Annotated in this window: 46 protein-coding genes (2 of these 46 cut by a window edge); 16 read left to right on the top strand and 30 right to left on the bottom strand. The window is 50.1% G+C overall.

The annotated features are described in order from the left end of the window. Nucleotides 1–2,066: the 3' portion of a S8 family serine peptidase gene (locus tag EDM21_RS17580; RefSeq protein ID WP_157337593.1), read on the top strand. It extends 1,231 nt beyond the left edge of the window; 2,066 of the gene's 3,297 nt are visible here — the last part of the coding sequence; its start codon lies off the left edge, out of view; its stop codon occupies nt 2,064–2,066. Between the two features lie 153 nt (nt 2,067–2,219). Here EDM21_RS17580 and EDM21_RS17575 read toward each other — a convergent pair whose 3' ends face one another. Together EDM21_RS17575 and EDM21_RS17570 are read right to left on the bottom strand one after the other, a co-directional pair. Next, nucleotides 2,220–4,451 carry a YhgE/Pip domain-containing protein gene (locus EDM21_RS17575; protein WP_157337591.1) on the bottom strand — a complete coding sequence of 744 codons (2,232 nt, stop codon included), beginning with the start codon at nt 4,449–4,451 and terminating at the stop codon, nt 2,220–2,222. Between the two features lie 76 nt (nt 4,452–4,527). Further along, the gene (locus EDM21_RS17570; RefSeq protein WP_068777135.1) at nt 4,528–5,100 is read right to left on the bottom strand and encodes a TetR/AcrR family transcriptional regulator; all 573 of its coding nucleotides are present in this window, start codon (nt 5,098–5,100) and stop codon (nt 4,528–4,530) included. A 429-nt stretch (nt 5,101–5,529) separates the two neighbouring features. On the opposite strand from EDM21_RS17570, the gene EDM21_RS17565 reads away from it, so the two are divergent. Then, the gene (locus EDM21_RS17565) at nt 5,530–5,859 is read left to right on the top strand and encodes a hypothetical protein (RefSeq protein ID WP_157337589.1); all 330 of its coding nucleotides are present in this window, start codon (nt 5,530–5,532) and stop codon (nt 5,857–5,859) included. A 572-nt stretch (nt 5,860–6,431) separates the two neighbouring features. Here the strand turns inward: EDM21_RS17565 and EDM21_RS17560 are convergent. The 3 genes from EDM21_RS17560 to bglX form a co-directional block, all read right to left on the bottom strand. Then, nucleotides 6,432–7,406: a substrate-binding domain-containing protein gene (locus EDM21_RS17560; protein ID WP_166542076.1), complete on the bottom strand. Its 975-nt coding sequence runs from the start codon at nt 7,404–7,406 to the stop codon at nt 6,432–6,434. Nucleotides 7,407–7,530: 124 nt separating this feature from the next. After that, entirely contained in the window at nt 7,531–10,953 is a 3,423-nt protein-coding gene (locus EDM21_RS17555; RefSeq protein ID WP_157337587.1) for a GH36-type glycosyl hydrolase domain-containing protein, read from the bottom strand. A gap of 20 nt (nt 10,954–10,973) precedes the next feature. Next, nucleotides 10,974–13,142, bottom strand: coding sequence for a beta-glucosidase BglX (gene bglX, locus EDM21_RS17550; RefSeq protein ID WP_157337585.1), 2,169 nt, complete (start codon nt 13,140–13,142; stop codon nt 10,974–10,976). A gap of 317 nt (nt 13,143–13,459) precedes the next feature. Between bglX and EDM21_RS17545 the strand changes: the two genes are divergently transcribed. From EDM21_RS17545 to EDM21_RS17535, 3 genes are all read left to right on the top strand, one after another. Next, the gene (locus EDM21_RS17545) at nt 13,460–14,716 is read left to right on the top strand and encodes a sugar ABC transporter substrate-binding protein (protein ID WP_157337584.1); all 1,257 of its coding nucleotides are present in this window, start codon (nt 13,460–13,462) and stop codon (nt 14,714–14,716) included. Between the two features lie 106 nt (nt 14,717–14,822). After that, nucleotides 14,823–15,710, top strand: a complete 888-nt coding sequence (locus EDM21_RS17540; RefSeq protein WP_157337582.1) for a carbohydrate ABC transporter permease — start codon at nt 14,823–14,825, stop codon at nt 15,708–15,710. Between the two features lie 41 nt (nt 15,711–15,751). Next, a complete protein-coding gene (locus tag EDM21_RS17535) occupies nt 15,752–16,594 on the top strand; it encodes a carbohydrate ABC transporter permease (RefSeq protein WP_420850673.1) in 843 nt (280 codons plus the stop codon). Between the two features lie 78 nt (nt 16,595–16,672). Here EDM21_RS17535 and EDM21_RS17530 read toward each other — a convergent pair whose 3' ends face one another. The 4 genes from EDM21_RS17530 to EDM21_RS17515 all read right to left on the bottom strand — a co-directional run bounded on the left by EDM21_RS17530 (nt 16,673) and on the right by EDM21_RS17515 (nt 21,022). After that, a complete protein-coding gene (locus EDM21_RS17530; protein ID WP_157337580.1) occupies nt 16,673–17,413 on the bottom strand; it encodes a YfjL-like protein in 741 nt (246 codons plus the stop codon). After that, nucleotides 17,410–17,988 (bottom strand): hypothetical protein, encoded by a 579-nt coding sequence (locus tag EDM21_RS17525; protein ID WP_157337578.1) that lies wholly within the window; start codon nt 17,986–17,988, stop codon nt 17,410–17,412. The genes EDM21_RS17530 and EDM21_RS17525 overlap by 4 nt, the downstream gene beginning before the upstream one ends. Continuing rightward, nucleotides 17,978–18,475: an RNA polymerase sigma factor gene (locus tag EDM21_RS17520; protein WP_157337576.1), complete on the bottom strand. Its 498-nt coding sequence runs from the start codon at nt 18,473–18,475 to the stop codon at nt 17,978–17,980. Before EDM21_RS17520 ends, EDM21_RS17525 begins: the two co-directional genes overlap by 11 nt. 243 nt (nt 18,476–18,718) lie before the next feature. Beyond that, entirely contained in the window at nt 18,719–21,022 is a 2,304-nt protein-coding gene (locus EDM21_RS17515) for a sensor domain-containing protein (RefSeq protein ID WP_166542074.1), read from the bottom strand. A 288-nt stretch (nt 21,023–21,310) separates the two neighbouring features. On the opposite strand from EDM21_RS17515, the gene EDM21_RS17510 reads away from it, so the two are divergent. From EDM21_RS17510 to EDM21_RS17500, 3 genes are read left to right on the top strand one after another with little or no spacing between them, the layout of a single operon-like run. Then, nucleotides 21,311–21,943, top strand: coding sequence for a helix-turn-helix domain-containing protein (locus tag EDM21_RS17510; RefSeq protein ID WP_157337572.1), 633 nt, complete (start codon nt 21,311–21,313; stop codon nt 21,941–21,943). Then, nucleotides 21,940–22,665 carry an ABC transporter ATP-binding protein gene (locus EDM21_RS17505; RefSeq protein ID WP_157337570.1) on the top strand — a complete coding sequence of 242 codons (726 nt, stop codon included), beginning with the start codon at nt 21,940–21,942 and terminating at the stop codon, nt 22,663–22,665. Before EDM21_RS17510 ends, EDM21_RS17505 begins: the two co-directional genes overlap by 4 nt. Beyond that, nucleotides 22,658–24,364: a putative ABC transporter permease subunit gene (locus EDM21_RS17500; RefSeq protein WP_157337568.1), complete on the top strand. Its 1,707-nt coding sequence runs from the start codon at nt 22,658–22,660 to the stop codon at nt 24,362–24,364. The genes EDM21_RS17505 and EDM21_RS17500 overlap by 8 nt, the downstream gene beginning before the upstream one ends. Before the next feature lie 123 nt (nt 24,365–24,487). Here EDM21_RS17500 and EDM21_RS17495 read toward each other — a convergent pair whose 3' ends face one another. Beyond that, entirely contained in the window at nt 24,488–25,132 is a 645-nt protein-coding gene (locus EDM21_RS17495) for an HAD hydrolase-like protein (RefSeq protein ID WP_157337566.1), read from the bottom strand. Between the two features lie 151 nt (nt 25,133–25,283). Here EDM21_RS17495 and EDM21_RS17490 point away from each other — a divergent pair, with 151 nt between their 5' ends. Continuing rightward, nucleotides 25,284–26,183, top strand: coding sequence for a polysaccharide deacetylase family protein (locus EDM21_RS17490; RefSeq protein ID WP_157337564.1), 900 nt, complete (start codon nt 25,284–25,286; stop codon nt 26,181–26,183). A gap of 102 nt (nt 26,184–26,285) precedes the next feature. On the opposite strand, the gene EDM21_RS17485 is transcribed toward EDM21_RS17490, so the two are convergent. From EDM21_RS17485 to melA, 3 genes are all read right to left on the bottom strand, one after another. Then, on the bottom strand, nt 26,286–27,398 hold the full coding sequence (locus tag EDM21_RS17485; protein ID WP_338044008.1) for an amidase domain-containing protein: 1,113 nt from the start codon (nt 27,396–27,398) through the stop codon (nt 26,286–26,288). Nucleotides 27,399–27,578: 180 nt separating this feature from the next. Further along, a complete protein-coding gene (locus EDM21_RS17480; RefSeq protein WP_157337562.1) occupies nt 27,579–27,911 on the bottom strand; it encodes a winged helix-turn-helix domain-containing protein in 333 nt (110 codons plus the stop codon). Between the two features lie 318 nt (nt 27,912–28,229). Then, entirely contained in the window at nt 28,230–29,528 is a 1,299-nt protein-coding gene (melA, locus tag EDM21_RS17475; protein ID WP_157337560.1) for an alpha-glucosidase/alpha-galactosidase, read from the bottom strand. 293 nt (nt 29,529–29,821) lie between these two features. Here melA and EDM21_RS17470 point away from each other — a divergent pair, with 293 nt between their 5' ends. Beyond that, a complete protein-coding gene (locus EDM21_RS17470) occupies nt 29,822–30,670 on the top strand; it encodes an AraC family transcriptional regulator (RefSeq protein WP_157337557.1) in 849 nt (282 codons plus the stop codon). Nucleotides 30,671–30,774: 104 nt separating this feature from the next. Here EDM21_RS17470 and EDM21_RS17465 read toward each other — a convergent pair whose 3' ends face one another. The 3 genes from EDM21_RS17465 to EDM21_RS17455 form a co-directional block, all read right to left on the bottom strand. Next, on the bottom strand, nt 30,775–32,061 hold the full coding sequence (locus EDM21_RS17465) for a DUF1963 domain-containing protein (protein WP_157337554.1): 1,287 nt from the start codon (nt 32,059–32,061) through the stop codon (nt 30,775–30,777). Nucleotides 32,062–32,186: 125 nt separating this feature from the next. Continuing rightward, nucleotides 32,187–32,414 carry a MerR family transcriptional regulator gene (locus EDM21_RS17460; protein WP_157337552.1) on the bottom strand — a complete coding sequence of 76 codons (228 nt, stop codon included), beginning with the start codon at nt 32,412–32,414 and terminating at the stop codon, nt 32,187–32,189. A gap of 286 nt (nt 32,415–32,700) precedes the next feature. Further along, nucleotides 32,701–33,075: a GNAT family N-acetyltransferase gene (locus tag EDM21_RS17455; protein ID WP_157337551.1), complete on the bottom strand. Its 375-nt coding sequence runs from the start codon at nt 33,073–33,075 to the stop codon at nt 32,701–32,703. 572 nt (nt 33,076–33,647) lie between these two features. Between EDM21_RS17455 and EDM21_RS17450 the strand changes: the two genes are divergently transcribed. Further along, on the top strand, nt 33,648–34,643 hold the full coding sequence (locus EDM21_RS17450) for a hypothetical protein (protein WP_235918252.1): 996 nt from the start codon (nt 33,648–33,650) through the stop codon (nt 34,641–34,643). A 181-nt stretch (nt 34,644–34,824) separates the two neighbouring features. Here EDM21_RS17450 and EDM21_RS17445 read toward each other — a convergent pair whose 3' ends face one another. After that, nucleotides 34,825–35,475 carry a hypothetical protein gene (locus EDM21_RS17445; RefSeq protein ID WP_157337549.1) on the bottom strand — a complete coding sequence of 217 codons (651 nt, stop codon included), beginning with the start codon at nt 35,473–35,475 and terminating at the stop codon, nt 34,825–34,827. A 169-nt stretch (nt 35,476–35,644) separates the two neighbouring features. On the opposite strand from EDM21_RS17445, the gene EDM21_RS17440 reads away from it, so the two are divergent. After that, nucleotides 35,645–36,259, top strand: coding sequence for a PH domain-containing protein (locus tag EDM21_RS17440; protein WP_157337547.1), 615 nt, complete (start codon nt 35,645–35,647; stop codon nt 36,257–36,259). Nucleotides 36,260–36,563: 304 nt separating this feature from the next. Here EDM21_RS17440 and msrA read toward each other — a convergent pair whose 3' ends face one another. From msrA to EDM21_RS17415, 5 genes are all read right to left on the bottom strand, one after another. Next, the gene (msrA, locus tag EDM21_RS17435; protein WP_157337545.1) at nt 36,564–37,241 is read right to left on the bottom strand and encodes a peptide-methionine (S)-S-oxide reductase MsrA; all 678 of its coding nucleotides are present in this window, start codon (nt 37,239–37,241) and stop codon (nt 36,564–36,566) included. Between the two features lie 92 nt (nt 37,242–37,333). Further along, complete coding sequence (locus EDM21_RS17430) at nt 37,334–38,080, bottom strand: amino acid ABC transporter ATP-binding protein (protein WP_338044007.1); 747 nt, start codon at nt 38,078–38,080, stop codon at nt 37,334–37,336. A gap of 13 nt (nt 38,081–38,093) precedes the next feature. Then, nucleotides 38,094–38,753 carry an amino acid ABC transporter permease gene (locus tag EDM21_RS17425; RefSeq protein WP_068777158.1) on the bottom strand — a complete coding sequence of 220 codons (660 nt, stop codon included), beginning with the start codon at nt 38,751–38,753 and terminating at the stop codon, nt 38,094–38,096. A gap of 73 nt (nt 38,754–38,826) precedes the next feature. Continuing rightward, nucleotides 38,827–39,603 carry an amino acid ABC transporter substrate-binding protein gene (locus EDM21_RS17420; RefSeq protein WP_157337541.1) on the bottom strand — a complete coding sequence of 259 codons (777 nt, stop codon included), beginning with the start codon at nt 39,601–39,603 and terminating at the stop codon, nt 38,827–38,829. A gap of 151 nt (nt 39,604–39,754) precedes the next feature. Beyond that, nucleotides 39,755–40,804, bottom strand: a complete 1,050-nt coding sequence (locus EDM21_RS17415) for a hypothetical protein (RefSeq protein WP_157337539.1) — start codon at nt 40,802–40,804, stop codon at nt 39,755–39,757. A gap of 584 nt (nt 40,805–41,388) precedes the next feature. Between EDM21_RS17415 and EDM21_RS17410 the strand changes: the two genes are divergently transcribed. Continuing rightward, nucleotides 41,389–42,297, top strand: coding sequence for a hypothetical protein (locus EDM21_RS17410; protein WP_157337537.1), 909 nt, complete (start codon nt 41,389–41,391; stop codon nt 42,295–42,297). Nucleotides 42,298–42,581: 284 nt separating this feature from the next. Here the strand turns inward: EDM21_RS17410 and EDM21_RS17405 are convergent, their stop codons facing one another. From EDM21_RS17405 to EDM21_RS17390, 4 genes are all read right to left on the bottom strand, one after another. Then, nucleotides 42,582–43,055: an SRPBCC family protein gene (locus tag EDM21_RS17405; RefSeq protein WP_157337535.1), complete on the bottom strand. Its 474-nt coding sequence runs from the start codon at nt 43,053–43,055 to the stop codon at nt 42,582–42,584. 309 nt (nt 43,056–43,364) lie between these two features. Then, a complete protein-coding gene (locus tag EDM21_RS17400) occupies nt 43,365–45,398 on the bottom strand; it encodes a carbohydrate-binding domain-containing protein (protein WP_157337533.1) in 2,034 nt (677 codons plus the stop codon). Nucleotides 45,399–45,421: 23 nt separating this feature from the next. Continuing rightward, nucleotides 45,422–46,105 carry a DUF4956 domain-containing protein gene (locus EDM21_RS17395; RefSeq protein ID WP_157337532.1) on the bottom strand — a complete coding sequence of 228 codons (684 nt, stop codon included), beginning with the start codon at nt 46,103–46,105 and terminating at the stop codon, nt 45,422–45,424. After that, entirely contained in the window at nt 46,098–46,841 is a 744-nt protein-coding gene (locus EDM21_RS17390; RefSeq protein WP_157337530.1) for a polyphosphate polymerase domain-containing protein, read from the bottom strand. Before EDM21_RS17390 ends, EDM21_RS17395 begins: the two co-directional genes overlap by 8 nt. A gap of 246 nt (nt 46,842–47,087) precedes the next feature. On the opposite strand from EDM21_RS17390, the gene EDM21_RS17385 reads away from it, so the two are divergent. After that, nucleotides 47,088–47,765, top strand: coding sequence for a response regulator transcription factor (locus EDM21_RS17385; protein WP_157337528.1), 678 nt, complete (start codon nt 47,088–47,090; stop codon nt 47,763–47,765). Beyond that, entirely contained in the window at nt 47,765–49,030 is a 1,266-nt protein-coding gene (locus EDM21_RS17380; RefSeq protein WP_157337526.1) for a sensor histidine kinase, read from the top strand. Before EDM21_RS17385 ends, EDM21_RS17380 begins: the two co-directional genes overlap by 1 nt. Nucleotides 49,031–49,200: 170 nt before the next feature. Here EDM21_RS17380 and speE read toward each other — a convergent pair whose 3' ends face one another. Continuing rightward, nucleotides 49,201–50,085 (bottom strand): polyamine aminopropyltransferase, encoded by an 885-nt coding sequence (gene speE / locus EDM21_RS17375; RefSeq protein ID WP_157337524.1) that lies wholly within the window; start codon nt 50,083–50,085, stop codon nt 49,201–49,203. Nucleotides 50,086–50,103: 18 nt separating this feature from the next. Next, complete coding sequence (locus EDM21_RS17370; RefSeq protein ID WP_338044013.1) at nt 50,104–51,369, bottom strand: saccharopine dehydrogenase NADP-binding domain-containing protein; 1,266 nt, start codon at nt 51,367–51,369, stop codon at nt 50,104–50,106. 236 nt (nt 51,370–51,605) lie between these two features. Between EDM21_RS17370 and EDM21_RS17365 the strand changes: the two genes are divergently transcribed. Continuing rightward, on the top strand, nt 51,606–52,403 hold the full coding sequence (locus EDM21_RS17365; protein WP_157337522.1) for a sensor domain-containing protein: 798 nt from the start codon (nt 51,606–51,608) through the stop codon (nt 52,401–52,403). 252 nt (nt 52,404–52,655) lie between these two features. Here the strand turns inward: EDM21_RS17365 and EDM21_RS17360 are convergent, their stop codons facing one another. Beyond that, nucleotides 52,656–56,441, bottom strand: a complete 3,786-nt coding sequence (locus tag EDM21_RS17360) for an S-layer homology domain-containing protein (RefSeq protein ID WP_166542073.1) — start codon at nt 56,439–56,441, stop codon at nt 52,656–52,658. A gap of 417 nt (nt 56,442–56,858) precedes the next feature. After that, nucleotides 56,859–57,671, bottom strand: the end of a protein-coding gene (locus EDM21_RS17355; RefSeq protein WP_166542072.1) for an S-layer homology domain-containing protein. The gene runs 2,919 nt beyond the window's last position; only the last 813 of its 3,732 coding nucleotides appear in the window; its start codon lies off the right edge, out of view; it ends in the stop codon at nt 56,859–56,861.

The raw sequence follows: 57,671 nt of genomic DNA, 5'->3' as shown, positions 1-57,671 counted from the left end.
CCTCCGCATCGGCTTCCATCTCCGCTGCACAGAATCAGGCGGCGACCGTTACCGCAGCAGCTTACGCGCCTTACGATCTCAACGTAATGGCTTGGGAGACCGGCAAGGAGAACTTCGCTGCCCTGCTGGGCACGGGTGCCCAAGATGTCGTCTACGTGGATCTTGGACAGAATGAAGACTATGACGGCAAGGATGTCGCCGGAAAAGTCGTGCTGATCTCACGCGGAGGCATTGCCTTCATCGATAAGATCACCACTGCGAAGAGTAAAGGCGCCAAAGCCGCCATTATCTTCAACGGCAACACGGAGCGCAGCAACCCGAATGCTGCCGATCTGTCCCCTTCCGTAATCGGACGTGACGGGCATATCGGGTCCGCCGCCTTCCTCGGTGACGGGTTCGAGTATATCCCGACCTTCGATATGAAAGGAACCGAGGGGCGCGCACTGGCACGCAAGGCACTCGCCGCTCCGGGCAGTGCACTGAAGCTTGCCTTCGGACCGGAGTACCCGTATACGGAAACTCCCGGTGACACGATGGCCACCTTCAGCTCCCGCGGACCGAACGTGGATGCCGATCTGGGCATCAAGCCGGATATCACCGCTCCGGGCGTGAGCGTGCTGTCCACCTGGCCGGCCTACGGCAAGTTCAAGCCGGGCGCTTCCTATGACCGCGCCTACAGCCGCAACAGCGGTACCAGCATGGCGGCTCCTCATGTGGCCGGACTTGCCCTGCTGCTGAAGCAGCAGCACCCGGCCTGGACACCTGCCGATATCCGCGCCGGACTTGCCAACACATCCGACAAGATCCGCGATCTGAACGGAACGCTGTACGATGTGTACTCGCAGGGCGCAGGGCGCGCTAATCTGGCGAACGCGATCCAGACAACTGCCCTTCTGGAAACGGTAGAGCCGATCACCATCCTGGATAAATACTGGAATCCGCAGCCGGTAACCAACTACGGTTCCTCCGCCTCCTTTGGTGTCGTAGCGCCGGGAAGCAACGCCCAGAAAGAATTGCAGTTCAAGAATACATCCAAGCAATCCCAGACCTATTCCGCTAAAGTCGTCCTTCATTCGAGCGTGACTTCCGATCCGAATGCACCGACGCCTACACCGGATGTCAACAATCTGACTACCGAGCTCCTCGGGCTGAGCAGCGGCGGTAAAATTACGGCAGCCGCAGGCGCGGAGAAATCATTCTTCCTCTCCGTAACGCCTAAAGCTAATGCCGTGAAGGGTGTGTACGAAGGTGAAGTCGTACTGGAGAAGACCGGTCAGCCTACGCTGCATCTGCCATTCGCCGTTCACGTCGGAGCAGAGAAGCCGGAGAACGGCTTCGGACTGCAAGAGCTGGAACTGACCGAAACGGTCATTTATCCGGAGAATGACGAGGACGGCCCGACAACTTCGGACCTCTCCTTCCGTCTGACGGCCAAGAACATCAATTCTCTATCACTGTGGCTCTTCGGACTGGATGACAAACTCATCGGCCGCATCGATCAGATCGCGCAGCGCAACAGCGCGGGCGAGTACAAGCCGATCGAACCTGGCGTGTACTCTTTTGAAGGTATTGACGGTTCTTATGTCGACGGAGAAGCAGATGAGAATGGCGAACTGATTGTGAAAACACTCGGTTCCGGCACTTATAAATTGGCGGTTCTTGCAGAAAAACTCGACAAGTACGGCAATAACCCGGAACAAATCGCATACACGGCCTATACCTCGCTGCGTATTGCCAATCTGGAAAGCGACAAGGTCGCGCAAGCCAAAGATAAGTTCAAAACGGAAATCGTGAACACCAAGAAGCTCAACCAGCCTGTACTCAAACTTCCTAAAACCGATGGCATTCTCTATAAAGTGACGAACAGCAACAACAAAGCTTATATTGATAACAAGGGCATCTTGAAACTGGTTCCGGCAAAAGGAATCGTGAATGTCGAACTGACTGTCACGATCTCTTCCGTCAAAAATCCGGAAATTAAAACAACCGTCAAAGTGCCAGTCGTTCTGAGCAAGTCCAAGGTTCCAGATCGTAAAACCACGGATGAACTGGTTCCTGTAGAGTAAAGGTTCCAGTGAAAAGGTTCCAGTGAAAGTAAAGGTTCCAGTGTAAAAGAAGAGCCGTCTCCTGAACAGCTTTGGCTGCTTAGGGGACGGCTCATTTCAATTCTCTCTTTTATTCGCTCACGCTTATTTTATTACGATGCCCGCAATGGACCGTCAGGCGGGATTCGCCTCAAGGTTCTGCGCTTTTGTTTTACGGTGAAGCACAATAAAGTAGGTCAGGGTAATGCCGGCGAACAAGACAGTGAAAATACCCAGAATGCCTAAGTTACTCCACATGGAATCGTAATTGCCGCTTGAAATAACATCCTTAAGACCTGCAACCGAATAGGTCATCGGCAGCCAAGGCGTTACTTTCTGCAGCCAGTTCGGAATCAGTTCCAGAGGGAAAGTCCCTGCCGAGCTGGTCAGTTGGAAAATCAGGATCACGATAGCCAGGAAACGGCCCGGATTCTGCATCGTTGTCACCAGGAACTGAATCAGCATCATGAAACAGATACTTGTAAGAATCGAGAACAGCATAAACAGCGGAATGCTCTTCACTTCCATATCAAGCAGCCACAGAAGCGCGGCATCGGCCACGATGGCTTGGATAGTCCCTGCCGTGATCAGTGTCAGTGCTTTACTCCAGAACCAGCTCCAGCCGCTTCTTGGAGCAATCGCAGGCTCACGTACCGAGTACACAATGGTCAGTACAAGAGCACCTACGTACAGACCCAGCGACAGGAAGTATGGCGCGAAACCTGTTCCGTAGTTCGGAACTTCGTTGATCTTCTCCGTATCGGCCTTCACCGGTCCAGCGAACATATCGTACATCGAATCGGACACCTTAAGACCGGATGTTTTGTCAGATGCATCGCTCAGCTTAGAGGACAGTTCGTTCGAGCCGTCATTCAGCTCCGTAAGACCCGAAGCAATCTGATCCGCCCCGTCTTTGAGCTGCTGCGAACCGTCGATGAACGGGTTCAAATTAGTGGTGAGCTGGGTTAAGCCCTGGTGCAGCTCGGAAGCGCCGCCGGTCAGCTGCGCTGCTCCGGTTGCGAGTTCCTGGCTTCCGGCTTGGGCTTCGCCGAGCTTGGCCCCGAATCGATCCATGCCGCCAGTCAGCTTCTTGGCGCCCTCAGCTACCTGCTGGCCGCCTGCAGACAGCTTCTGTCCGCCAGCTGTGGCTTCTTTCAGCTTGCCGTCAAAAGCAGTCAGGCCGGAATTCAGCTGGCCCAAACCTTGATTAAGCTGAGCCGCGCCCTGGCCCAATTGCTCCTGCGCTTCCTTGGAGCTGGTCATGCCCGCGGCGAGCTGCTTGCTTCCTGCGAGCAGCTTCTGGAAGCCGACATCCTGCGCAAGCTCCTCATTCTGCTGCGCAAGGCCTTCGAGCCCCTTCGCGAGATCAGCTGCGCTCTGCTCAAGCTTCGCCGCGCCCGCTCCGGACTCGGCAAGACCGTCCGCGAGCTGCTTGGAAGCCTGCGAAGCCTGCCCGGAGCTGGCGGTCAGCTTGCCGCTGCCGTCTGCCAGCTGGGTGAGGCCGCTGCTTAAGTTCTGCGCGCCGGTTCCCAGCGATGCGGCACCGGTTCCCAGATCCGCTGCGCCCGAACCGAGCTGCTTCTGGGCTTCCTGCAGCTGCGCCAAGCCGCCCGCCAGACTGCTTGCTCCGCTGTTAAGCTTCGCGGCGCCCTGGTCCAGCTTCGCACCGCCGGCTTCCAGCTTCACGGCGCCTTCTTTTAAAGTTAACGTGCCGTTAACGAGATTGCCGAGGTTTTCTTCGATTTTAATAGCGCCGTCCTTAGCTGCAGATGTTCCTTCAGCCAGCTTGCCGGCCCCGTCGCTCGCCTTGCCGATCCCATCGGTCAGTTCCTCGACTTGATCGAAGACGGTACGGGCATAGGTTTCCGTGATGTTCTTATTCAGAGATTCCTTCATTTTCTCTACAGCGGTACCCCCGATTTGAGAAGCCAGGAAGTTGAAGCTCTCATTCGGCAGATAGGTGAACCGTGCCGCAGTCGGATTGTCAGAGGTTAACGTTGTCGTCTTCTCCGAGAAATCCTCAGGAATTTCGATCGTCATGTAATATTTCTTGTCTGCCATTCCGGCAGCCGCTTCATCCTTCGATACGAATTCCCAGCGGAACTGCGGGTCTTCCTTGAGCTTTTGGACAAATTCATCGCCGATATGCAGCGTCTTCCCATTAAACTCCGTGCCTTTATCCGCATTGACAATCGCTACCGGTAACTCAGCCATCTTGGCGTAAGGGTCCCAGAAAGCCACCAGAAACATGGCCGTGTACAATACGGGAACCATCAATACCGCAATAACGGGGATCAGCACCTTGCGGTTGCGCACAATCGAAGCTAATTCACTCCCGAATTGTCTTTGTCTAGTACCCTTCTTCATCTTTCCCACTCCTATAATTTACTATATGACTATTTTCGTCAAACGGTCATTTTCTTGCGTAAAAAAAGGCCAGCGCTTATGGAGCCAACCCTTCTTGTAAATAAAACCGGAGCAATTCAGCCACTTGCTTCTTATCCAGCCGTTCATGCGTATTTCTCCAGTCCGAGGTCAATGCTATAAACAGTTTCAGCATCACATACGCCGTAATTTCGGGATTGCAGGGCTTGATTTCGCCTTTATCAACCGCATACTGAACCTGCTGCTGAATGTAACCGACAATCGCCTTCTCTATCTGCTGAATCCCTTCATGCGCCATTTGCGTACTGATCTCTTTGACCTCTTGTGAAAGCTTGATCGCCAGTTCGTGCTCTTCCTGAAAATCCAATATTCGATCCAGCACTCTGCCCAAATTCTCGAAAAAGCGCAGCTTCGGATCCAAAGCCTCTTCGGCCACATGCTTCAGTTCCTGAATGAGCCGGTTCATGATTTCCTGGAACAATTCTTCCTTATTAATAAAATAAGTATAAATAGTTCCTTTGCCTACATTTGCGATTTTGGCAATCTGATCCATTGTAGTCGCTTTGTACCCGAATAGAGCAAAAGATTTTGACGCCGCTTCTATAATAAGTTCACGACGGTCAACTGCCATTTCATCACCTCGATACGATATGACTAAAATGTTCATTTGGTCATTTTCTAAGCTGAAGTTATTCTATCATGCTCATTTCTTTTTTGCAAGAACGAATGCAAGGACATTTGATACAGGAAGTATATTATTACGTTGAGCATTACTAGCCTCTGTTCAACCCTGATATTCATCAATCGATACAAACGGTGATACCTTCTGTACCACGCTCGTACCCTGCTAAAAATCATCCTTATACCTCTGTCCGATGTAAGTGTTTCCTTAATAAATTTCTGTAAGGCTATGCTCTTTCAAATGCTGTCTAGTTATTGCTTTATATAAAACAATACATAATATGTAATTTATGTTGATATTTGTAAAGTTTTCTGTTACTATTAAAACGTAAAGACAACCAGATAAACATAAAAAATAATTCATATAGGAGCTGAGAAAATGAAAAAAGCAATCCTAACTTTAACTGCATTTGCAACAATCTTATCAAGTGGTTTAATTGCAAACCAAGCATCCGCCGCAACAGTACAAGGTAATCAACCTACTAAAATTGAAACACAATCTACTATTTACTCCTCTATCACTATGAGAGTTGGAGAAGGCAGAAAAATTGCAGGCGATCATGTTTCGATTTCAGCCGCAAATCCAACTAACTGTCTTGGACTAGATGGATTCGGAAACTTAACTGCTTTCGCAGCGGGGACTGGTACTGTAGTTGCGGAATGGAATAGTGGTACAAGAGTTGTTTATTATGTTACTGTGCAGCCTTAAGAAAATTATTAACACTGAAGAATCCTGTGGAAGACCCTTCAAAGGTTATCACGTTTAGGAAGGACCTTTAATTCAAATAAGATTTTGCAGTATTAAGGAGCAGTTTTTTCTCAATCGAGAATAGACTGCTCTTTCTCTTGCGACTCCACTACCTTCAACCCATAAGCTTGAAAATATTTTATTCTTATTCTGATTGCAATTTTTTCGGGCGGCTTACCTCTTTAAATTATTTAACCCATCTATCATTTCCATAATCAGTAAATATAAATTATGAATTGGAAATTCGCACATCCCAAACTTCACTCTAGAAGAATAACATTCGCCGTTCTTAAAAAATGATAAACTGGATATATATGAGTATTCACTTGATTAATAGGAAGAAAATCTTATCGTTACGTAATCCTCTGCTATTTAAAGATGGAAGCAGCTTGAGGTTGTTTATGAGTCTGGGAGAGAGAAATGATTAGGCTTATCCCCTTTGCGGAACAGAATCCTGTCTAACCAAAAAAGCCGACTAATCACTTGGGATTAGCGGCTCCTTCTCTTCCTTTGCTCGCCTCGCACAGTCATCCTCACGGCCTTTCGTTAAGCTGAATAGACTCTCCAGGGACCAGCGTGACATAGATCCGTTCATTCTCGACCGCTTCGCCGGAGATAATCTTCAGCAGCTGTTCGGCTGCCAGCGCCCCCCATTTGTGCTTGGAGTAATCAATCGTGGCCAGGCGCGGGGTCATGTAAGCGGACAATTCAATATTATCAAAGCCGATGATATGGATATGCTCTCCGATCCGGTACTCTGACTGCATGACCGTATTATACACGCCGATAGCCATCTCATCGTTAAGGCACAATACAGCTGACGGCTCCCTGTATTCCTGCAGGATGCGTTCTGCCGCTTTCTCGCCGGAAGATTTGCTGAAGTTGCCCTCGATCTCCGTATATTCGGCATCCGGGACCCGGTCCATTACCTGTTTGACGGCCTGCAGACGCTTGTTGGCGTCATAGGAAGCTTGCGGCCCCGTTACGACATACAGTTTGCGATAGCCAAGATCCAGCGCATGTTCCGCCGCCAGTGTCGCTCCCGCTTTGTTATCCAGCAGCACCTGATTAATATTCGGGTGAACCAGTTCCCGGTCCAGGACGACAATCTTATGCCCCCGGTCCGCATGCTGCAGCAGTTCCTTGTCGGAGAAGGCCGCGTCCAGCACGATAGCGCCGTCAATCATCCTCTCCGGAAGGAAACGATGAGACTGCTCCCCACTGCATACGATGACCTCATAGCCTTGACGGTCCAGCCCTTCCTTAATGCCCTGCAGCAGCAGACCATAGAACGGGCCGCTAAAATCCGTCAGAAAAACACCGATAATTTTCGTCTGCCTTTTCTTAAGTGTCCGTGCCGCTGCATTGGGCGTATAGTCCAGTTCTTTGGCGATCGCCAGAATACGGGCACATGTTTCATCCGTTACCTTGGAGCTGCCGTTCAGCGCGTACGATACCGTCGATATAGAAACACCCGCTTTTTTTGCGATATCTTTAATGCTGACCACAATACTCTCTCCTCACGTTTCATTTCTATTAGGTTAATCATACCATTATTTCGCTTGCTTACTATCCCCTAATGAATCCGGTTGTAAAAGCAAAAGGACGGTCCAGCAGGACCGCCGTTTCGGCTCAGTTAACTAGTTCAATAACATTCCGGCCAGTGCCCGAAAGGTGCTTCAGCAGCTCCTCACGCTTGATCCGCAGACCGCCCGCGCGGTAACGGTTGGCCACTTCCTCCGTGATCAGATCATGTCCGTTCACACTTACACGCCGGACCGGTTTACCCGCAGCATGGTACAGGAAGGTGACAGGGATATCCATAATCCGGAAATCAAACCGCAGACCGTCAAGATCCGCCGGCAGCACCGGATCTACAACAAGGTCTCCGCCTTGGGTCCGTATCCCCAGGCAGCTGGAAATAAGCTGGTTCATGTAAATTCCCGGACCGCTGGAATAAATTCTCCAGCCTCCTTTAACGGCAACGCTGCCATCCCGAAGCTCCCCGAACCGTTCCTGGGCTTCATAGCGGGTATTGAACTTGCCGTCCGAGCTGCTGAAGTAAGCGTTGCTCTGGCGGAGCTCGGCACTAGGCACAACATCCTGGATCCGGACAGGGTTGATCACCTGCAGGCCGCGCCAGACTTCATCGGCCTTGCCCAGCTTGGCCATCGCTTCTACAAAGCGGATATGGGCATGGACATACTGCAGGCCGACTTCGCGGCCCAAATTAGCTGCCTGCTCCGCACGCTTGAAGTGGCGGCTGACGCCACCGTCGTAATGGGCAGGCCGGTTCATCAGGCGGACGCCGTCAGGGTAGTACATCTCTTCCTTGATGAGGCGGTAGTGCGCTTCGGCCTGCTCTGGCGTAAACAGTTCACTGATCATACTACGCGTCATCGGCAGCAGCCGGTAAGAGATGCCCGTCTTCGTATCCGACGGATGCAGCATAAACTCGGTCTCGCCGGGTTTCTCCATATAGACGAAACCGGGAATGACGTCCGTATTCAGCACATAGAGGGAGAAATCCCGCTTAATACCGGCTGCCATCTCCCCCAGCTCCGCCGATAAATCCGGGTCCGCCTCTGTCAGTACGGCAGAGAGCTGACGGACTGCCTGGTAGGTCAGCGCCACAGTCCAAGAGCTGACCATATACTTCTTGAGCCGGGCATTAGCCGGCTGAAGCGTGTCATCCCAGTCTCCATCCCCGTATGAAGACAGGTGGGTATCATGCAGGAAGTTACGCTGGATATACTGGACTTCTTTGCGGACGTGATCCTTCAAAGAAGCCTGCTCCTCTGTGAAACCAAACGTATGCCGCTTCGTGTAAGGAAGCTTTTCCTGGAGGAAAGCCACATCCCCGGTTGCGGCCAAATAATCGCCGAGAATTTTCAGCGGCCACACGATGACATCCCCATGGCTCTCCTCCTGCTGGATGTGGGCATACCGGTCAAACATGAACCACTGCGGCCAGTTGCCCTCATCTTCATACTGATGGGCATATAAAGTGCGCAGAATGTCACGAATTTCATCGTACTTGCCTGTGGCGGCAAAATACTCCATCGGCCCCTGGCACACGTCCCGTGTTCCCCATGCGGCTCCGCCATACTGTTCCAATCCGTGCGGAACCGAGTAGTGGACGAGCATATTATGGGTGTACCACCAGGCCAGCGCATTCATCTTGTCCAGCGACTCATCCGTGCCGGCACCGGAGCGCGACAAACGGAATCCGTTCATGACGGACTCCAGGAAGTCCCGGTAGCGCGCAGCTTCCTGAGCGGCATCTGCCCCGGTGAAGGCAGCTTCTTCCCCGCGAAGCAGCCCTTGCACTGTCAGGCTCCAGGAGGCACTCGCGCCAATCTCCAGCACGACCAGCGAGGCCGAGCCCGGTGCGGCATCAGGTGCCAGCCGGCTCTCATCTGTCACGCCGAGGCCCGCCCCCTCCACGCGCATGCGGTAGCGCAGGTCCGGCCACACGGCAGCGCTGTCTGAAGCGTTATCGGCAGTGAACGCAATGGTTTGTCCGTCCGCTTCCAGCTCCCGGCAGAACGGAACCTCGTACTCGTTGTTGTTCATAACAACCTGGTTGGTCACGAGGTACCGGTATGCCTTACCTTGCTCCGAGACGATCTGCAGGTGAACTTCAGGCGCGTCCGCAGCGGTGAAGTTGGTGATGATGACCGTATCCCCGGGCATTTTATAATACCAGCGCGTGTAGTTGAATCCGATCTCGAACAGAGAAGGTAACGTGAGCAGCCGGAATTCTCCCCCGCTCTCTATATAAATGCGTTGTCCCGCCGTTTTGGGAACGTTCAGGGCATTACGCGCATGGGTCAGCATTTTATTAAAAGACGTATTCCCTACGGTGAGCTGGGAGTTAAACACCCCGTACATATAGGAAGTAGATGTGATAACGGACTCATTCAACCGTGCGTTATCTCCGCTCATCAGGATGTGCCCGTGCGGACGCTCAACCTGGAGTTCTTTTGCTTGTAGCACCACATGCTCATACGTTTCCGTAAAAAAGGAGAGCAGCTCGTCTTCTTGACGTTCCTCCAGACGGCGCTCCGGGAAATAATGCCGGATCTCTTCCGAGGTGAAGCTTTCACCCGTCAGCGGTTTGCCGATATCGGCGGAGCGAAGAACAGGTTTGGCTGCAGTGAAGCCGGCAGCTGCCCCGCCCTCGGATCGGGCTGCAAGCCCATTTGCTCCGGAAGCATCATCTGCATACATACGCTGGGCTAATTCCCATGCTTCCGCCACTTCCTCTTCATATTCAAGAGACGTAACGGCTTCCGGATGGTTTGGCTTGAAGAGACCGTAGAAGACGAAACGGGCCGCTTCGACCCCGCTGCCTATACGGACCCGTTCCGACTGGAGCGCTGTATACGCAAACTCATACTGGTAAATTTCATTGGCAAGTTCATTCCGGGATAACGCTTCCGGCTTATCCGTTTCCTTGTAAGAAAGCCCGAAGAACTGGAACCCGTCCGTAGAGAAGCCGGCTGCTTTCGTTAAGGAGCCCTGCTGCATATAAGGAAACAACGTTCCTTGAGGCTGATTTTGACGCGAGCAGACGACACGTCCTAATGCGCTGTCGTCAAATACCGTATGATCGATATATTGGGACAGATAAGCTTCATTGCTGCGGACGGCCCCCCGGTCGGCAAGACCCAAATCCTGACCGTACACCAAATCGATCTCAGCATCCGCGGTTCCGCTGACCTGAACGTCCCAGAACCAGATATCCCGGGGCGTCAAAGTGAAGGTCACCCGGTAGGACATCCCTTCGGCCGTTCCTTCCCAGATCACCTGGGAACCGCTGTACCGAAAGCGGCTGCCCGAATGAACGCCTAGCAAAGGAATCGCTTCGATTCCTTCCTCCCGGTGCAGGCGAAGGTACAAATTATTCAGCGATCCGTCAATCGGATTAGCCAGCCATTGATTGATCAGGAAAGGCCCCGAGGTGATTTCCCGGATATCTCCGCTGTTTAGAAAAGCAAACCGCAGGCTCCCCGCCTGGATATCGAACGATGTGCTCGTGCATGTGGTCATGTTTGGCTCACTCGCTTTCTTTACTTGGTTAACCGGAAACGGAGTTCTGCGGTATCCCGGCTGTTCGGTCCGACAAAAGCGGCGAATTCTCCAGCGTCGCTCGTGTGGCTCAGGTCCGCATGATAGTAGCGGAGCTGCTCTTCAGATAAGGTAAACGTAACCTTTACGCTTTCTCCGGGCTCCAGGAAAATTTTCTTGTAAGCTTTCAGCTCTTTAACGGGCCGCACGACCTCGCCTGCGAAATCCCGCACATAGAGCTGAACAACTTCTTCACCCGGCATAGCTCCTGTGTTCGTAACCCGGACGGAGACCGTGAGCGGCTGTCCGGCTGTCATCGTATTCCCTTCTAGAGCGGCCTCTTCATACGCAAAGGACGTATAACTCAGACCGAAGCCGAATGGCAGCAGCGGTTCGTTCGGGATATCCAGATATTTGGATACATAATGTACCTGTGCATCAGGCGCATCTTGGGGACGGCCTGTATTGAAATAATTGTAGTATACCGGCACCTGACCGACGCTGTACGGGAACGACATCGTCAGCCGTCCCGACGGGTTCTCGGCACCATAGAGCAGATCGGCGATCGCCGCCCCGCCCTCTGTTCCGGGGAACCAGGCTTCGAGTACGGCATCCGCTTCGTCGATGATGCCGTGCAGATCAAGCGGGCGGCCGTTGAACAGCACGGCTGTCATCGGCTTGCCCAGCGCCTTCAGCGCGGCGACCAGCTCAAGCTGCGGAGCGGGCAGCCGGATGTCCGCACGGCTGCAAGCCTCGCCGCTCATTCCGGAGTGCTCCCCGAGCGCCAGTACGATGACGTCCGCGCTGCGGGCAGCCTCAAGCGCCTGCGTGATCTGCTCTGGTGTGCCGCTCTCGACATCGCAGCCTTCCGCGACCGTAATCCGGGCCGGGTCTGTATAGGCGGCGAGGCCCTGGTAAAGCGGCACCGCTTCTTCTGCGGAGCCCATCCAGGACCACGGCCCGAGAATGTCCCCGCTCTTCGCGAACGGACCAATCAGCGCGATCCGGCTTTCCGGTCTGAGCGGCAGGACGCCGCCCTCGTTCTTGAGCAGCACGCACGACTTCCGTGCCAGCTCCCGGGCGGCTTCGCGGTGAGCCCCGCTAAGCACGATCTCCCGCTCCCGCTCCGGGTCAGCGCCCCTCAGCGGGCTCTCGAACAAGCCCAGTTTCTGCTTCAGGCGCAGAATCCGGAGAACCGCTTCGTCGATCAGCGCCTCTTCGATCACGCCTTGTTCAACCATCGCGCGCAGATGGCCAATGTAACATGTCGTCATCATCTCGATATCGACGCCCGCAGCAAGTGCCCTCCGGCCTGCTTCGGCCTCATCGGCGGCAGTCCCGTGCGCGATAAGTTCCTTGACCGCGCCCCAATCCGAGATGAGCACACCGTCAAAGCCCCATTCCGTGCGAAGCAGATCCCGCATGAGTCTGGTATTGCCGCTGGCCGGTATCCCGTCTACGGTATTGAAGGCTGTCATGACCATTTCGCAGCCTTCATCTAATGCCGCCTTATAGGCGGGCAGGTAGAATTCCCGGAGCTGACGTTCGGACATGTCCACCGTATTGTAATCGCGTCCGCCTTCCGCCGCTCCATAGGCTGCGAAATGCTTGACGCAGGCGGCTACCCGGTCCGAATCCGCGCTCAAATCCTCGCCCTGGAATCCGCGAACAAATGCCCGTGCAAATTCGCTGTTCAGATAAGGGTCTTCACCCGTGGATTCCATTACCCGGCCCCAGCGCGGGTCACGAACCAGATCCACCATGGGTGCAAAGGTGACATGAACACCGGATACGGCGGCCTCTTTGGCTGCGATTTCCGCGCTCTTGCGGGCAAGCTCCATATCCCAGGAGCAGCCGATGGCAAGCGGAACGGGGAAAATCGTCTTGTAGCCATGGACGATATCCGCCATAAACAGCAGCGGAATACCGTGCGGATTTTTGCGAAGATGCGCGTTCTGGATGGCAATGACCTCGTCGGCGCCCGTAACCCCGAGAACCGATCCCGTATGGGTTAGCACTTCATCCGTAATGCCCATGGCAGCCATAGGCCCGGTAATTTGCCCCTGGCTTGATGCCCCTTCAAAGAAAGGTCCCGCCAACTGCTGTAGCTGGGCGATTTTCTGATCCAGTGTAAGCTTCTCCAGAATGGATAACAGCTGCTTCTCAGACATTGTAGTGCCCCCTTATGATGTGAGATTAGATGGGTTGATATATACGTTCATAGTTTTACAAATGATTAGTGAAACGTTTCGATTTGTGATAATCCGAATTATAAACCTCTTCTTTCAGAGATGTCAAACCCACAAATTAACTTAATCAGGCAATTGAAAGCGGTTTATTTTTCCTGAAAAAGAAACTTGAATCCGATTACAGGATGATTTATAATGAAATCGAAACGTTTCGATTGCGTTTGACATCCTTATTAATTAGGCACAATAAGATTACACCCTATTTATTCATAATCACTCATTAACGGGAGGAAACAAGAATGAAGCGTAACAAGTGGGCAGCGGGACTAGCAGGTGCAATGATCCTGACCAGCGTATTATCTGCATGCGGTAATGGGGGAACGACAGAAGGCGGTAACAGCGCAGAAGGCGGTAAAGTCACCTTAAATGTGTGGGGGATGGGCGAGGAAGCCAAGTCTCTGCCTAAAATCGCCGAGCAGTTCGAGAAAGACAATCCGAATATTAAAATTAACGTCCAGGCTCTTCCGTGGTCTTCCGCTCACGATAAGCTGCTGACGGCCGTTGCCTCCAAGAAAGGCCCCGATGTCGTGCAAATGGGAACCACGTGGATTCCTGAATTTGCAGCAGCCGGTGCGCTGATGGATTTGACGCCTATGGCCGCTAATTATCCCGAAATCAAAGAAGACAATTTCTACCCCGGCTCAATTCTGACCACCAAGTATGAGGATAAAACCGTAGGGGTGCCTTGGTATATCGATACGCGCGTGCTTTACTACCGGACAGACCTGCTTAAAGAAGTCGGTTATAATGAAGCACCGAAAACATGGGACGAGCTGCAAGACGCCGCCGCGAAGCTGACACAGCGGGGCAAAGGCAAGTACGGAATTTCCATCGATCCCAAAGAGCAGTCTCTGGCGTTCATGTTCGCAAGGCAGAATGGCTCCAAGCTGATCGACGACAAGACGCCGCTTTTCGATCAGCCGGAATTCGTTGAAGCCGTCGATTATCTCAACAGCTTCTACAAGAACGGCTCAGCGCCCAAAGATCTGGGCATCGATGCTATTCAAGGCCTGTCCGGAGACGGTGTGGTACCGATGTTTATCAGCGGCCCCTGGATGGTTAAGCTGATTAACGATCAGGCACCTGATCTCAAAGGTAAATGGGCCACTGCGGTACTTCCGAAGAAAGAAAACAATATTTCCTCACTTGGCGGAGCCAACTTGTCGGTCTTCCAATATACCGAGCATAAAGAGGAAGCTATGAAGTTCCTTGCTTATATGAGCAAGCCGGAGACACAGCTGAAATGGCTGGAACTGACACAGTCTATGCCTTCAACCAAGAAGGCTTGGGAAGATCCCGCTCTTCAGCAGGACCCTCACTACAAGGTCATCGGTGAGCAGATGAAAGCGTCCGAGCCGATGCCAATGATCAAGCCATTTGAAGAAATTGCGCAGACTTACCTGAAAAGCTTCGAGCGGATCTACCGCGGTCAGGCAGAAGTTAAACCCGAGCTTGACGCTTTCAATAAGCAGGCTCAATCGATTCTAAACAAATAAATGATCGGATCCATCGTAAAAAGACCCGATGCTAGCCGGCCCCGCAGGCCGGTTTAGCTATTAACGGCCCGCCTAATCCGGGCGACAGTGAAGGAAGGGACATGAGATGAAGGGATTCAGCAACAGCAAAGCGCCCTATTTTTTTATAGCACCTACCATGATATTGCTTACACTTTTCTCCCTGCTTCCTATCTTTGTAGCATTAATTATCTCCTTTACCGATATGGATCTGGCCGGATTGGCCGACTATTCCAACATTAACTTCATCGGCTTCGAGAACTATATCAATGTCCTCCAGGATCCGCTTTTCCTGAAAGCCATCACGAACACCCTGTTCTATGTCATCATCGGGGTACCGTGTGTCGTTATCTTCTCACTCGGGATCGCATTGTTGATTAACTATGGAACTTCACGTATTTTCAAAGCGTTCCGGGTCATCTATTACCTGCCGTCCGTCACTAACGTAGTTGCGGTGGCCGTCGTTTGGGGCTACTTGTACAATCCTGCCTTCGGCCTTTTCAATTATGTACTGGAATCAGCAGGTTTTGACAAGGTTCCCTGGCTTACCGATCCGGTTATGGCCAAGATCTCCTTGATTCTTCTGGCGTTATGGCGTGCTATAGGACTCAATATGATTATTTTCATCGCTGCTCTGCAGGGAATCCCCAAAACCTATTACGAAGCCGCACAACTGGATGGAGCGAACACATGGCAGCAGATGATTCATATTACGGTGCCTATGCTCCGTTTCGCGATCTTCTTCGTTTCGATCACGACGATGATCGGCTGGCTCCAGTTCTTCGAAGAACCTTTCGTCATGACGGAAGGCGGGCCGCTGGACGGAACGACGTCTGTCGCACTGTTTGTGTATAACAACGGCTTTAAGCTGAGCAATTTCGGCTATGCCGCTGCAGGATCTTTCGTCCTGTTTATTGCGATTATTGTCATTACCATTGTTCAGTTCCGGCTCCAGAACAAAGAAACCGACATCTGATACGAACGGAGGGAAACCTTGTGGCTGCAAAATCCGCAAATCTGCGAACGGTCCGGACGAGTAAGTCCGGATCCGGTACTTTGTTTCAAGGGATCGTCTTTACCTTGCTGACCCTGGGCGGCATCCTATTCCTGATTCCGTTCGTTTGGATGATTCTATCCGCGTTCAAACCGGAAAGTGAAGTGCTGCGAATACCGCCTACCCTATTGCCCGAAACATTCACCATAGATAACTTCAAGAACTTGTTCGCCAATATGAACTTCGGGGTTTATCTGAAAAACACACTGATCATCGTACTGTTCTCATTTCTAGGTCTGTTCCTGAATGCCATGGCCGGTTTCGGCTTTGCCAAATACAAGTTCAAGGGCCGTGACAAACTGTTCTATCTTGTGCTTGCCACTATGATGATTCCGGGACAGGTTACGATGATTCCCGTCTATCTCATCCTGAACTCGATGGAATTGACGAACACCTTGATCGGCATCGTACTGCCGGGTCTTGTCGGAGCGTTCGGCATCTTCCTGTTCCGCCAGTTCATGTCGGCGATTCCGGATGAACTGCTGGAAGCAACCCGGCTTGACGGTGCCAGTGAGTTCAGGACTTTCCTGCAGATCGTTCTGCCGATCTCCAAGCCGATTCTATCGGTACAGGCTATCCTGACGTTCATAGCCGGATGGAACAGCTTCCTCTGGCCGCTGATCATCGCCAACGATGAGAAGCTGTACACCCTGTCGGTCGGATTATCCCTGCTGAAGGGCCAGTACAGCAGCAACTTCGCGCTGCAGATGGCCGGTTCATCGTTCATGGTGGTACCTATTCTGATCATCTTCGCTATCTTCCAGAAATACATTATCGACAACTACAGCATTTCAGGCATGAAATAATGCGCAAAAGAGTACAGTCCTTCCTGAGGATTGTACTCTTTTGCTTTGGCATCCTATTCTAACCCGGACTTCCACGGTTTATTTGTCGCTGAATTCCCGAACATCCTTCAAGGTCTTCTTGCTATTCTTGTCCACTCCGATCGAATATTTCACATAACCGAATTCATCTTTGGCCCCCGCGTCTTCATCTCCCATGACATTACCGTTAATTGTAAAAGAACGATAATCGTAGCCTTCCGCATTCAGGAGAGACTGGATGTCCTGCGCGGCAGCAAGCACTTCTTCCTTAGAAGCCTTGGTTGAGTCAAGTACGATGTGAATATACAAAGGTTCATCGAATTTCAAGCTCTTGCTCCAAGCAGTGCCGCTTGCCATCTGTCCTTGAACTACTTGCAGCTGGACCGTGACGTTCTTAACTGCGGCAACCTTAGCCGCGATCTTCTGCTTGATCTCGGCCCCCGCCTGTTCGCTTAATTTTTCCATAAGAGCAAGGTCCAGATTGTCCATACGGATACCGTCCGTAACAACTTCAGGCTTAAGCCCCCGCACTTCGAATTCATGTTCAATCGCAGCTCCCTTGTCCCCGGTGGTTCCAATTTCTACGACTGCAAAGTGGTACGTTTTAAATTTGAAGTTATACATACCCTCTTTAATCCGCAGCTCTTTGTCCGGATATGTCTTGGTTATAAACTGCTGAAGCTCGCGTTTGGCCAGCCATTTACTAACGGGATTTCCGTTGAGCGAGTTATACAGAGAGCCTACACAAACCACAAGCACGATCAACAGAGCGAGATAAAGAACCTTGCGCTTCTTCTTCATCCTGTTTCCCCCTCTTTCCGTATTTTCAACACCAGCAGGCCGATCAGTGCGCCGATTACAGCAAACAAACCGTGAATCAGAGCTATCAATCCCGCTCCAAGCAGCGACTGCATCAAGAATGAGCTTAGGGAAGCCTCTCCTGAAGACCCACTCATCATCTGAGAAATACTGTCTCCGAGCGACCAGATAAAAATCGGCACGAGGGATATAAACAGCACGAGTTTCATCTCTTGATAGAAGAGATACGTGACCACCCCCAGCACGGTATACCAGAGAACAAACCCAAAGCTTTCATTAAGAAGCGAGGTGCGGATGGCCAGGAAAAATGAAATCGCGATAAACAGCATCTGATAGAGTGATAACTTGCGGTTAATGTTCTTCATCATGCTCTCATAGTCGGCCGCGGCGGGAATTTCCGCTATAGGAAGCGGCTCCCGGGACATCCGGAGCAGATCCTCGTACTCCTTATTTCCCTGGATCTGGGCTTCGAGCCACTTCGTCGTCTCCTCGCTAAGCAGCCCTTCCGTATACAAAGGAAGCAGATCCTCGATGATATGCCGCACATTATGGTCCATAATATCCCTCCAGCTCTTTGTGCAGTTGCAGCTTGGCCCGGTGAAACCTGACCCTCACACTGTTCTCGGCAGCTCCTGTCAGCTGACCGATTTCTTTGAAGGACAGCTCCGCATACATGCGTAAGGTAACGATCTCTTTGGACAGGTCGTCCAAGCGGTCGATCTGAGCCAGCAGACGCTGCTGCTGCTCACTCTGGATAACCTGCTTCTCCGGCGTAAGCGATTCCGCAGCAGGCTCACCCGCGAGCTTAAGCGCCAGGTTCTCCTTGCTCTTCTTGGAGCGGTAATAATTGCTCAATTTGTTCTTCGCTATCCCGAACAGCCAAGTCTGAATCGTCGACTGCCCGGTGAACGACCGGTATCCTTTGACCGCCTCGTAGAAAACTTCCTGAGTCAAATCCTCCGCCGCCTCCCTGCTGCCCGTCCGTATGTAGAAGAAGGCATGCATCCGCGGTTGTGTATCTCTATAGAGTTCCTCCAGCGCCATGCGCCCCTCCTCACCCGAACATGACCGGATGGCAAGCTTCGCTTGAAACCTTCTCCGTTGTTCTTCTCGATTTAGTGAATCACTCTATTTGTAACAGATGACTGAATTTCGTTACAAGGTTTAGGTGTTTTTTCATAAAAGAATATTCAGGAAGGGTCCGCCAACACAAAAAAACAGCCGCCCCTTCCGGGACAGCTGTTCTGGGTTCAAAGAACCCGGATATCTGATACGGCCGTTTTGATTTCACACGATGGCGGCCTGTTCTGCCTCTTCCGTGCACCGGAGCAGTTCTACGATTTCCCCGGCCGGAAGCGGCCTGCTGAAGAAGTAGCCCTGCATCTCGGTGCAGGCCCGTCTTCTCAAGAAATCGAACTGTTCGGCCGTCTCCACGCCTTCGGCGATCACTTCGAGCTTAAGGCTCTGCGCCATCGCAATAATCGAGGAGGCAATCACCGCATCATCTTCCGACTGCGTCACTTTGTTCACGAAAGAGCGGTCAATCTTCAGACGATTAATCGGGAACTGCTGCAAATAACTGAGCGATGAATAGCCGGTCCCGAAATCGTCGATGGAAATCTGCAAACCGAGATTTTTGAGCTTTTCCAATTTGACGGAGACCTTATCCGCGTTGCGCATGGCGACACTCTCTGTAATCTCAAGTTCCAGATATCTCGGCTCCAGTCCGGTTTCCTCCAGAATACCGGACACAATCTCAACGATATTGTCCTGCATGAATTGGGAGACGGACAAATTGACCGCCATCCGTACCGGTTGATAGCCCGCGAGCTGCCATTCTTTATTCTGCCTGCAAGCCGTGCGGAGCACCCATTCGCCGATACCCACAATCAGTCCCGTTTCCTCAGCGAGCGGAATAAACTCGGCGGGAGAGACCATTCCCCGCGTCGGATGATCCCAGCGGAGCAGCGCCTCAATCCCGACGACTTCTCCCGAGCCCAGGTTAACTTGAGGCTGATAGTGCAGCACGAATTCATTGCGCGCACCGGCCTTTCGCAATTCCTGCTCAATGGCATGACGCTCCAGTGCATCCGCACTCATGGATGGAGTCGACCACTCGTAGGCATTCGGATTCTTTTCCTTGGCGCGGTACATGGCCGCATCGGCATTCTTCATGAGCATGCTCACATCCGCCCCGTCATCCGGGTACATGCTGATGCCGATGCTGGTCGTTACCGAGCATTCCTGCCCGGCAATCATAAAGGGGCGGTTAATCGACTGGATAATCGAACGGACGAGTGTCTCCACTTCCTCTTCCCCCTGGACGACTGGAAGAAGAATGGTAAATTCATCTCCCCCCATCCGGGCGATCATCCCCTGTCCTTGAAGACATCCGGTCAACCGCTTGGCTACAATTTGAAGCAGCTGGTCTCCGAAATTGTGCCCCATAGAATCATTTATGTATTTAAACCGGTCCAGATCCAGGAACATAAGCGCCAGCTTCTGCCTGCTGCAGATGGCATGCTTCAAGGCTAGGGACAGCTTTTCCTGAAAAAGTCTCCGGTTCGGCAAATCGGTTAGTGCGTCATGGTAAGCCAGATGGTTGATGGTTTGCTCGGATATCTTCTGCTCCGTAATATCTTTGCCGATTCCGAACACCCCGACAACTTCACCTCCCACAATAATGGGCACCAGTCTTACCTGAAGTTCGACCGGATGTCCTTTTTTGTGCAGGATAGCCATTTCAAAACTGGAGGATTCTCCGTTCCGGGCACGTCTGAAATACAGGACCGTACGGGCAACGCTCTCTTGTTTCATAAAAGGTTCGCACTCGGAGCCGAGCAGTTTACTGGTGTCGTAGCCCGTAATGGTTTCCGTAGCCGGATTGGCCGAAAGCAGTCTGCCGTCCAGACTGAAGGAACAAACCAGATCCGGGTTGTGTTCATACAGAGATTTGTACCGGTTCCGGCTCTCCTCGAGTTCGATTTCGGAATCCCGCCTCTCCGTGATATCCCGGATAATTCCGCGAAACCCGGAAGGCGCCCCGCCGTCTATTCCGTTAATGAGAACGATTGAGCTTTCGACGAACTTAGCGGGCCGCCCGTCCCCGAGCACTTCCCACTCCACGCAGTTTACCGGAACATCCGTCTGCTGAACCCATTCGAACGTCTGCCGGAGCTTCTCGGCATGTGTCTCATTCATGAACGCACTGTAATGGGAGCCCCCGAGCTCTTCCGCAGAAACCCCCAGCAAATCACTTAAAGATTGGCTGAAAAATGTAAAATGGCCGTCTATATCCGTTTCATAGTATCCGTCTTTGATACTATCGAGCGTAGCACGGATTTTATCGTCCGCCTCCTGCTCCCCCTGGGCGGCCTGCGCCAGCGCAGCAGCTTCAACTCTCCGGAACAGCAGGAGACTGCCCAGTCCGCAAGCCAGTGCCAGAGCAGCCAGCTTGATCCAGCCATTCATAAGTTCCGCTTGCGGGACGTCTCCGAATACTTCCTTGCCCACTAACTCGATTCCCCACTGAAGAGACATTACGGCTATTAAATAAGAAAATAAAATACGTTTCGTCATAAGTCTGGTCATAGAAGTCACCTCTACAGCACTAGGAAAGTATGAGCAGAGGAAGATACGAGTCCTCCTTGTCAAGCTGCGGGAGGACACTCCACTACTGCACGGCATAGAAGTTAAGGCAGCAGCCCCGGACGCTAAGCGCATGCCGCTTAAGTCTACTTCTTTTCTCCTCACTTTGCAGTATTAAATATCACACTATTAGGATAGGAATAGAATACAGGATAAAAGGCTTGCAATATCGGGTCATTAACATTATCATTATTAATAATGATAATAATATGGAAAGGGAGATTGCGACTTATGAAAGAATCGAAAGCGGATCTCATCGTCCATCCCATTCGCATGAAGATCATACAGACTCTCATCGGAGACCGCAGGCTGAGCGTCCAGCAGATCGGGGAAAGATTGCCCGAGGTTCCTCAGGCATCTTTGTACCGTCATATCCGCAAGCTCGCCGAAGCGGGAGTGCTTCAGGTTGTTGAAGAGCGGGCCGTCCGGGGGACGCTGGAGAAAGTGTACGCGCTGGCTGCCGCCTCTGTAGGCGTCTCGGCCGATGAAGCGGCCACAGAGACACATGAGGCGCATATCCGGCACTTTATGACGTTTTTGGGGAGCATGCTGACGGACTTTGATTCCGCTCTGGCGAGTGAGGAGCTGCCCTTCGAGCAGCGGGCCGGCTACAGCCAGCTTACTTTTTACCTGACGGAGGAAGAACAGCTTGAGCTGTTTAAGGAAATTTCGGATGCCTTTCAGCGGCGAATGGGGCATGAACCCGGACCGGATCGTCGTAAACTGACGGTTAACACCATCCTTACCATACAAAAAAAGCCGGCAGCCGGCACCGCTGCTTCATCCGCAGCCGAAGAATCTGAACCGGACGTCAACCGCTCCGTTCATCCAGCACCAACCGAAACAAAGGGGGACATACAATGATCGAGATTAAAGGAGTAACCAAAAGCTATAACGGAAGTACCAAAGCGGTAGAACACCTGGACCTGACCGTACCCAAAGGAGAGATCTTCGGCTTCCTCGGCCCTAACGGCGCCGGCAAGACGACGACCATCAAGATGCTGACCGGCATCATCCGGGCGGACAAAGGGACGATTCGAATCAACCAGGTCGATATCGCCGAGAATCCGCTCGAAGCGAAGAAACAATTCGGCTATGTGCCCGACAGCCCGGATATGTTCTTACGCTTAAAAGGATTGGAATATTTAATCTTCATGGCGGATATCTATGAGGTGCCCAAAGAAGTGCGCCGGGAGCGCATCGAGAAGCTCGCCGCCCGTTTCGATATGAGCGCTGCGCTTAACGACCCGATCCAGAGCTATTCCCACGGCATGAGACAGAAGATCGTGGTCATCGGCGTCATGCTGCACGATCCTTCGGTCTGGATTCTGGATGAGCCCCTGACCGGACTCGATCCCAAGTCCTCCTACACGCTCAAAGAAATGATGCGTGAGCACGTCAACGCCGGGAACACCGTGTTCTTCTCCACACACGTACTGGAAGTCGCCGAGAAGCTCTGTGACCGTGTCGCGATCATTAACAAAGGCGTCATCCTGTTCTGCGGCACGTTCCGGGAAATGCAGGAGCATTTCAAGAAGAACGGCTCGCTTGAAAGTCTGTTCCTGGAGCTGACGAACAATGAATAGAACGTGGCTGCTTACCCGGATGCTGCTCAAGAACGGCGGCGGTCTGCTCATGATGGGCGGAGCCGGTGAGGCTTCGGCGCGCGGAGGAGGCGCCGCCGGCAAGAAGAAAGCCCGGCAAACCGTCCTGAAAGTGCTGCTTGCCCTTGTACTCGCCTCCCTGATCTTTCCGATCTCCGCTTTTGTCTCGTCCCTGTATGAAGGGCTGGCCCAGACGGGACAGGAGGGGGCTCTGCTTGGTCTGGGTATGTGCGTCGTCAGTATGGCCGTACTGCTGTTCGGCATTTTCTATGTCATCAACGTCTTCTACTTCGCTCAGGACATCGATCAGCTGCTGCCTCTTCCGCTGAGACCGTATCAGATTCTGTCCGCCAAGTTTATCGTGACGCTGCTCTACGAATATGTCCTTATCGCCATTTTCTTCGGCCCGCTTCTGGTCGTCTACGGAGTCAAAAGCGGCGCCGGTATTCTGTTCTACGTATACGGTCTTGCCGTCTTCCTTGCACTGCCGGTCATTCCGCTCGTGATCGCCTCCCTGCTCGCCATGGTGCTCATGCGGTTCACGAACGTAGCCAAGAACAAAGACCGCTTCCGGATGTTCGCAGGCATTCTGGCCGTAGGTCTGTCGCTGGGCATCAATCTCGTGTTCCAGCGTATGACCAACCGGCCCGGCGCTGATCCGGAGCAGATGCAGCAGATCCTGACTCAAAGTAACGGAGGCCTGCTGGATCTTATGACCCGCATGTTCCCGAATGCCAAATTCGGGTCTCAAGCTCTGATCATGGCGGACAGCTGGACCGGTCTCGGTTACCTTGGCCTCTTCCTGGGGCTGACCGCAGTATTCTACGGTGTTTTCTCCTTCGTTGGAGAAAAGCTTTATTTCGGCGGCGTCATGGGAGCTTCCGAATCGTTCTCCCGCCGTCAGGCTGTCACCTCCAAGCAGTATGACCGTGCAGCGGCGCCAAGCTCTACTGTGCGGGCCTATACCCTCAAGGAAATCCGGGTTCTGCTGCGCACACCGGCCTATTTCCTCAACACCGTACTGATGAGCCTGCTGTGGCCGGTCATTATGGCCATTCCGCTCGCCAGCAACACCGAGAATTTAGAGGGGCTGGGAGAGATCGGCTCCCTTCTTCTCGACCCGGAAACGGGCGGAATTTTCCTGGCCATCGGGCTGGGCGTCCTGCTGTTTACATCCGGAGCCAACTCGACTTCAGCAACGGCCATTTCGCGTGAGGGGCAGACGTTCTTCATTAATAAGTACATGCCGATTCCGTTCAAGACCATTCTCCTGGGCAAAATCATTCCGGCCTTCCTGCTCAGCCTGATCACCATGATTCTGCTTCTGGTCTCGATTGCCGTGTTCCTGAAGACGCCTCTGCTCTTCCTTCTCATGCTCTTTGCAGCCGGCCTGCCGCTTCTTCTCTTTATGTCCCTGATCGGCATCTGGATCGATCTGATGCATCCCAAGCTGCACTGGGACAATGAGCAGAAAGCCGTTAAGCAGAATCTGAACTCACTCTTCCCGATGCTGCTTGGACTTCTGCTCGGGGGTACGCCGATCGTGCTCACATTTTTACTGAAAATCAGTTTATACACAGTGTTCATCTCCATGCTTGTCTTGTTTATCCTTCTGAACGTGGCTCTCTACCGTTTTCTCATGGCAAAAGGACCCGCTTGGCTGGACCGCATCGAGAATTAAGCTCAAGACAGACCAAAACCCGGTTTGCCCGCATCAAGCGGCATTCCGGGTTTTCGCGTTGTCGTTCTAGAGCCGGAGAAACTCCCGCCGAGGCATTTGCCTCCTTCTGGAGCGGTTAACGGCTTACGCCGGGGCAAATCCGAATTCCTCTAAATACCGCGGAATATCGGACGGAGTCACCGCCAGCTTATCGGGTCTCCCGGCTTCGAGCAGCTCCGGCTTGTCAATCCCCCATGTCACGGCGATCATCCGCACCCTGGCCTTCCGGCAAGCCTCAATATCACGCTGCTCGTCCCCCACATAAATCAGGTCGGCAGCCGTCAGGCTGAGATCCTTCTGAAACTGCCGCAGCTTCTTATGTTTGCCGAACAAACTCTTCGTGCAGTACACATGATCGATGTCCGTCTCCATTCCATGGGCGGCCAGGAATGTTCGTATCGCCGGTTCGGAGTTCGAAGACAGGACAGCCAGCCGGTAACCGGCTGCTTTGAGCTCGCCGAAGAGCTCCTTCATACCGGCATACGGCTGCATCCCGCTCATATCCTGCCGGTACAGGCTGTTAAATTCGAGCACCAGCGACGGGAGTTTGTACAGGGGAAGGCCCATCCGCTTGCATCTTTCAGCGATAGTCAGAGAGCGCAGTTCATCAAGCGAGTCCTGTTCCAGCCTTTTAAAACCGTGCTTGTCCGCTAACTGGTTAATAACGTGCTCGATGCGGTCCAAAGAATTTGCGATAGTTCCATCAAAATCAAACAAGACAAACTTCATCGGGACAGCTCCTTCGCATAAGGTCTGATTGTTGTTCCCATTGTATCAAATATGGCCGTGAATCTCTCTTGTTTGTGGCCCCGTAGTCAAGAGGACTATAATGAAAGAATGTAGAGAACAAATTTCTAAGCAGAGTCAGGAGGAACTTGGCATGACAACAGCGCAAAAGCTGGGCTACAGCGAAACGGACCGGTTGTTAATTATTAACGCAGATGACTTCGGAGCTTCACACACCGGCAACGAAAGCATCGCGCAGCTCCTGGAGGAAGGGGCGCTTTCCTCCGCTACGATTATGATGCCGTGCGGCTGGGCACGGGAAGCGGCACGCTGGAGTGCTGCCCATCCTGAGCACAATGTAGGGGTCCACCTGACTTTTACAAGCGAATGGGAAAATCATAAATGGGGACCGGTCACCCGCAATGCCGGTACCGGTTCTTTAACGACAGCGGAAGGTTATTTCCCGGCCGATTGCCTGACCTTCGAGAAGAACGCCGACCCTCAGCAGGTACGGATCGAAATCGTCCAGCAGATTGAACTGGCTGTTGCAATGGGCATAGATCCTACTCACCTGGATAATCACATGGGCAGTCTGTACGGGCTCAGAACAGGCCGCGACTTCCTGGACATTGTGTTCGATGTCTGCGCGGCTTACAAACTGCCTTTCCGCATGCCGCGTTATTTGACCGGCCAATACATTCAGCCCGCCATTATCGAGATTGCAGCGGCAAGAGCCGGGCTGGCGGACACTATGGGAGTCCTCATCCCTGATTACCTGATGGACTGGCCTTACGCACCGGGAAGCGGAGAAAGCTATGAAGAAGTAAAGCAGCGTATGATCGCAACGCTCCGGGCGCTGAAGGCCGGCGTATCCGAGCTGATTATTCATCCTTCGCTCGTCACGGAAGAGCTTAAAGCGATGACCCCGCACTATGCATGGCGTGGCATTGAATTCGCACTCTGCAGGGATGCCGAGATCCGGCAGGTGATCGAAGATGAGAACATCAAACTTATCCGCTGGTCGGATCTAAGGGAAGCACAGCGCGGACAATAAGGGAAGCGCCGATGCCGTAACATACAGAATGCCCAGGCTGATTTCCAGCTCTGGGCATTTTGCTTTTGTTAACCGCAAGATCAAGCAGCTAAGAAACTAATCTCAGCGGTAAGCGGCACTGATATAGTAGAATTCATATGCAGACGAAAAGCCTGCAAAGGAAGATTTCAAACGATCGTTCGTATGTGCGCTGAATTGCATAGTGACGGTATCATTGGCTACGATAAACACTACGTGGGAATAAGTAGGATAGGAGATGAAGCCGCCTGCCGGAGCATTTGCTTTCGTCGTTTTATAGAAATAACCCTTATCTACCATATAGTCTTTCAGACCGAATATACTAGAGCTGTAGCCGGTGTTAATCCAGGCCGTGCTCTCGGGCTTCCACTTCGTATCGGTCGGGATTCCGCCGGCAAAGATAGCCTGAGAAACGTAATTCGCGCAATCCACTCCGCCGTTTTCTGTATGTTTGGCATATTTAGGGTTCCATTTGCTTGTATCGTAGCCGCCGCCTGCAACCTCCGAAGTCCATTTATTGGCGTAATCCCGGGCTGCAATTCGGTTGTATTTGATCGCCGCCGGAGCGACTGCCGAAGTCTTCGCTGCGGATGCTTTGCTTTCCGCTACAGCTTCCAGCAGCCCCTCTTGGCCATTCTGAACCATGGCTGCTTCCGATTCCGGGATAAAATTAGAGGCCGGCACATAGTCGATATAATTGAGAAACTCAAGATTTGCACTGGCCAGATCAACTGAACCGTTGACAAGCTTAGCCGTCACGCGGAAGGTATCGTTCTGCTCCGTGGCTGTCCCGATATATTCCTGTAATTCGCTTTTCTTCTCGCGAAGCACCTGATTGGATGCTTGAAGGTCCGTGGCGCTTACCGACTTTGAGGCCTGCAACGTGTTAAGCTGGCTTTGCAGCCCTTTAACATAAGGCAATTCATCTACACTTTGTGCCTTGAGAGTTTTACTTAAGGACAGATTCACATTTGCCGTAAGGACATTATCCTTCACCACGTAGTCGCTCACTGTACTTTGGATGGAATTAAACTTGTAGTACGGCTCATAGGCTTTAGTCACGAAGTTTTCTACGTAATCCCGGATATCCTTGGCTGCCGTTTGCTCGACAACAGCTGTTGTTTCTTTGGCCTGCACCGATGCCGATGACACCGTCATAAGCGCCAGTAAGCAGACCATCACTCTTTTTCTAATCACTAAAATCCCTCCTATTGGTTCTGTTTATGGGCCTTCAAGCCAATTACAACATGACTGCGCTTCACAATTCTGTTCTATCCCTCCTTTTTTTCCAAAATTGACCACGTGCCAAATATAACATACATTGTTTGTCGAATGACTTTCATTTGCTCAATGTATTCGACAAATTCCACGCCGCCTTTATTTCGCACATCTCTGAATCTCCGGATCTTGAACGACCAATATATAACCGATCCCCCTCACGGAAAGCAAATTGATAGGTTTTCTCGGAACCTCCTCGATTTTCTTGCGAAGGCGGCTCATATGTACATGCAGATTTCTCGATTCGATTTCATCATAAAAAATCGCCAGTAAAGCGGTGTACGTTACGATTTGGCCTGAGTTTGCCGTTAATAGTTCGAGTAACCGAATTTCATTCTGCGTCAAGGCACACGGCAGATCTTTCTTCATAAAAATCGATTTTTTAAAATCGATAAAACAGTTTTCTCTCAGATAAATTTTGTGTTCGTTCATGCACTCCACCTTCCTTTATCGGGATTCATGGAATCACGCCACGCTAAATTACTTTATTTTAAATTTATTCTATAATTTTACTGTAAATAAAATCAAGAAGTTTTTCTTCGTTATGCGTTATTTTCGGTGACAAAATATTTCAAAACACAGCCGGGCACAACAAAAAGTCCGCCTCCCCTTTGGATTCCGGGCAGAACGGACCTTGTATTTCTTCCTTCTTCATTCTACAAATTACGGTTCATATTGATGAAATATAAGCCTGTTGTTTCACTGGAATCGGGCAGGATCCGGCAGGCCTTATTAGAAATCTGGAAGGCCCTATTTAAAAGCCGGCAGCCAGCTGCCGTGCGCTTCGATAAGGTCATCGCACAATGAAACGATGTCGTCTATGGACAGTTCCGCGGACGTATGCGGGTCCAGCAAAGCGGCGTGGTAAATGTGCTCCTTGCGGCCGGTTACGGCGGCCTCGATGGTGAGCAGCTGGGTATTAATGCTGGTCCGGTTCAGCGCAGCCAGCTGCGGAGGGAGGGCGCCCACATAAGTCGGCGTCACACCGGAAGCGTCAACGAGACAGGGCACCTCGACACAGGCTTCACCGGGCAGATTGGTAATAAGGCCCGTATTCATCACGTTGCCGCCGATCTTGTACGGCTTATCGGTCTCCATCGCATCCAGAATGCGGGAAGCATACTCATGACTGCGCGTGTGCCCGATGTTCCCGCTCGCGAGCAGCTTCTCGCGCATCGATGCCCAGCCGTTAATCTGATTCACGCAGCGGCGCGGATATTCATCCAGCGGGATACGGAAACGCTCAATGAGCTCGGGATAGCTGCGCTTAATAAAATAAGGATGGTACTCCGCATTATGCTCCGACGATTCCGTGACATAGTAGCCAAAACGCAGCATCAGCTCGAAGCGCACGCTATCATCGTGCCCCTCCTTCTGCTTCTGGGCGGCACGGCGCTTAATCTCCGGATACAGGTCGACGCCGCCCTTCTTCACTTCAAGCAGCCAGGCCATATGGTTAATGCCTGCGATCTTCGACTGGACACCCGTCTGGTCCATATCCAGCGCTTCGAACAGCTCCGACACGCATTTCTGCACACTGTGACAGAGGCCGACCGTCCGGACACCGCCGACTGTATTCATGACACTGGTCAGCACGGCCATCGGATTCGTATAATTCAGGAACCACGCGTCCGGACATACCTCCTGAATATCCTGGGCGAAATCAAGCATAACGGGGATCGTTCGCAGATTCCGGAAAATGCCCCCGACTCCAAGCGTATCCGCAATTGTCTGACGCAGGCCGTACTTCTTCGGGATTTCAAAATCCGTAATCGTACACGGGTCATAGCCCCCTACCTGGATCGCATTAATGACATACTTCGCGTCCCGCAGGGCTGCCTTCCGGTCTGTGTAGGCTTTGACTGTGCAGCTGCTTCCGAGGGTCTGCTTCATACTCTGCAGCAATTGCTCCGAATCTTTCAGACGCCCGGCGTCAATATCGTATAAAGCCAACTCAAATCCTTGAAGAGCTTCCGTCAGCATGACATCACCCAGAACATTTTTGGCAAAAACAGTGCTCCCCGCACCCAGGAATGTGATTTTGGACATCGTAAGTTCGCCTCCGTTTAAGTTGGAACTTGGTAGGATAGGAATTAACCTAACTATAAACGGGGCAGCGCGGGAAGAACATGGAGTAACCCCTTGACTGCATGTCATAATCCAATTTCCGAATCCGTTTATTCTCCCTATTCCATCCTTTTATTTGTTATGATCTATGTTAGATGGATTACAGGCAGTCCAGCATTCGTCTATCGCATTCGCCACATGAGGGGCTGCATCTTAGCAGAACTCCTCATCCGGCACATTTACTTGCCCGTCAACGGAAGGAATTGAGGTACTCCATGGCTCAAATTAATGTCGTCAGCTCCAGGCATTCCCTGCAGGGCCAGATGGACCTCAGCCTGCTATTCTTCGGCAGGCAGGACTGTCCTCCCGGACACTTCTGGGGTCCGGGTCTGCGCGATTCCTACATCCTGCACTACGTCCACAGCGGATCGGGCTCCTACCGGACCGGTGACAAGACGTATACGCTGACCGCCGGGCAGGGGTTTCTGATTCTGCCCGGTACGCTTGTCTATTACCGGGCAGACCAAACCGACCCATGGACTTATTCCTGGGTCGGTTTCAAAGGGCTGCATGCCAAAGCATTCATGCAGCGGGCTCATTTGTCCTCCGAAGATCCCGTCTTCGATGCGGGCAAGGACAGCTGGCTGGAGCTGTTCTACAGCGAGCTGGAGAGCGCCCTCGCCGAGCCCCACGGCGATCTGCTCAGCCAGAGCACGCTGTACCGGCTGATCGCCGAGCTGATCCGCTGCTCTCCTTCGGCGGCCGCCGGTCCGGAGCCCTCCAATACGAAGGAGGCCTACGTTAGCAAGGCGATCGAGTACATGGAGAGCAGCTACAGCCAACGCATCTCCATCGCGGACATTGCCCGCTTCGTCGGGCTGGACCGGACGTACTTGTCCAGCCTGTTCAAGGTCCGGTTCGGCGTATCCCTGCAGATTTATCTGCTGGAATACCGCATGAACCGGGCCGTTCAACTGCTCCGCAGCAGCAAGGAGCTGACCGTCAGCGATGTGGCCCGGTCCGTCGGCTACACCGACCCGTTTCTTTTCTCCAAGATGTTCAAGAAAGTCACCGGTTCTTCGCCGTCCAGCTGCCGGGAACCGGCGGATTATCTGGAGGAGTAACTGCAACGGCTTCAATATCGGGAAGATCCCCTAAAGGATTGCCGACTGTTTCTGCGTTCTTGCACTTCGGGCAAGGTTCCGGGCTGCACTTCTGCCGCGGCAGCCTAAGTCTGCTGATAATGCACCGCCGCTATCCGGCAGGGCTGACACAGGAAGCCGTAGTAAATCCCCTCGCCGTACTCTTCCACGTCCTCGCCGTTCATCTGCGCAATGAACTTCATTGCCCGGGAACATTCCGGGCAGTCCGGGTATTCCGCGTCCTGAATCCAGGCCGGGTGTCCGCCTACTTGAGAGGATGCCGCAGGCTCCAATGTCCATACAGCGGCATAATAAGGTCCGCGCGGCTCAGCGGATAGCCTCAGCGAGCGGGGAGCACTGCTGCCGCAGATATCCCCGCCCTCTCCGGTCTCTCCCACGCCCGCCGGTTTCCCGTTATGCGCGCTCCAGGTAAAAGTCCCGTCTGTCTCCACATCCGTATACATATATCCGTAGCAGTTGCAGCTCAGACAGGCGGCGATCTTCAGCCTCTCACCCCGGATTCGCAGAAACTCCAGCGAGGGATGAGCCAGATTGAGGTCGAACAAGACCGCTAGCGGCCGTTCGCACCACGGACAGCCCTGCCCACTCTCTGTCAGGAGAACAGCGGCGTCATCCGGGGCAGAGGCACCTTGTTCAAACGGATAGCTGGTCTTGTAGAATAAATCCCTCCGCTGCCCGTCTTCCGTCAGTTCCCAGCCGGCTTCATGCGCGTATAGCTCGGGCGCCACATACAGCTCCCCGCGCCATACCGGAGGCTCTGTACGCCACCTGTGAAACAGCTCCACGACCGTCTCGTCCCCGATCCAGGCCAGGGCAAGCAGCAGGTGGTTGCGGCTTCCTGCATCCGTGTCAATCTCGCGGATCAAGTGATCTCTGATCCCGGCGGGTGCCTGCCGGTACAGAATTCCCGGGTAATACCGCTGCTCACGAATGAGGTCTCCCAGAAATTCGGCAATCGGCACCTCAGCAAAACAGGCAAGAGAGAGAAGTATCTCCTCTGCCTGGTCCATCCTGCCCTGCCCGATTAATTCCGCGGTATAAGCTTTCAGCTTAGCCACATCGTGCTTCGAGAGCATGCGGTAAAGCTGTTCGGCGCTCTTGTCATATGGAATATAGTTCTCCAGCACATTTCGCTGCCTCGGGGTATACATGATCTTCAGAATTTCAACGGGATCCGTAACATTCTCGTAGAGGTTGATGTCCTTGCGGTTAAGCCGGATATACTCCTCCTGCTCCCGCCGTTTCATCGCTTGCTGGCAGGGCATGCAATAGCCGCCCGTTTTATCTGCCGTGGCCGGCAGAATGGCAGCCGCACAGTTTTCACTTTTGCAGGGAATGCGGGTGGTCGTCAAAGGAAAGCCCCTTTCCAAACGGACTCATTTTTTCAGTCTGGCCTTGAGTACCTTGGATCTATTCTACAAATAAACATACAAAAAAGCACCGATCCTGTTAGGCTCAGTGCAGCTTCCCTGCTTCATTACTTGGTGTTTACGATCTTATCTATTTCACTTTTCAGCAGGAGATACCTGTGGACGCTTCTCATGATCCGTACCTTGGTCAGGTTGTTTTTATCGACATACACCTTCATTTGATCCTTGGAAAGGCCCAGTAGTTCTCCTGCCTCGGTAAGCGTTAAAACCGCTACATTGCTCGTTGCATTAAACGTTTGCTTTACTTTTTGGTTCCAATCTTTACCTGCATTCATTATACAGACAGCCCTTCTATTAGATCTTAAATGGTAGAACCTTTATTATACCACGAGTTTACATAAATCCTCAGTAAAACATTATCTTTTTTCCGCGGAACCGCACAATTGCCGTTCTTAACATGAGAAACGCCCATGCGCAAGCCAATTCACAGCGAGCAGGCCGGCTTCAGCATTGTCTGGCTCTGCCTGTAGATACCCTGGCCGCCGCGCAGCATGCGTGCAAAAAAGGCCTGCGCACACGGCGCAAGCCAAGCCTTAGATGAGCTGTGCAGCTTCTTCATTCTTAGGGTCCCGATTGAGAAACGCTGTCCGAACTATACGGATCGGCATATTTCGTCGATGTCTTGTTATCCCATACATCCGCGTATTCCGGATTCTGCTCAAACTGCTCCAATGCAAAGGAACAGGACGGAATAATTTTACGGCCTTTTTCTCTCGCTTCGTCCACCACCATGTTAAGCAGCTGCCTTGCGAGATTATGACCGCGGTAACGGGGATCAATATACGTGTGATCAATCACCCAGGTACCTACATCAACCATTTGATAGGTGATTTCCCCTACCTTGCCTTCTCTGCCCGTAAGCACGTAACTGTTGCCCTGTTTCTGCACACTGACTTCCTCGGTTGTTCCCTCAGTCGCTTTTCTTTGCTCTTCCATGTTGTATAGCACCTCCGTTAGAGAGAGTTGATCGTGATTGCTGCTTATGTGTACTCTCTTACCCTCCGCTTAGAATTATGAAGCGAAACGGTTTTCTCCGCGCAGATTTACGATAAAATCCGGAGCTCTTCAGACACTTAGAAAAATGGATTTTTTAGTAAAAAGAATAATCAACTGGTAACTATTATAAATTAATTTTCATTACTATTTAATAATTTCTATAAATAAGAGAACGTCATTTACTGGAGAATTATTCCGCTTTATTTATATATTTATGTCGGAAACATCTACTCATTGTCGAATTTAGTTGAATAGTGTCTTTTTTTCTATCAAAATTTGTGCTTTTTTTATAAAATTTTTACAAAAGTTTTGGATTTGTTTTCAAGACTCATAAATTGTCGATTGCAATTCTATTTGGATATGATACTATAAATTGGAATAAAGGACACAAACAAAAACTATCAATAAGATAGAGTTTACGAAAAAAGATGCTTTAACGCTTTCCCATAGGAATGAAGTACGGGACCTGCGGCTTTATCGACATCTTTCGCATGCAAAGGAGATGAGTGTTTATGAATGGATGGGTTCCGAATTGGAACGGATTGTACATGCACGTCAAATGGTTTACGGAGGATATGGATTGGCATCCGATGCCCATGGCTAAAGTTATCACCCCAATCTTTCTATTCTGGCTGGGCTTCACCTTGGTCGTTCTGCTTCTGTCCGCTTTTTTCAACGAACGGTTGGAGCGGATCAGTCTAATTCGCAAAGTTCATCTTTTTTTGGATCGACTAAAGCGCTTTCAGGTTCCTATTCTGCGCATCGGTCTCGGTTTGGGACTGCTTTTGCAGCTTAGTACCGGCAGTTTCCTTGCGCCGACCTTTGTATCCGAACAGTGGTGGGTCTATGCCGTACTCAGCATAGCCATTCTAAGCCTCCTTCACAGGAAATTGTTATTTGTAAGCGGTATTGCTTTAACGGTCCTCTATATGTATACGCTAACAAAATACGGGCTGTTCGAATCACTGGATTATATGTTCTATGTCGGCATTATTTATTACCTGCTTATTATCAACACCAAGTGGAAAAAATCCGCACTCCCCGTGCTCTATACCTTTACCGGATTATCACTCGCCTGGCTATCAATGGAGAAAATGACGCTGGCCAAGCTCGCCTGCTCGCTTATGCACGAATACGGCATTCCGACACTTGGTTTCACCGTAGAAGATTTCGTCTTGATCAGCGCTTTTATTGAATTAGGACTTGCCTGGGCATTCATTGTAGGCCTCATGAACCGCTTCACGGCCCTTGCCCTGACCGGCGTGTTCCTGTCCACAACGACCTTTTTCGGTTTCACCGAAATCGTCGGACATACCGTCGTCCATACCCTGTTGATCATCTTTCTGATTGAAGGCCGGGGCGAATCCAAGACGCTGTTCAATTTCCATCGCAGGCCCGTGCTGCGTTATACCTTCGTAGTAGTCAACTTCTGCGTGCTGCTGTTCGGACTCATGGGGGTATACATCTGGATGGGACAGCCTGGCAACCAATTTTTCGTGATCAACTAGATTTCATCAATGAAAGAGGGGAATTCACAGACTAGCCGCTGGAGAGCGGACGCGTACGAGCCAGGAACAGACCCAGGCGTACGGGCTCTCCGGGCAACCCTAATCTGCTCTAAATAAGGCTTCTAAAAAACCTGTCGTTCCTGCTCCAACAGATGTGTGTGTCTGCAAGCTGCTGAGATGATCACGCCCTGCTTTCCCGAATGCCAAGGGCATCCAGTTCCTCCAGCGCAGCCTCTGCATCCCGCTTGGGATTCAGCGCGGCAATCAGTTCCTCTGTAATCGCAGAACCGCTGAATATCTGAAGTACCGCATCCAGTTGGACAGGCTCGTCATAATAAGTCGCTGCCCAATCCGCATACTGCTGCGGCGTGTCCTCCAATCTGCCCAGCAGGAATCCGGAGCCATCATCCAGTCTCTCGGGATTCTCAACCTCTCCTGTCCGCCACTGCGAATCTCCTGATTCCCGCCAGATGCAGAAGGTCACATCCTCATATTCGAACAGTTCGTTATCCTCCAGGTAGACAAGCAGTTCTTTGGGCGTTTCTTCGTATATACCGGGCCAGACTCCGTATTCTTCTCCCGCATGCGGACTCATTGGTGACAGATGGTCGAATCCTTTAATGATGACCCCTTCCGGTGCATACACGATATACAAGTCGTCTCCCGCTCCGTTATCTATGATACCCAGCTCAGCTCCACCCCTCCACTGCGGCTCATAACGATGCACGCGCAGCCATTTATCCGAAGACAGGATCACATCCAAAGCCGCCAGGGTCATTAAACGGTTCTTCAGCACGTCCGGATCAGCGAGCGGACTGCCCCATATTCTCATACCAGTTCCTCCTCAGAATGAAGCCATCTATGCCGGACCATTCCATTCTAAACCTGTCTGGAATTTTCCTTCTCACACATGATCTTCTTGTACTATAATGGAAATATCAGCCATAGGAAGTTCCATTTTATACGACATTTTATATGATAAGAAGCGGAGATGAAAGTTCATGTTTAAAAAAGCAGCTGCCGACATGCTCGGTCTGAGCGATATCGGTGCAGTCATCCGGCCGGAGAACTACGATAAGGTAGATGCCGACGATTATGTGATGCATGAGGATAACGAAAAAATTTATTTTCTGATTAAATCCAAATCCGATGAATACTGTTTCACCAATCTTGCCCTCATCCACCTGGATGGAACCAGCGCGATCAGTAAGAAGCGTACGCTTAACCGTTACCCGTACTACTTGTCTCCAATCAGTGCCGTCTCGATCGAAACGGCGGGAACGGTCGACCTTGATGTGGAAATCAAATTCACCATCGGTGATCGTATCATCAGCATCGACGTGCATAAGAAGCATCTGGAAGAGATTAAAGACCTCTACAAATCATTAAACAAAATCTCGGAGATCTCGTACGACAATGAGATTAAGCTCGGCCATGCCAAAGAAAGCCTGGCCATCGCCGCCAATACACTGGGCAGCATCAACAAGCTTGAGGGCAATCTCGTTGAACAGTTCAACGGTATTAATCAATCCGCCTACGAATGGATGGAGAAATCCTACAAGCAGTACAAAGTCAAAGATTTTGCACCGATTTTCGAGCGCTATATTCATTTCTAATCCTAAACATTCGTTTCATTAAACAAGAGAGACCTGATCCGGATCAGGTCTCTCTATCTATCTGTACACTCTGTCACACAATTCCTTCGAGCTTGCTCCTGCAACAACGTCGTCGAATCAGCTTACCTGCCTGTCATGCGGATGACTTACCTGGACTGTCATGCGGGGCTTACCGGCCTGTCATGCGGGGCTTACCTGCCTGTTATTCGCCAAGCATACGGCCTCTTGCGCCTGACTGCGTATCAAACTGCCGCTCTTGTCCGCTTTACGGGCTATTCTGCATTCTGCCCCCGGGGACTTACGGCTACCACCGGATTTGCCGGATAAGTCCGATCACCGTCTCCTTGTGCGCGTGGCTGAACGGTCCGCTCTGAATTTCTTGTATAATACGCTCCAGGTTCGTATATCCCTTGGCCAGTCCGTTCAAGCGGGCTGCCAGCGCCGAGTTCATCCATTCATTACCCGAGGGGTACAGGACATGCAGCTTATCCACGGCGTCCGGGTATCTTTGGAGATAATACTTCTGATGTCTCTCCTCGGCAAGGTACCAGCGGGAATACGGGGCGATCTCCGTCTCCGGCTTTCCTTTACCCAGTGCAGCCCGCTTTTGAATAACGTGCCGGATCTCTCGGTGCTGCCCCTCATCATGATAAAGGAGCAGGGACATGTACTGCCGTCCCTTGTAATCGTTTATGTTAACCGGGTTGTGACTGCTCCAGAAAATCTCTAAGATTTCCCCGAAAGTGATTTCATCCGGATCAAAGTCAATTTGAACCGTCTCCGAATGATCCCCCATCTTACGGTAAGAAGGATCCGATAGGGTGCCGCCCGCATAGCCTGTACGGGTTCTAACCACACCCGGCAAATGCCCGAACAAGGCTTCCGGGCTCCAAAAGCAGCCCATACCAAACGTTGCGGTCTGGAGGTTGCCCCCTTTGGCAGAAGGCACTGGTGAATCAGGCATCCTGGTCTCATTACCCATCGTTTCACAGCCTCCTTCCTCAATATCTTAACATAAACAAACAGACACCTTGTCATGCAAGATGCCTGTTATAGCCGCTTTATAAAGAAGAACTATTTAAAGCTCCGGTTAAGAAAAGCCTTCGTCCGATCGAACTGGGGATTCGTAAAGAGCTGCTCCGGATGGCCCGATTCGATTATCTCCCCGTGATCCATGAACATCACCCGGTTAGCCACCTCTCGGGCAAATCCCATTTCGTGAGTCACGACGATCATCGTCATATGCTCCTCTGCGAGCTTCTTCATGACCTGCAGCACCTCGCCCGTCAGTTCGGGGTCAAGTGCGGATGTCGGTTCATCGAAGAGCAGGATATCCGGGTTCATCATCAGCGCCCGGGCAATCGCAACCCGCTGCTTCTGGCCGCCCGACAGCCTGGACGGATACTCGGACGCCCGTCCTCCGAGGCCTACCTTCTCCAGCAGCTCGGCGCTTCTGCGGCTGATTTCCGCACCTGTCTCGCCTTTTACGACTTTGGGGGCGAGCTCCAGGTTTTCTTTTACCGTCAGGTGGGGAAAGAGATTGAAATGCTGGAACACCATCCCCATCTTGGAGGTGATTCTCTTGATTTCTCCCGGCTTGGAGTAGAGTCCGTTCTGGACCAGATACTCACCGGACACCCGGATGCTGCCGCCATTAATTTCTTCGAGGTGAACCAAGCTGCGGAGCATCGTGCTTTTGCCTGACCCGGATGGCCCGATCACCGCAACGACATCATTCTTATGGACGTCGAACGTCATTTTCTTCAAGACTTCCAGGGTTCCATATGATTTGGTAAGTCCATCGACTTCAATAATAGCCACAAGCGCCATTCCTTTATTCGTATTTAAATCTTCTTTCCATCCATTTGAACAGCAGGGTCAATAGAAGGGTCATAATCAGATAAATAATACCCGCTATAAAGAACGGGACAATGGTAAAGTCACGGTTTACTGCGGTTTGCGCAAAGTGCAGCAGTTCCGGCACCGCAACCGCGTAGAGCAGCGCGGTATCCTTGATCAGCGTGATGGATTCATTGGATACTGCCGGCAGTACGACCCGGAACATCTGCGGCAGGATAATACGCGTAGTAGTCTGCCATTTGCTTAAACCGAGCACCTGAGAAGCCTCATACTGCCCTTTGTCGATAGCAAGCAATCCTCCGCGGAAGATTTCCGCGAAATAAGCGGCGTAGTTCAGGATGAATCCCAGACAGGCCGCTGCAAATCGGTCCAGTACCAGATATTCGCCGACAACGGGCAGCATGGGCAGCCCGAAGCAGATAATGAGCAATTGCAGCAGCAGCGGCGTACCGCGCATGACATAAATATAGGTGTGGGCCAGCCAGGAGACCGGTTTGCTGCTGCTTTTGACCGCCAGTGTAAGCCCGAATCCGAGCGGTATCGAGACCACAATAGCAATCAAGAACAGCAGGACAGTCATCTGGGCCCCTTCCAGCATAGGCAGGACCATAGTGTTCCAATAATCTGCAGACATACAAAGTTCCTCCAAAAACAAAATGGGATTTCAATTAAGAAATCCGATTTGTTTTATCTTCATTCAGTTCTGATTACTTCAATACTTTATTCTCGCCGAACCATTTCTCGGAAATCTTCGCAGCCGTTCCGTCCTGGTTCATATCATCGAGTGCTTTCTGCAGCTTCTGAAGCAGAGCCTCGTTGCCCTTCTTCACGCCGATTCCATATTCCTCAGGAGCCAGCGAATCAGTCAGCAGTTTAAAAGCCCCCTGATCCTTGGACATGTAATACTTGATCACGACTTCATCAATGACAACCGCTTCCACCCGGCCGATTTTCAAATCGCTCAAGGCGAGGACATTATCCGCATATTCCGTAACGGACTTGATCTTCGATTTAACCGGATTCGCGTTCAGCGCGTCAGCAGCCGAAGAAAGGGACTGGAGCCCTACAACTTTACCCGCCAGATCATCCAGCTTCGTCACAGGTGAATTACTCTTCGTAACAACAACCTGTGCATTTTTAAGATAAGGTTTGGTAAAAAGAACTTTCCCTTTACGCTCGTCCGTAATCGTATAACCGTTCCAAATCAGATCGATTCGTCCGCTGCTCAGCTCAGACTCTTTGGTCTTCCAGTCGATTGGTTGGAATTTAACCGCCTGGCCCATCTTCTCACCCGCCGCCTTGGCGTAATCGATATCAAAACCGACGATTTCGTTCTTCTCATCCCGGAAACCCATCGGCGCAAATTTGTCGTCAATTCCAATGACCAGCTCTTTGCTGCCATTCTCTGCTCCTTTGGACGAGCACCCCGTGAAAATGGAGAGGGCTGCTGCCACAACTAGAACCATTGATGCTAAACGTTTCATCTGTAAGAGGCCACCTTTGAATAAGTTTGGTTACTTTATTGCGTTACCACGTTATCAAGAATAGCACATTCTCTTAAATGGGTCGATAGCTACTGAGATATTTAGAGGACGGGCAGACGGCAAATGACATGCGAAGCCGGCTAGTCTCGCTTCAGACCGGAGTTTTCAAGGCCGCTCCGATCTTGGCTATATCTTTTAATAACCTAATCTCCATTTCCATAATTTCCCCGGATAAACTGGTAATCATAGAAGAACTGGAGTTTCCAAGTCCGGCCTTCTTCCTCCCTGCATTAAGCACGACGATATTCGTGAGCTTTTTCCATAAGCCGCTGCATTCATTCATCAGGATTCGGATTTGCTCTACATGGGAAGGGTCATGATCATGCCTGGAAATAAAATGGAGGAGAATGTTAAATAAGATTTTCTGACTGGATATATACGCCATGATTAACTCGTTATCGCTATGCGCAAGATACTCAAGTTTAGACTGGATAAAGTGTTCCTCTTGTCCTGCAAATTCCAGTATCATATCCGAGATGTCTATTAATGCGCTTAGACTGGAATCTATCACAGGCGCTCTTACCGCTCTCATCGCTTTTATACTTCCATTCATATAGTCAAAGGATTCACTATACATATTGAAACCGCTTTCCATAGTCTCGTACAGCATGTAGAACTCGGAACACACGTCGCCGATCTTGGTCCGCAGAGCCGGATAGGGCCTGCTGTTCGTTAAGGAAACAAGCTGCTCGCCATCCTGTATGACAAAACGGCTTCTTTCCCGGTCATAGCCTTTTACAAGAATAAGGTGCGGATGGTCATTCCTCAAATATTCTTCACAATAGAAGATCGCTTTCTTGCTTACAGGCACGAATACGGGCCATCCCTCGGTTAAATTTTCTTCAATTTTCTCTACCAGGTTATCTTCTATATGAATGTCGACCGTCTCTAATCCTAGTTTTTCTCTGAGGAGATAAGATTCAATGGAATCCAAATCATGATGATAGAATGGAGGAACGTCGCGATCGGCGGGATTGAAATTGTAGTGGAAGAATAAATGGAAGTACAGATAAAACAAATCGGGGTATTCCTGGTTAAATGTTTGCGTCGCTAAATATTTGGGTGCCAAAAAACAGTTGAGTCCATGCTCGTCATATAAGTACTGGTCAAATATACACTCGATGCCGTTTAAAACTTTCATTACACAGCCCCCCATACACCATTAATAGTTACATAAAGCGAGTAAGACACTATTCCTTCGATGTCACGCTCCAGCAATCCGGATTTTTTTCATTGATTTTTTCCATTTAAAAATCATATTTCCAATATCAGTATTCACCATCGGCTGGTTTTTTACAATACTTTTTCACTCCAATGGATCATAAAAAAGGACTGGCACCTACCGTCCGATAGCCTGGTATCTCGATCATGAAGCCGCACTCCGCAGCCATCTATATGCAGCCGATTCATCTCAAGGTTCTATCCAGTATGACCTTTACGTATTAAATAGATTTGTAAGAACTAATAATAATTATAACATCGAAACTAATGCAATATGCGCCTAACATATCCTCCTATACAATGGAAATTTTTAATTCTTTAAACCATGGGACCGGGATGTGCCACCCTATTCATTTAATCGCGCTTCTTCGCCAAATCACTCAACTTCACGTCATAATGACACAAATAGTTGTTACCAATATATTGAAAAGGGGTCCGATATGATTTAATCTTAGTAAGCCATATTAATTATTTAGTTACTTAAAAATGAGGAGAGATTATCCGATGAAGAAAAGCTTCAAACGTCTTTCAGTTACGACCGTACTTGCTTTGTTCATTTCGTTATTCGCATCATTCACGGGGCTGGCTGCAAGCGAAGAGGGACGTGTCATGCGTTTTGATTCAAAGCTGGGCGGCTATGTTACCATTTCAAATGTAGTTGAATTAACAATGATCGAGGACGTAAGTTATGGTGAGGTCAAGTATTTAGCGACGGGCCCAGTGAAGGTGACTTTCTATGGGGAACTGTCCGAAGAGACGGCAATCGCCAAATGGGTGGACGATGAAAGCCTGGAATACGTAGATATCGTCAACAACTCAGCGGTGCTTACAGAAGCAGTGGATTACGGTATTTTCCCTGTATTCCAAGGCGAAAACAAGGACGATAATGCTCCCATTCTACTGCAAGTAATTGGAGGCGAAGCGGGAACGGAGGTTCCGGGTACGGAGGTTCCAGGTACGGAAGAGCCGATGTCTGAGACTGTGTCAGCGATTCCTACACCTGCCAAAGTATTGGTAAACGGCAAAGATGTGGCATTCGAGGCCTACAATATCCAGGGTAACAACTATTTTAAATTACGGGATTTGGCGATATCGGTAAACGGCACGGAAAAGAACTTTGAAATCAGCTGGGATGCCGACAAGAATGCAATTGCTCTGGCCCCTAATAAAGCTTATACACCAGTAGGCGGAGAGCTGGCTGCTGCTGAAGGATCGGCAAGCAAGGAAGTGCAGGAAACGTCAGCCAGTGTATATCTCGATGAACTAGAAGTGTTTTTCATTGCATACAATATTGATGGGAATAACTACTTCAAACTTAGAGACGTTGCGGAACTGATGAATATCGGTGTTACGTGGGATGCCGATGCCAATTCAATCCGGATCGATACGAAAGATGACTACAAAGCAGAGTAAGTGAAGAGGGGAATGAAGCGCCCCTCACTCAAACTCCGGTCCGTGTATAGAAACTCACGGCATAGATGCGCCAGTTAATAAGATTTATGCTGAAAAGATCCCGGTTGCTGAAATTCAGCATCCGGGATCCTTTGTGCTTGCGCACATGTATTTGCTTGCACACATGCAGGATCTGCTGCTTCCTGTCCAGCGGTTCCCGTATGCTTATTATTGTAAGGGAACCACGTGCCCGACCTTTCCCCTAAGGACAAGTCGCTCTGGTTACTGCTGAAATAATTGGGCAGCTAGCACGAAATCAGCTTCACACCAAGGGTGGAAGCGATTCCTTTGGCTCCGTCATTCATTACCCTGCTGTGGTTCCATATAAATACCGGCCTCAGAATCGGCCCGAGCAGATTCATCCACCTCTTGTTCGGATTTACCTGCCAAATGTACTGGACATGAGCCACACTGCCTTCCTGAGATAATCTCCAGGCGCCTTGGCCCTCCAGCTCCCCGCTCGCTTTTATTTCCAGGTATTGCGGTTCTTCTCTTCTTATCACTTCAGCTATAAAAGCCAGCTTGTACGGAAGCTTCGTACGGAAAACATAATTATACTTGCTGCCGATTCCATTGGGGTCCGAGCTCATATGTATAGGCTCCGAACTGACCCCCGACCACCAATTGTTATCCGCGGTACCGCCGATCAACTCCCAGACTTCCCGGATATCCGCATTAAACTTCCAGTTCGTTTCAAAATGATACGCATAAGCGGGCACACCCTTCAGCCTCCTGCATCCCTGCCAGTTCCCGTGCACCTGCTTTGCCTTAGCTTACTCATCCGGATGCCGGGTTCTGCCGCAAGGTATCGAATTTAGTAAATATACTTTTTATAAACAAAAATCAGGTTAAATAATCCTGCTTGCTCCCGATGTCCGGTCAGCTCCAGCCCCCGCCGGGCAAATCCCAATGATCCATTCTCATAGAGGAATCCAAAAGAACCTCCACACCACTTGAAGTGGAATGAAGGTTCTTTAGTTCCTGCTTGAATGCATGAAGCTGCTTATACCTGCTGGCGCATATCCGTGCTAGGGCCTGCTCATTTCAGCAGGACCGCGTTTTCCGCCAGGCTCACCCGGATTGCCGCCGCCTCCGGGTCCTCCCCCGAATCCGCCCGGACCGGAACTTCTCGCCGTAGTTACCCCGTTCTCATTAAGCCAGGTCACTGCACCGGAGGCAGTGAAATCAACCGTCTTCGCTTCTCCGGTATACAAGGAGTAAGCGGTATCCTTTGTGAGTTCAGGCGAGCCTATGACTATCGTCTGAAAACTCTTTTCAGGCGTATAGCTTGCCAGGGTTTTCCCGTTCTTGTCCTTCAGCTCGACTTTCGTCCCTGCCTTCTGTGCTTGAGGGTAGGTCATAAGAATAGACGATTGAGTTGAGGAATCCGATGGCGCCTGCGCCATTCCCGCGCTGCCGGCTGCAACCAGCAGACCGCCGGTTAGCTCGAAGGACCCGTCATAATCGAGCGCTCCGTTGCCATTCATGGTCGGTCCGTTCACATAGACGGTTCCGCCTGACATCAGAATGGACCCGTTGGAATCCAATCCGTCACCGGATGCATTCACATATATACTGCCGCCTGTAATCGTAAGCTTGTTACCGGCAGAGGAAGAATTCAACTTATTCTGCCCGGCACGTCCATTCGTCGACGATCCATCCGCCCCGCCGCCGATATTAATCCCGTCGTCGCTCGCGGTCACATGAATCTCCCCGCCTGCGAGGGTGATGTCCGAGCTCTCGATCCCTTCATAGCTCTTGGTAATCTGAATCTTGCCGCCGCTGATCAGAATCGACGAATCCGCATGGATACCGTCATCCCCGGATGCGATAGAGAAATCCCCTCCGGCTATAGCAATGCTCTGGTTGCTGTGAATAGCATCATCCGCTGAGTCGATGCTGAATGTCCCCTTCGCAATCGCGATAGCCGTACCTGCTTTAACAGCTTTGCCGCTGGCCGTTTCCGCCGCCGCATCGTCTGACTGGGCGCTGCTCTTCGGCTGGTTAGCCGCCTCCGATGTGACTGGCTTGTCTGCTCGCGCCCCGCCTTCGCCGTTCGTTCCTCCAGGTGCCCCGCCTTCTGCTTGACCTGGGAAACCGCCCTTCATTCCGCCCGGCATATCCCCTTTCATGCCGCCTCCCGCTTCACTCTTCGCAGCAGCGCTCGCGCTCCCGCCGCCGGAGGAAATCGCGAACGTACCGCCGTTCACTTGCACAGAGGCTGCCGCCTGCATGCCATCTTTGCCCGCTTTAATCTGGAACGTTCCTCCGTCTACATGGATGATTCCTTTGGCTGCTTCCGTGTCATTGGTCGATTTGATTCCGTCTCCCGCAGCTTCAATCAAGATTGTACCTGCCTTGAACGCTACCAGATCTTTTCCCATAATCCCGTCATCGGCAGCAGATACCGTAATTGCCCCTCCGGTAATCCGAAGGTCATCTTTGCTCGTCACTCCATTATTGTAATTACCGCGGACGGTCAAAGCGCCGGTTCCGTTAATGGTGAGGTCGTCTTTGCTATAAATCGCCGCATTCGGCTCATCCGTAGAGGAATCCACCACCGTATACTTGGCCGCATCTGTTACAGTGTTCTTGGTGCCTTCCTGAAGCGTAACAATGGTTTTATCCGCTTGCTTCACATAGATCGCCGCACTTACTTTGCTCGTAATTTCTACACCGTTCAGAACCAGCCAGACCTTGTCTTCTTTGGGCGCATCGACAACAATCTGGCCTCCATCCCATATGCCGCTTAATACATAGGTGCCTGCTGCATTAATCGTCAAAGTACGATCCTTTGCCGCTGCTCCGGCTCCCTTAATGTCGGCGCCTGCCGCGCTCAGCTCAATATAGTTAGGACTCGCCGCCTTCCAGTCGATGTTCTCGTCATCCTTGCTGTAGGACACAGGGACCGGCTCGGCTAAAACTTGGGCTTGCGCGGCCGCTGGTGAAGCTGAGGGAGTGCTAGCCGGAGCAGCCCCCTGGCTCTGACAAGCCGGCAGCACCACTGCGCACAAGAGAGCCAACAGCCTAATCTTCTTTGTATTTGTATGTTTATTGTTCATCGTCATTCCATCCTCCTCATGGTTTAATAATCCGAAGCTTGCGGGTTCATGGTAAGAGTAATAGTTAAATTCCCGTTCCTGCACCTGAGGGCATCGATCAAATCCTTCTGGCTCGCAGCCGGATCTATAGTAATCGCATATACGAGTTCGAAGAGACTGCCTAACTCGGTCGTTTTGACCTTTTTCAGCTCATGATCGACTTGGAATTGTCTGAAAACCTCAAGGAAAGCTTCCTCATACGCCAAATCTTCCGGCACCGTTATTTTCAGCAATTTCTGAGTGGTTTTTTGGGCGCCGAATTTGAATTTGTGGAGCACGATCATCAATGTACATAGAATCAAGGTAAACATAATGGCATATCCGTAAACACCGACACCGCAGGCAAGACCCGTGGCCATCGTAAACAGAACAAAAGCGATATCCTTCGGATCTCCGGGTGCGCTGCGGAAGCGGATAATAGAGAATGCTCCGGCTAGGCTAAAAGCTCTGGCAATGTTGTTACCGATCAGCAGAATAATAATCGCAATGATAGAAGGAATCAGAATCATCGTGAGCGCGAAATTCTGCGAATACGTTTGTTTGCTGGTTTTCATATAAGTGATACTGATGATTCCGCCTAACAAGAATGAAACCACAATCGTCAAGAGCGAGTGACTGAAGGTTAAAGATGCGTTGGTTGTTGTTGCCGAGAATAAAGATTCAAGCATATATACGTTCTCCCTCCGGATGTTGTTGCTGCATGCGCATTTTTCTATATTCATTGCCGTACTTCGAGAAACTCGTCCGAAACATGCTGTGTTCCGACAACAGACGGGCCAGCCAGACGGGAATGGTCTTCTCCGCTTTGACCTCCATCAGCCACTGTCCGGCGCCGAGCAGCGGCTCACCATGGTTACCGCTCTCCAGCATCAAATCGGATCGCCTCGATCTTATATTACAGTCGAACGTAATCCGCAAATCCCGGCTCTCTTTACTGAACATCGCAATCCGGTCATACGCCAAGTACACTTTCGGCTCCAAAGCGTATCGCTGAAGGAAGTATTCGATTTCGCTCAATACTTGCTTATTCATGTAGCTTGCGAGTTCCGGTTTGACGCCCGTGCGGACAAATTCATAAGCTTCATCTGTCCTCAGAGCCGTCCTCCGCTTGTTCACGAGGCCATGTACCTTCTTCTTGATCTCCATATATACCTTGGCTCCGGGCTGAGGAACCCCGTATGCACGAAGCCTAAGCTTCTCTTTATACTTGGGCTTGAGCAAGGAATTCCGGATTAAAGCATGGTCCCTCGTATCGTAGTAGAGGTTACTAATGGAATAAAACGTATGCTTCCGGTTATATTCATCGAGTTCCATGTATGCAAGCAGCTTCTCATGAATCATGCGGAAGCTTGTGTCATCCAGCAGATATTTGTTCTCATACCGGTTAAACACCTCAATGGTCATCCTACTTGCTCCTTCCTGTCTGTCTTGGATGGCTCCATCTTAGGACGTGAACCTTTAACGAACCTTAAATACTTTTCAGACATCTCTCAAAAGGGAAAAAAGCCCTAGCCATAGGGGTAATGGGCTCCTTAGATCCGAATCATAAGGCAAGCCGTCAAACGTTCCATTTAAGGTTCATTAAAGGTGCGGAATGCTATAATAGTCCTACTACAACCGCTGTTAGCGGGAAGGATGGAATCAGAAACCATGAGAATCCTAATCGTTGAAGACGAAACTCATTTAGCGGAAGCTCTCGCCCATATCCTTCGGAAGCAGCACTATTCCGTTGATGTCGTCCATGACGGCAGCTCGGGCCTGGATTATGCGCAAAGCGGCATCTATGATCTGCTGCTGCTCGATATTATGCTCCCCGGAATGAGCGGACTCGCTCTGCTGCAGACGATCCGCCAAGAGGGAATCGCTACGCCGGTTATCCTTCTGACAGCCAGGGGCGAGACAGAGGACAAAGTATCCGGGCTCGATTACGGAGCCGACGATTATATAGCCAAGCCGTTCGTTACAGAAGAATTGCTGGCCCGCATACGCGCCGCACTCCGCCGCAAGGGCGAAGTTGTTCCGGACAACGCCCTGCAGTATGGCGATATCGAGCTGAATACGGCGACACTGAAGCTCTCATGCCGAGGCAAGGAAATTAAGCTTATTTTGAAAGAAAGCGAGCTGCTGCAGCTCTTCATTATGAGGAAACAGGCGGTTACGCCTAAGGAATTAATCATTGAGAAACTATGGGGCTTTGATGCCGAGGCGGAGCATAATAACGTGGAAGTTTACGTTTCGTTTTTGAGAAAAAAACTCGTCCACCTGAATTCAGCTGTAGGAATAAGCACCATTCGGGGAGTCGGCTATATGCTAGAGGTGAAAGCGTAATGTTCAACAAGCTGCGAAATAAATTCCTCCTCCTGAATATGATTATCATCTCGGTTATGATGCTTATCGCATTCAGTTCGATTTATATCATTATGGATCAGAACATTAGCCGTGATATCGATATGGAGCTGCACCGGGAATCGGATTCGCGCAAGCCGGCAGGGAAATCCGCTCCGTTCAGACCTAACACGGCTCCTCAGGAGCCTGGGGCGGATAACAAAGGAACGTCGCCTCCGTTTCGTTCCGCATCCTTTGCTCTTGTCACGGACAAGCAGGGCACGATCCTAACCCTATCATCCCGCTTTGATATGACCGCCGAATTCTATGAGGAGATTAAAACCGCTGCCTTAGCCAAAAATAAGCAGCAGGGAAAGCTCAAGCTGGATGATCACCACTGGGCCTATGCTGTGCAGACCGTTCCCGACGGCTATGTGATCTCCTTTCTCGACGTTACTTCCCAGCAAGCTTTTTTGACCAACTTGATCTATGCATTCCTAGCCGTGGCTTCCATTATGCTTGTGATCATTTTCTTCATCAGCCGTTTCTTCGCCAATCGTTCGATCGGGCCGGTACAGGAGGCATTCAACAGGCAAAAACAATTTATTGCCGATGCTTCACATGAACTCAAAACCCCTCTTACCGTGATCAACACCAACGTAGATGTACTGCTGGCTCATGAAGACGACCTCATCAAAAATCAGACAAAATGGCTTACGTTTATTAAATCCGAGTCGGAACGGATGGGAAAACTTACGAATGACCTATTATATTTAGCGCAAATCGATCAAATCGATACCGGTGTGATGATGGCGCCTTTTGAAGTAAGCGAGGCTGTAGAACAAGTAGTCCTTACTATGGAAGCCGTTATTTATGAGCAGGATATCCACCTCACCTATGAGATCGAGCCTGGATTGACAGCGCGCGGCAGCATCGAGCAGGTCAAGCAAGTCGTCATGATCCTGCTGGACAATGCAATGAAATATACGGAGTCCGGCGGGTCGGTCGATCTTACGCTGAACAAGCGCCACCAGAACCTGGTCCTAACCGTCACCAATACGGGAAAAGGGATCTCTGAAGAGCACTTGGAGAAAATCTTTGACCGATTCTACCGTACGGATTCATCCCGTACCCGCGGTCAAGGCGGCTATGGCCTCGGACTAGCAATCGCTAAGGCTATTATTGAACAGCATAAGGGAACCATCTATGCGAAAAGCGTGAAGAATGAGCAGGTTTCCTTCTTCGTTGAGCTGCCCGTTCATATGTAAACGGAGGCTTTCAAACTAAAATAATTTAGCAGCTCTAACAACAAGAGGACCCAACCGCAAGGTTAGGTCCTCTGCTATATATGGAGCTAAACCCCGGTGTTTCATATTCATTCACCACCTGATGCCTCCGGTTAACTGCCTCTGCATCCCCTTGCATTCGGGTGTAGTTCTCACTTTTCTTCCAACTTACTTCGTATATAGCCTGGTAATATAAAAGAAGCACGGAATACTTCAGGAGTTATATATTTCGCTTCCTGCCACTGCAAACCATTCAAATCCGCCTTCAGGGGATCCCACTTCTTGGAGGCAATCGTAAAGCTCCATATCCCGCCCGGAAACGAAGGAATAGAACATAAATACGTGTGTACAATCGGGAACAGTTTTTTCACGCTGCCAATCGTTTTCTTTAAAATATCCGAATTGTAATAGGGTGAACCTGACTGAAATACCGCTATACCGTCGTCTGTCAAACTATCGTAAACGTACTGATAGAATGGTCGCTTGTACAGACTAATTGCGGGTCCATAAGGGTCTGAACGATCCACTAGAAGCACATCGTATTGGTTTTTCTGCTCCTGAATCCACTTGTATCCGTCTTTTATTACCGTATGAATACGCCCGTCCCGATCATAGTCAGTCTCTTGCGTCATCCAGGTCCGGCATACTTCAATAACCCGCGGGTCGATTTCCACTACATCTATCTGCTGCACATCTTTATATTTCAGCGCCTCACGGGCCGGCCCGCAATCGCCGCCTCCGATCATGGCAACTTTGGTGGGTTTAGGGTGTGTAGCCATCGCAACATGTGTAATCATCTCGTTATAAATAAATCCGTCTTTGGCGGTAACTTGAGGGGTCCCGTCCAGAACAAGCATACGTCCGAAGGCCTTCGTTTCAATCATGCTAATCTCTTGAAAGGGTGATTGTTCGTAATGGAGCAGCGCTCCGACTTTATATCCAATCTCCATATCAAGCTCGGGGAGATCGTCCCACAGCCACAGCTCTTCATTGGTTTCTTTGTGATAGCCCGTTAATGAATACCTGTTATCCTTCATTCTATCATCTCCACCGAATCATCTTCTTTTCAGTCTATTTAGTAATAGACCGTCGGAACTGTTATTCTCCCCTGTAACAAAGTCTTTCATATAAAAAGAAACGTATTTGCCATACTCCGTATCCGTCTGAAGCAGCAGCTCATCTACAAAGTAAATGCCATTAGGAATATCATCCAGCAGCAGAGCGGATAAGGCTCCATAAATACCGCAGGCTACCTGAAAATACGTGGCATTCGTTTTATATTCGGAAAATACACTTCTATTGCTCATAGCGTTATACATAAACCGTTCCTTATCCTTATAGACGAGAAGTACGCCTACCAGATCTTCTCCATTTATCTCGGCATCCAGCGGATCCAGAACCTTATTATTCCAATCCCAGAGATCCTGGGCATTACCGAGATTGGCACGGATCAGATCCGTCGTATAGTCATTCACCCGATAAAGAAAACCAACTTCCATATCATAAGCTTTTCCAAGAGTAAGAACCTCTTCATGCGGCATCAGACACCCGTAAAACTGTTTGTTTCCGAGCACCACTTTAAATTCCAGCTCATACACGGCGTTATAGAGAATGAGAGGCATATGCTGTTTTACGAACATAGGATAATTTAATATGGCCTCATCCAGGAAACATTCGGGAGACCACGTCGTATAAACCGTCTTTTGCTGAATGAGCGAAGGATCCGTGTAAAATGAATTGTCATGCTCAACAATGTAACAACCGAGCGGAATTTCTTCTGGAGTTTGCTTCAGCAGGTGCATGACCATCCATTGCACTACGCCGGGATTCATTCCGGAACCGATAATCGCCTTCGTATTGGTAAACCGCCCTCTGTTTTCCTCGAAAATACGGTACCTTTCCAATAACGTAAACCCTTCAAGATCTTCCTTCTCGTCCACCATCGTATTTTCTAAGGCGGTATTGATATACTGCACGCCCAACTCATTACAACAATCAAGCATGTCAACCGTGTCAGCCCAAGATACATCGATAACAATCCTTGTCTGCGTATGGTTTAAATGCTGCCGGAACCGTTTTAAATCGTTTAAATCCAATTGATGCAGTGTAATCGAGGGTTTCAAATGAGGAACGAACTGTTCGTAATATTCCATATCTTTTTGCCTCTGATCGACCAGATGAAGGGTAACGCTGCTAATAAATGAATGGATGGGATCATGAACGTTTTGAAACGCTTTATCTAATATAGCTAGAATAGATTTAGCCACCCCTCCGGCGCTGCCAAGAATACTAAGGGTAATTTTATGATTGACCAAATATATCAACTCCTTTAGACCAAGATATTCATGGTTAATAGAAGCCGATCCCATCCATAACCTATTAATAGAATCTATTTTTCTCATTGATACTGCCACCGTCTGATGCCGTAAACAGGACCAATCCTGGTCTTAAGTCTAGGTTCAGACACCCCCTAAGACGGTTATGCCGGGCAAATAAGGCGGATATAATGGATTTATAACTCAGAGCATGACTTATGAAGCAAAAGGAGCGTTTGAATATGAAAGCAACTAAAGCACCTGCAAAGGCGCCAAACGGTAAGGTGAACTGGGTGCTTTTTAATCCAAAAACCTATGCAACGATTCTCTATTTATTGCTGTCTCTCCCACTAGGAATTATCTATTTTACAGTAGCGATAACTGGACTTGCCCTATCCATCGGTTTAACTCCACTATTTATCGGGATACCGCTGTTTTTTGGAGTAGCTAAACTGTTGAATGGCATTGTGAATTTTGAACAGAGCATGATTAGACAAATTTTAGGTTTACCGAATCCGCCTGTTTCGTATCCCTCCAATCAACAGTCTGAGGCTGGGCAGAACTGGTTGAAGCGAATGGTGAGAGATTTTGACGGTGGGCTGTTCATTCGAAACCTGCTGCTTGTAGTACTAAGATTTGTAACAGGCATTGTATTCTTTGTTGTTATGGTAACGGCAATTTCACTAGGACTAGGATTTATTGCTCTTCCGGTCGTACATATCATTTTGATGAATGAAATTCAGCTTGATATTCTAGAGAATAGCTTGTTTAATTATTTCCATATCGATTGGACCTATAATCAGCAGTATATGTTGTACGTAGGCGTTGGCCTTGTCCTGTATTGGATCGCGCTTCGCGTCGTGACTGGACTCATGCAAATTCAGCGCAGAATCATGTATGTGGATGAGCCCTATCAACAGCGGTCCGTGTCCGTGGAAGCACAACTACATGCGTCGGTTCAGTCGCAATATTATGAGTACCAAGAGGGTCAGCCCACTCAAGGGACGAGGACGATGCAGCCAGCCTATAGAGAGCTTTAACTGAATGACCGTGAGTATAATAGACCTCGTATCTTACGACGGGTCCCAAGAAAATTCAGTCCCACTTTACACGTGATATTCTGTTAAAAAGAACCTTCAGATCCACTTATATAGTGGTTTTGAAGGTTCTTTTGCACATATTATGGGATTGTTTCACTCAGGTTTTACCCTTTTGAGACAGCCCCTTCTCTGTATAGAGGCGAACCGCGGTGTAGCAAATCCGCAATTCGCCATACTTATACTACCTAATTATTAAATGAATTCCGCTTTTTGAAGGAATCGCTGAATAATTGCTGCGGTTTCTGCCCTCGTAATATTTTGCAGAGGACGCAGTTCTCCATTGGAACCGCCGAAAATACCGATTTCAATGGTTAACGCTGCGGCTTGGCGAGCCCAAGAGGCCAATTGTTCGCTATCTGCGAAATTGTTGACGAGTTCTTGCTGCTTCGTATCGTCTATCTCCTTATGCAGCTTCACAAGCCTCATTGCCCTAGATAGAATAACCATCGCTTCCTGTCTGGTAATCTTCTCATCAGGTTTGAAGGAACCATCTTTATGTCCATCGACCAGCCCATAAGAATATCCGATCTGAACGGCTTGATGATACCATGCTTCCTCCTCTACATCCTTGAAATCAAACGTCTTGTTAGCTGAGCTTAAGCCTAATGCTCTAATACTAATCGCCATAAACTCTGCGCGCGTAATTTCGCTATCCGGTAAAAACCGCTGCTCGTCTGCTCCATTAACGACCAGTCTTGATGCTAAATCATTGATACTTTCTCCAGCCCAATGTTTGGATACATTACTCATGGTTTTTTTATTATAAATAAGTCCATAAATGCTATTGGTCATACTATTAAGGATAGCGTAATCACGCCCTCCTTCACGTACTACCTTCGTCGGGATATGAATAATCGTACCATCCGACATAAGCTTTACTCCCGTCGTAATACGTGTAGGATCTATCCCTGCGGGTATTACAAGGTGCCTTTCTACAAAAGTATCGAATTGATTGAGTTCTATTTCTTTGTTCCCGTACAACCCTTTTATAGAAAAACTTACCGGGGGGGCGACAAGTAAAACCTGTCCATCACCCGAATTCTTGAATACAAATGCCGACTTAGGAAGATTAATCACTTCTACCTTGATCTTCATATCCTTCAAAGGGATATCGGTTCCTAATTGGTTACGCCATTTATTAGCGCTAATTTCATCTGTGGGAAGTGTATATACGACATTTTCTGTGTACACTTGAATAATGGCATGTTTGTTCTCTAAGCTTTGCAGGAGTGCAGCATCCATCTCCCAATTGACGGTATCGGAATTATTACGAACCGTAACGGTAATAACCGGTTTGTTCCCCGATTCATTCAGCATTTCTTTAAGTTGAGCATCTTCCAGGAAGACCGTTGTCACCTTTTTTCCTTCTACCATTTTAACATCAACTTTAGCTGCATTCTCTGACTTGCTCCCCGTTCTAATGACAACATCAACATTAGGAGCGATATCTGTGCTCCCTGAACTTCCAGGAGTGCCGCTGTTAGAACCAGTGTTAGATCCAGCGTTAGATCCAGCAGAGCTTTCCTGGTAGGTAATTGAAGCCAGGTTTGCCACACTGACATTACCCGCAGCATCCCGGAGTTGGACGTAAAGATTCTTTAATCCCGGGCTGCCCGTAAAGTTCCAATTTTTCGTAGGCAATACGTTCTCCCAATCCCACCATGTTAGATTATCTTCGGAAAAACGCATTTCGGTAACGCCGCTGCCTGTACCATCTGAAGAAGTCAAGGTTAAGGTCACTAACTTACCGCTTGTCGTGGCCGCACCACTGTTTATGACGATTGTTCCTGTAGGAATCGTTTGATCCAGTTTAATAACATCATCAATTGTTCCACTTACATTGCCAACCTTGTCTTTAAACTGTATATATACCGTCTTCTCACCGTCACCCGCTGCAAGACTCCAAGCCCTGGTTAGCGCTGCTGGCTCCCAGCTTCCCCAGTCACTTCCGTCGCTCGATAAGCGCATCTCTACTATGCCGCTGCCATTATTTCCGTCGCTGCTAGTCAAAGTGAGCGTTACGTCCGTCGCATTCGTCCATTCTGCACCCGCTTGAATGATTACCGTACCCGTTGGCGCGGTTGCATCGATTTGGAATGGAATAGTTGTTGCATTGCCTGCTGCATCCGTTACAACCAGCGTGTACGCACCATCTTGATCAATCTCTGTACCGCTTATATAGGCAGCACCATTCAACTCCGCGGTTCCTTCCGTGAATACCGGGGTCACCGACTTATACACTCCACCCTCCGTTACTCCCGTAACAGCCGGTCCAACATTGTCGATCTCAAACTTAACGGTTGTTGCATTGCCTGCTGCATCCGTTACAACCAACGTATACGTACCATCTTGATCAATCTCTGTACCGCTTATATAGGCAGCACCATTCAACTCCGCGGTTCCTTCCGTGAATACCGGGGTCACCGACTTATACACTCCACCCTCCGTTACTCCCGTAACAGCCGGTCCAACATTGTCGATCTCAAACTTAACGGTTGCTGCATTGCCTGCCGCATCCGTTACAACCAGCGTGTACGTACCATCCTGGGTAATCTCTGTACCGCTTATATAAGCAGCACCATTCAATGTCGCGGTTCCTTCCGTGAATACCGGGGTCACCGACTTATACACTCCACCCTTCGTTACTCCCGTAACAGCCGGTCCGACATTGTCGATCTCAAACTTAACGGTTGTTGCATTGCCTGCTGCATCCGTTACAACCAACGTATACGTACCATCTTGATCAATCTCTGTACCGCTTACATAAGCGGTCCCATTCAACTTCGCCGTTCCTTCGTTGAAACCGGGAGTTACCGACTTATACACCCCGCCATCCGTTACTCCCGTAACAGCCGGTCCGACATTGTCGATCTCAAAGTTAATGGTTGCTGCATTGCCAGCCGCATCCCTTACAACAAGCGTATACACACCATCCTTATCAATCTCCGTGCCGCTTATATAAGCAGCACCATTCAATGTCGCTGTTCCTTCGTTAAAACTGACAGTCAGTTGCTCTTTATAACTCTTGCCGTTGGTTACCCCTGTTACGATAGGTGCTGTCTTGTCGATCGTAAAAGTTACCGTCGTTACATTGCCTGCCGCATCCGTTACGACAAGTGTGTAAGCTCCATCTTGAGAAACCTCTGTACCACTAACAAAAGCAGCTCCGTTTAAGGTCGCCGTTCCTTCGTTAAAAGCAATCCTTTTGTTGCTGTTGTATATCTTTCCGTTTACTACTCCCACCACGATAGGTAACGTCGTATCAATCCTGAAGCTCACTATCGCATCATTGCCTGCCGAATCAGTAACGGACAGAGTATACGCTTCATCCTGCGTGATAGTTGTACCACTGGAATATGGGCTCCCATTGAGCAATCCGCTGCCTTCGTTAAATAGAGGCGTAACTGTGCTGACCGTGAGTAATTTCGTCCATGAGGCACCATCATTAATGATGAGTGCACCTGTTGGTGCGGTCTGATCCAACAAAATAGTCTGAGAAGAATTCGCCGAGATCGCATTGTTAGAATCCCTTACCTGCATATATATGGTCTTTGATCCATCTCCCCCAGCTAAACTGAATGTAGCTGTATTGCTGAAAGGCAGCCAAGATGCCGCTGATAAATTAGCAGCGCTATCCGCAAATCTCATATGGGTGACGCTATCCCCTGCATCAGGATCTGATCCTGTTATCGACAGATTAACGGTGCTAGCGCTTGTCGCCGCTCCTTCAGCTATCGTAAAGGAACCCGCAGGAGGATTATTTGCAGGTCCGGTCTCATACGTAACGACCAGCTCGGGACGATATACAACATTCGGATGTTCCTGGGAAGAGAGAAGAAATTCCATTATATCGGCAGTGGCTGTATAGGACTTTGTAACTGTGCCCCCTGCCGCTTCAGCTCCTGGTACCAACCCGGGTGTGACTAGCGTGAATACCATTACAATAGTCATGAATAGAATGAGAACTCTTTCTTTCATTATTACTCCCCCATTTAAATAACATAAATGCACCATTTTTTTGTAATATTCTTTCGCTATCAGCCTATTATTTCATACTAACTATCCCTGTGGCCTATTATTAATCACACTTATCGATTATAACTTAACTATTATATAATTACGTCATTTTACAGAATAGTTACTGCTGTCATTTATATTGTCACGTGACAAATTTGTATATTTAATCGTTGGCATGTAAGTGACGTTATAAAATTCTAGAGAATGAAAAACCCCGACCTCTTACGGTCAGGGTTTACAGGTGGAGGCGAACCGCGGTGTAGCAAATCCCCAGTCCGCTGCGTGACGTTAAGATATTTGGTGATGCTGCATAAACATCCATATCTGCACTAACGTCACGAATCTCCAGAACATAGTCCGTCCTTAACAAAGCACTTCTTAGTTGTTATTTTGTACCAGCACTTTCAGTAATACCGTTACAGCTTCTGCCCTTAATGTCTTCGCATTCGGTTCGAATCGGTTGTAATCCTTACCTTCTATCAAGCCTGCCTTCTTAGTCGCTGCAATTGCACCTTTTGCCCAAGCCGCAATCTCCTTGTCATCTGCGAAGCCAGATGCATCATTGGTTTCAGCCTTTAGACTAAGCGCATTCGCGATCATCACTGCCATTTCAGCGCGTGTAATTTCTGCATCTGCACGGAACGTATTGTCCTCGTAACCCGTAATGATACCTGCTTGTACCGCTTGCGCCACTGCCTTCTGAGCCCAGGCTCCGATCTTGCCAGTATCTGTGAAGGTCAGTGCTGCTCCTTCTCCCTCCGGCTTCATCGTGTTCATCAGCATCACTGCAAATTCCGCACGCGTCACTGTGTGATTCGGCTTAAACGATCCATCCGGGTAACCGCTGATGATCCCCTTGCTTACCGCTTGGTTGATGCCCGCCTCTGCCCAGTGCTCCGAGATGTCGTTAAAGCTAATCGTCGGTTTCGTGTCTATCGGATCAGCTTGACCGACAGCGAATACTCCGAATTTGGTAAAATGATTAACCTCAACCGTAATAGTTGAGCCGTTAATCTTACCGCCCCCGATCTCTACCCATGTTTTGTCCGTTTCGTCATAATAGAACACCGAAGGTTTTTGCCCGACATTCAAACCTTTTGGATCAAAAGCAATGGTCAGCGTTACCGGATTGCTGAAGTTTTCCGGGAAGTTTTTCAGAATCTCATAGATCGGACTGATTAGACTTTCCTT

It is taken from the genome of Paenibacillus lutrae (genome assembly GCF_009757775.1).
Taxonomy (GTDB): Bacteria; Bacillota; Bacilli; order Paenibacillales; family NBRC-103111; genus Paenibacillus_F; species Paenibacillus_F lutrae.
The sequence above is the reverse complement of the archived record's forward strand: the minus strand, read 5'-3'. Positions and strand labels throughout refer to the sequence as shown.

Bases quoted from the DNA above. Each gene is read 5' to 3' on its own strand.
- EDM21_RS17575 (WP_157337591.1), bottom strand. From the start codon at position 4,451: ATGAAGAAGGGTACTAGACAAAGACAATTCGGGAGTGAATTAGCTTCG.
- EDM21_RS17555 (WP_157337587.1), bottom strand. From the start codon at position 10,953: ATGACCACATGCACGAGCACATCGTTCGATATCCAGGCGGGGAGCCTG.
- EDM21_RS17495 (WP_157337566.1), bottom strand. From the start codon at position 25,132: ATGAAGTTTGTCTTGTTTGATTTTGATGGAACTATCGCAAATTCTTTG.
- EDM21_RS17445 (WP_157337549.1), bottom strand. From the start codon at position 35,475: ATGAGAATATGGGGCAGTCCGCTCGCTGATCCGGACGTGCTGAAGAAC.
- EDM21_RS17455 (WP_157337551.1), bottom strand. From the start codon at position 33,075: ATGGAAGAGCAAAGAAAAGCGACTGAGGGAACAACCGAGGAAGTCAGT.
- EDM21_RS17385 (WP_157337528.1), top strand. From the start codon at position 47,088: ATGAGAATCCTAATCGTTGAAGACGAAACTCATTTAGCGGAAGCTCTC.
- msrA (WP_157337545.1), bottom strand. From the start codon at position 37,241: ATGGGTAATGAGACCAGGATGCCTGATTCACCAGTGCCTTCTGCCAAA.
- EDM21_RS17515 (WP_166542074.1), bottom strand. From the start codon at position 21,022: ATGACCAGACTTATGACGAAACGTATTTTATTTTCTTATTTAATAGCC.
- EDM21_RS17540 (WP_157337582.1), top strand. From the start codon at position 14,823: ATGAAGGGATTCAGCAACAGCAAAGCGCCCTATTTTTTTATAGCACCT.
- EDM21_RS17390 (WP_157337530.1), bottom strand. From the start codon at position 46,841: ATGACCATTGAGGTGTTTAACCGGTATGAGAACAAATATCTGCTGGAT.
- EDM21_RS17395 (WP_157337532.1), bottom strand. From the start codon at position 46,105: ATGCTTGAATCTTTATTCTCGGCAACAACAACCAACGCATCTTTAACC.
- EDM21_RS17565 (WP_157337589.1), top strand. From the start codon at position 5,530: ATGAAAAAAGCAATCCTAACTTTAACTGCATTTGCAACAATCTTATCA.
- EDM21_RS17545 (WP_157337584.1), top strand. From the start codon at position 13,460: ATGAAGCGTAACAAGTGGGCAGCGGGACTAGCAGGTGCAATGATCCTG.
- EDM21_RS17570 (WP_068777135.1), bottom strand. From the start codon at position 5,100: ATGGCAGTTGACCGTCGTGAACTTATTATAGAAGCGGCGTCAAAATCT.
- EDM21_RS17460 (WP_157337552.1), bottom strand. From the start codon at position 32,414: ATGAATGCAGGTAAAGATTGGAACCAAAAAGTAAAGCAAACGTTTAAT.
- EDM21_RS17505 (WP_157337570.1), top strand. From the start codon at position 21,940: ATGATCGAGATTAAAGGAGTAACCAAAAGCTATAACGGAAGTACCAAA.
- EDM21_RS17490 (WP_157337564.1), top strand. From the start codon at position 25,284: ATGACAACAGCGCAAAAGCTGGGCTACAGCGAAACGGACCGGTTGTTA.
- EDM21_RS17510 (WP_157337572.1), top strand. From the start codon at position 21,311: ATGAAAGAATCGAAAGCGGATCTCATCGTCCATCCCATTCGCATGAAG.
- EDM21_RS17450 (WP_235918252.1), top strand. From the start codon at position 33,648: ATGAATGGATGGGTTCCGAATTGGAACGGATTGTACATGCACGTCAAA.
- EDM21_RS17440 (WP_157337547.1), top strand. From the start codon at position 35,645: ATGTTTAAAAAAGCAGCTGCCGACATGCTCGGTCTGAGCGATATCGGT.
- EDM21_RS17400 (WP_157337533.1), bottom strand. From the start codon at position 45,398: ATGAACAATAAACATACAAATACAAAGAAGATTAGGCTGTTGGCTCTC.
- EDM21_RS17425 (WP_068777158.1), bottom strand. From the start codon at position 38,753: ATGTCTGCAGATTATTGGAACACTATGGTCCTGCCTATGCTGGAAGGG.
- EDM21_RS17530 (WP_157337580.1), bottom strand. From the start codon at position 17,413: ATGAAGAAGAAGCGCAAGGTTCTTTATCTCGCTCTGTTGATCGTGCTT.
- EDM21_RS17480 (WP_157337562.1), bottom strand. From the start codon at position 27,911: ATGAACGAACACAAAATTTATCTGAGAGAAAACTGTTTTATCGATTTT.
- bglX (WP_157337585.1), bottom strand. From the start codon at position 13,142: ATGTCTGAGAAGCAGCTGTTATCCATTCTGGAGAAGCTTACACTGGAT.
- EDM21_RS17420 (WP_157337541.1), bottom strand. From the start codon at position 39,603: ATGAAACGTTTAGCATCAATGGTTCTAGTTGTGGCAGCAGCCCTCTCC.
- EDM21_RS17360 (WP_166542073.1), bottom strand. From the start codon at position 56,441: ATGAAAGAAAGAGTTCTCATTCTATTCATGACTATTGTAATGGTATTC.
- EDM21_RS17500 (WP_157337568.1), top strand. From the start codon at position 22,658: ATGAATAGAACGTGGCTGCTTACCCGGATGCTGCTCAAGAACGGCGGC.
- EDM21_RS17520 (WP_157337576.1), bottom strand. From the start codon at position 18,475: ATGGCGCTGGAGGAACTCTATAGAGATACACAACCGCGGATGCATGCC.
- EDM21_RS17525 (WP_157337578.1), bottom strand. From the start codon at position 17,988: ATGGACCATAATGTGCGGCATATCATCGAGGATCTGCTTCCTTTGTAT.
- melA (WP_157337560.1), bottom strand. From the start codon at position 29,528: ATGTCCAAAATCACATTCCTGGGTGCGGGGAGCACTGTTTTTGCCAAA.
- EDM21_RS17380 (WP_157337526.1), top strand. From the start codon at position 47,765: ATGTTCAACAAGCTGCGAAATAAATTCCTCCTCCTGAATATGATTATC.
- EDM21_RS17415 (WP_157337539.1), bottom strand. From the start codon at position 40,804: ATGAAAGTTTTAAACGGCATCGAGTGTATATTTGACCAGTACTTATAT.
- EDM21_RS17410 (WP_157337537.1), top strand. From the start codon at position 41,389: ATGAAGAAAAGCTTCAAACGTCTTTCAGTTACGACCGTACTTGCTTTG.
- speE (WP_157337524.1), bottom strand. From the start codon at position 50,085: ATGAAGGATAACAGGTATTCATTAACGGGCTATCACAAAGAAACCAAT.
- EDM21_RS17365 (WP_157337522.1), top strand. From the start codon at position 51,606: ATGAAAGCAACTAAAGCACCTGCAAAGGCGCCAAACGGTAAGGTGAAC.
- EDM21_RS17470 (WP_157337557.1), top strand. From the start codon at position 29,822: ATGGCTCAAATTAATGTCGTCAGCTCCAGGCATTCCCTGCAGGGCCAG.